Raw genomic sequence first — 57,671 nt, 5'->3', positions numbered from 1 at the left:
CTTCATGTGGTTTTTTATCTAACTTTTCAGGCTGATATTTCCCAGTGAATGTTTTAAAGACAATCATCATACTGTATATAAATGTAAAAATACTTGCGATCCATGCTAGAACTGGGAATAACATGCCCCATGTTTCCATATTAAAAATATCCATCTGTGCAGCACGGATTACTCCAGTGAAAAACATTTCCTTACTCAAAAATCCATTAAATGGCGGTAGTCCAGCCATTGAAAATGTTCCAATGATAGCCAACGTAAAGGTAATTGGCATAAAACTCATTAATCCACCCAATTTTCGGATATCTCTTGTACCTGTTTCATGGTCAACGATCCCAACAACCATAAACAAACTTCCCTTAAATGTTGCATGATTAATAAGGTGGAAGATCGCAGCTAATGTTGCTGCAATATAAATGTTGTCATCTAAAAAGTCATAATGCAAGGCAGCAGATCCTAGACCTAATAAACACATGATTAATCCTAATTGACTTATGGTGGAGAAGGCCAATATCGCTTTAAGGTCGGTCTGTTTGACTGCAGTGAACGAGCCCCAAAACAACGTAACAATCCCGAAGCCTGCAATAAGCCAAAACCATTCCATTGCCCCAGCAAAGACTGGACTTAATCTAGCAACTAAGTAGATCCCTGCTTTAACCATTGTTGCAGAGTGTAAATATGCACTAACAGGTGTTGGCGCTTCCATTGCATCTGGAAGCCAGATGTGAAATGGAAATTGTGCAGACTTTGTGAAAGCACCAAGTAATACAAGCAATAAGGCAGGAATAAAGAGTACATCTGTTGCAATGATATCTGCTTGACCGATAATTTCTCTAATACTAAACGTTCCAGTTATGATAAAGAGAAGAATGAATCCGGCAAACATCGAAAAACCACCAAAAACGGTAATTAACATTGATTTTAAAGCACCATAACGTGATTTTTCTCTTTGATACCAATAAGCAATTAAAAGAAAGGAAGAAAGACTTGTGAATTCCCAAAATACATATAAAACAATCAAATTATCAGATAATACAACACCTAGCATTGCACCCATGAATAAAAGTAAATAAACATAGAAGTTATTTAACGCTTCCGTTTTATTAGAGAGATAGTAGATTGAGTACAGAACAACTAATGAGCCAATCCCACTAATTAGCAATGCAAATAATAGACCAAGTCCATCAACATAGACAGTGAAATCAATTCCTAAAGACGGAATCCATTGAACACTGTTGATGACGGTTTCCCCTCGACTATTTCCAGCAATAAACTGAACAAAGTATATAAATAAGACGACTGGAACAGCTAAAACAAACCAACCTGTATGTATTTGTCTGAAATATTTATATAGGAATGGAATAAATATGGCCATTATAAATGGTGCAAGTATAGCCCAATGTAACAAAGACAACGCTTTAACCTCCTTTTATGTAATAAATTTAGTTTCGTGTGCTAGATTACAAGTTGAATCACTTAGTAATGTCAAGCCTTATCTTGAAAATCCCCATTTTTTTCACACAAAAATAATTATATACTAAATTTTTATCACTTGCATCAATGCCTAGCGTTATTCTAACCTGTTTGGATTAAATTATTAAATATGTAGAAAAACAGTGAAATTAAGAAAAAAAATTTTTTCTGTAAATGATTTTTCATCGCTATCTATAGTTACTAAAAAATAGAAAAACCTTTCCGAGTTGTAAAATCTATGTATATTTTTCTGCATTTTTTTACATCCTAAGAAGTAACACGGAAGGGTGAGACATAATGCTTAGAAAAAAAGGATTTATTGGTGTATCGATATTTACGGTGATGTTTGTCGTCGCATGGTGGGGAAATGGTATAAACGAACGTTATTATCATGTAGATCCAGAAGCAGGTGAAGGTGAATTTCAACTACTTGGAGTTGACCCGGATGAGCGCTTTATTCGTTTGGAGCCATTTAAACCAAGAGAATATATACGTGTACAGAATAGACAAGGTTTAGTACCTGTTGAGTAGTATTAAGTATTGTGGTTAAACAATATTAATGAGCGGAATGATTATCCACCTAAAAACGGTTATCCCATGCTAGGACAACCGTTTTTTCTGTATGTTCTTTTTATGATGATAATTTTAGCTTGTCCATTAATGAACGACGCTGTAATTCTTTTTTAAGGAGTTCTAAGAAATCTTTATTCAAATTTAATTCAATGGCTTTGAAGTAGGTTTCGATTAAAAGCTCATCAGATAAATTTTTCATTTTTTCCTGCCAGTTATGGCAGCTTCACCTCCTCCTTAAATCTTAAATTCCGTTCTGTGTATATTTTGTAGAAAAGTATGTCGTCTATAGGAAGTAGTAATTTCATAAAATAATAATTTAAACATTTACGTTACACAAATACTACCATGAATTGTAAAATGGAACAACCGTTCGTCTTATCCACAATTAAGAGTGGATAACTTGTGGGTAGGTTGTTTGTAACTAAATAAAATGATTAATATTCTTATGTGGATCTGTGCATAAAGTTATCCACAAGAGTAGAAAAGTATGCTATCTTGTCGAAAACTTTTAAAATTAGACATAATCCCCTTTTTTAACGTAAAAAGTTCTTCTCGAATAAAACTATTTAAAACATCTCACGAAAAGTGGTAAAGTTATAGGGAAAACTTTCCTTACGTATAAGTGAAGTTTTTTTCTGTATTATGAAGTTGAAAGCAAAAATTGAGGAAAAACTATTTACTTAATAGGCTTGGCTTATAAAGCAGGCAGGAGCTATGATTGTTTAGATCTGTAATAGTACTGGGAGGCTGTACATGGAAGAATTAAGCATTATTTGTGCTGGGTGTGGTATAAAAGTTCAAAGTGACTCTAAGGAGGAGCTTGGTTACACTCCGGCTTCGGCACTTGAAAAGGATGTTGTAATTTGTCAAAGATGTTTTCGGTTAAAGCATTATAATGAAGTGCAGGATGTATCTTTGACAGATGATGATTTTTTAAAAATTTTAAATGAACTAGGTAAGAAGGATGCCCTTATTGTTAAAATCGTGGATATTTTTGATTTCAATGGAAGCTGGCTTCCTGGATTGCACCGTTTTGTCGGAAAAAACAATGTTTTATTAGTTGGGAATAAAGTTGATCTGTTACCAAAATCCCTGAACCGAAATAAACTAATCAACTGGATGAAGCAATCTGCAAAGGAACTTGGTTTAAAACCGGTCGATGTCCACTTAATAAGTGCTGCTAAAAATGAAGGAATCATTGAATTGGCCAGTGAAATTGATCGTTTGCGGAATGGAAAAGATGTTTATATTGTTGGGTGTACAAACGTTGGAAAATCAACGTTTATTAATCAGTTAATCAAGGAATTTGGTGGCGATGAGGAACAGTTTATTACAACATCACACTTTCCAGGGACGACACTTGATATGATTGATATCCCGTTAGATGATGGGAAGTCCCTTTTTGACACACCTGGAATAATAAATCATCATCAAATGGCTCATTTTGTAGATAAAAAGGAATTAAAAACGATTACACCAAAAAAAGAAATAAAACCAAAGGTGTTTCAACTGAATGACCAGCAAACCTTATATTTTGGCGGACTTGCCAGGTTTGATTTTGTTTCGGGTAATCGTTCATCTTTTGTCTGCTATTTATCGAATGAAGTAATGATTCATCGAACAAAACTCGAAAAAGCAGATAAGCTGTATGAGGATCATGTTGGTGAATTGCTGCAACCGCCAGGACCTGAGTCATTAAAGGATTTTCCGCCTCTCGTGAGACATGAGTTTGCGATTAAAGAGGACAAAGTGGACATTGTCTATTCCGGATTAGGTTGGGTTACGATTAATGAAAGAGGAATAAAAGTTGCTGCCTACGCTCCAAAAGGAGTAGCAGTGTCGATTCGAAAATCACTTATTTAAATGTAAAATTAAAAATGTAAAATGTAAATTACCGTTTGGTTGATAAAAGGTAGTTTGTCTAAAAAGCTTCTAAGAGTTACTTCCATCAATTTTACATTTTAAATTATAAATTTTAAATTTATCTTTATGGAGGTATTTTTATGGGGAAACTTTTCGGGCTGTTTGGGCACCCGGTTGGTCATTCGATGTCACCAACTATGCATAATGACGCTTTTGCGAATTTAGGATTGTCACATTATTATCAAGCATTTGATGTTAGAGAAGAAAATTTGGAAACAGCTGTAAAAGGGGTAAGAGCATTAGGAATCTCAGGTTTTAATGTAACAATTCCACACAAAGTTGCCATCATGCAATATTTAGATGAAATTGATACTGAAGCCGAGATTATTGGTGCAGTTAATACAGTTGTTTTAAGAGACAATAAGCTAATCGGCTACAATACAGACGGGATAGGGTATGTTAGATCCCTTTTGGAATTAGTTGATAAAGAGGAGTTAAAACAAAAATCTATACTTGTTATCGGAGCAGGTGGAGCAGCAAGAGCTATTGTAACAAGCATGCTGCGCTTTGGTGCACAAAATGTATCAATTACGAACAGAACCATTGAAAAAGCCGAGGAATTAGTGGAACATTGTCGAGGGCAAAATATGAAGATCCTGTCATTAAATGAAGCAGAAAAAGGGATTGACCAATTTGAGGTAATTATTAATACTACTTCAGTTGGAATGAGCCCTAATATTGACGAAATTCCACTAGCAATTGAAAACATAAAAAAAGGAACAATTTTAAGTGACATTGTTTACAATCCTTTAAAAACGAAATGGTTAGCACTTGGTGAAGAAAAAGGTGCTATCATTCATAATGGTGTAGGAATGTTTGTCTATCAAGGGGCAGAGGCGTTTGAAATGTGGACTGATTCGAAGCCAGATTATGCAAGAATGAAGGAAATTGTTATGAAAAGACTAGGAGGGTAACCATAATGTTAACAGGGAAACAAAAGCGTTTTTTGCGTTCAGAAGCGCATCACTTGCAGCCTATTTTTCAAGTAGGCAAAGGTGGAGTAAATGAGAATATGGTCATACAAATAGGAGAAGCACTAGAGGCACGCGAACTGCTTAAAGTAAGTGTATTGCAAAACTGTGAATATGACCGAAAAGAGGTTGCCGATGAACTTAGTTCAGCAACAAAAGCCGAACTAGTACAAGTTATTGGAAATACAATTGTCTTATATAAAGAATCAAAAGAAAACAAAACGATTGAATTACCGTAAAACCAATTTAGAATTTAAAATTTAGAATGTAGAATTGTCTTAGTATAATTCAAGGAAGTATTGTCATGCTATTTCTTTTATAGTCTGGTTTTAATATACTTACTTGAATAAACTTCCTTTAATTCTAAATTATAAATCCTCAATTCTAAATTAAAAAAAGAAGGGGGCGGTTTTGGATGAAGAAGGTGGGAATTATTGGTGGGACATTTGATCCTCCTCATTTTGGACATTTATTAATCGCCCAAGAAGTATTAGAACAATGTTCGTTAGATGAGGTTTGGTTTATGCCAAGTCACATTCCACCTCATAAACAGCGAGATGATCTGACCTCTGATGAAGAGCGTAAAGAAATGGTTCAACGTGCAATTCATGATAATGAGCAGTTCAGGTTATGCGACATTGAATTAAAGCGCAATGGACCATCTTATACTATAGATACGATTAAATTATTAAAAAAGGAGCATCCCAATATCCGCTTTTATTTCATTATTGGTGGCGATATGATTGATTACCTTCCGAAATGGGTTGGCATTAAGGAATTAATTGAGATGATTACATTCATTGGGGTGAAACGCCCTGGTTATCCATCCCAGTCACCGTATAAAGGCAAAGTAGTGGAAGTTAATGTTCCTCAACTCGATATTTCATCAAGCTTTATAAGAAACAGAGTTGCCCAAAGAAAAAATATCCGTTATATGCTTCCGGAACCGGTTAGGTTGTTTTTGATGGAGAGGGGATTATATGCAAAGAAACAAGGCGTTAGAAATCGTTAAAGAGCATTTAACAGAGCATCGTTACCAACATACAATAGGTGTAACAGATACTGCGGTTATTTTAGCTCAAAGATTTGGTGCAGATATTGAGAAAGCTGAAATTGCTGGTATTTTTCATGATTATGCAAAGTTTCGGCCAATTAACGAGATGATTGAGGTCGTAAAAAAGGAACTTAAACATACAGATATTTTAGCGTACAGTTCCGAATTACTGCATGCTCCCGTTGGAGCTTATCTTGTACAAAAAGAAGTAGGAATTGCTGATGATGATGTATTGAATGCTATTCGTTATCATACAACAGGAAGAGTAGGGATGACGACGTTAGAAAAGGTAGTTTTTCTCGCAGATTATATTGAACCTGGACGACATTTTCCAGGCGTCGATGAAGTACGACTATTAGCTAAGGACAATTTAGATGAAGCGGTCATTCAGTCTTTAATTAATACAATTTCTTTTTTGATGAAGAAGAAGCAAAAGGTGTATCCAGAAACATTGGCAACATATAATGAATTAATTTCACAACGAAAAAACTAGGAGGGTATTTAGTAGATGGAGGAAAAAAATTCAATTGTTAAACTAGTTGTAAATGCAGCAGATGATAAAAGGGCGGAAAATATTGTTGCTTTAGATATGAAAGGAATCTCTCTTATTGCCGATTATTTTGTGATTTGTCATGGTAATTCTGAGAAGCAAGTTCAAGCAATTGCTCAAGAAATTAAAAAAGTTGCCCAAGAAAATGAAATTGACTTAAAACGTTTGGAAGGTTTTGACCAAGCGCGTTGGGTATTAATTGATTTAGGAGATGTAGTGGTCCATGTCTTTCATAAAGATGAAAGATTATACTATAATCTCGAGAAATTATGGGGGGATGCACCGACACTTGAATTGGAAGGTGAATTGACTCCATGAGCCTTCAAGCGGGAATGATTAAAAAGTTAGAAATAGCCAGAGAGTCAGATTTTGGCTTTTTCTTAACGGATAATAAAAACGAAGATATCTTACTCCATCGTCGTGAAGTGAAAGGAGAAGTGGCTGTAGGTGACCAAGTTGAAGTTTATCTTTATCATGATCACCAAGGCCGTTTAGCGGCAACGATGGAAATGCCTATTGTGGCTTTTGGTGAAGTTGGTTGGTTAGAGGTTGTCAGTGTTAGACGCGGTCATGGATTATTCTTATACAATGGGATATCACGTGACTTATTTCTATCTATGGATGAGCTTGATGAAGATCGTGATTTATGGCCGCAAGTAGGCGAAAAGCTACCAGTTTCTCTTACGTATGATAAAAAAGGGCGTGTGATGGCAAGACTTGTTAAAGGCGAACCTGTAGAAAAAGAGTCAAAACGTGCAAACAAATCAATCCTCAATACTGAAGTGTCAGGTACTGTGTATAATATTGGCGCTGAAGGTGCGTTTCTTTTTACAGAGGAAGGATATATTGCATTTCTTCATGAAAATGAAACGAATGAAAGACTTCGAATCGGGAAAAAAATTACTGCTCGTGTAACGTTTGTCCGAGAGGATGGGCGTATTAATATTTCAACAAAGCCTCGAAAACAGGAGAGTCAGATTGATGATGCCGAACGAATTTTAAAGCATTTAAATGAACGTGATGGCGCAATGCCTTATTGGGATAAGAGTGATCCGGAAATTATTAAAGATCGCTTTGGTATGAGTAAGGCTGGTTTCAAACGTGCAATCGGAAAGTTAATGAAGGATAATTTGGTCTACCAAGAGGAAGGGTGGACGTATTTGAAAAAGGGGTAGTCATGAATGATATACGAGAAGTTCGCCTATTTATATGACCAATTAATGAATGATGCTCCATATGATCAATGGTTATCGTATATGGAGCATCAAGTTTCTCGTTATGGAAATGGCGGTAAAAAAGTATTAGATGTCGGATGCGGAACAGGCTCCATAGCAATACCATTAGCTGTGAAACACTTTGATGTCACTGGTGTTGATATTTCAAGTGATATGCTTGCTGCTGCCCGGCAAAAGGCAGAACGGGCAAATGTGTCACTGGCTTTTTATGAACAAGATATGAGAGAATTAGATGGCTTACCTTTATTCGATGTTATTATTGTTTTTTGTGATTCATTAAATTATTTACAAACAGAAGAGGATGTAAAACAATCGCTTAGACGTTTTTATGAATTATTACATCCACAAGGGTTATTATTATTTGATATTCACTCGACTTTCAAAGTAGATGAGATTTTTCTAGGACAAACTTTTGGCAATAGTGGAGAAGAACTCTCTTTGTTATGGCAATGTTTCCAAGGTGAATATCCTCACAGTGTTGAGCATGAATTAACATTTTTTGTTCTTGATGAAGGAAATGGTCTTTACCATCGTTATGATGAAACTCATGAACAACGGACATTTCCGATTGAATCATATCAAGATTGGCTTAGTGAAGCTGGCTTTTCGACGATAGAAATAACCGGTGATTTTTCATGTCACTCTCCTACAGAAGATTCAGAAAGAATTTTTTTTACTGCCAAAAAGGAAAATCGTACATAAAGAAAGAAAAGAATAAGGAGGGATATGATCCCTCCTTATTCTCCATATTGTTTGTATACTTTCTCTTTATCTTCGCGGAATTTTGCATGAGTCTGCTGGAACAAATGATTGAATATGTCTCCCAATTCTGCTTCAAGTACTTTCAAACCTTCCCCGGTTACACCACCTGGTACGTGTACCCGCTTCTGTAATGTTGGTAAAGTAAACACTCCTTTTTCTAATAGTTTTCCTAAACCAATTATCATCTCAGTTGCCAAAAGCGTTGCTTCTTCCTTCGATATTTCTGTTTCCTGAACTGCGCTCTCAATAAAATTTCGAATGAGAAAACTAAAAAATGCCGGGCCACAGCTAGCGATATCAGAAGAGACTCTTGTTACATTTTCTTTAATTTGCAATGGGGTAGAAATATGCTCCATTAAGTCGGTTAATTTCTTTTGATCTTCTTTATTGCAACGTTTTCCAAAGGTTAATAATGATGAGCCAGCAAGTGCCCGATTTGTTATGCTTGGAATAGCCCTTGCTACTTTACATTGAACAACCTTTTCTAATTGTTCAACAGAAATTGGACTTGTAATCGAAATAATCATTTGATTATTAGATAGTTCTGATACCAACTCTTGAAGCAATGGATACATTTGCAATGGCTTTACACAAAGAAAAATTGTATCAGTATTTTGGACAACTTCCTGTGGACTCTCCATTACATGAATATTTGGAAATTCTTTTTGTAATTGTTTTGCTTTATCTAAGGTACGATTTGTAATATAAAGCTTAGATGGGGCGACGGCTAGAGAGTCAATAAAAGCACTAATCATAATGCTCCCCATACTGCCAGTTCCAATAATGCCGACCTTCACTTACATCCCCCTCCTTCACCAAAAACTACCTTTTACCTTTAAGTTTATGTGAGGCAATGAGGGAATATGATTATCGATTAGTATTGAAACTTTACATTCGTCTATTCGACTTTTGCTAAATATTCTTTAACCATTGCTTTTGTAACTGTTTTACGAAGTGGAAACCCGTATTTTTTTGATAAGCTGTTCATTTCTTCAGTTATTTGATTAATTGCCACAATTGAAAAGTCATCGCTCGAACGAGCCTCGTTAAGTGCTTTTTCAATAGCTGCTTCTCTAAGATCATCTAATCTTTGATATTCCTTTTCTGACTCCAAACGTTTATTAATTTGTTCTTGAATTTGTAAATGTACACTCATTATAACTACTCCTTTTTCCTTATTATTTCTAACAAATATTTTCTTATTAAACTACCTTGTTTACTTACCACTTTAAACGTTAAATTTTCAAACTAAAAATAGGTTGGTGCTATTATGAAACTTTCAAAGCGTGAATACTTGTTCAGTAGTGTCATTATTATTTTACTGATAGTTGTTAGTGTAAGCTTCTTTGGAGGATTTGACAATGAAAATGAGAGCGAACAGGATATTTTTTCTTTCGTTGATGAGGAAAAAACCGAAAGTAAACCAGAACCTAGTCTTGTTCATCGAGAAATGAAAGTTGTTGTAGATGTAAAAGGAGCAGTTTCCGTGGCTGGGGTATATGAATTGGCCGAAGGTAAGAGAGTGGTTGATGCTGTTGAAATGGCTGGAGGTTTATTAGAAGATGCAGATGAAAATAAGGTGAATTTTGCAGCTCTATTAGAAGATGAAATGGTTATTTATATTCCAGTTAGAGGAGAGGAAGACGTACAGTTAGTTGAACGTCAAGCGGGGAGTAGTAGTGGTGATTTAGACGGCAAAATAAATATAAATTCTTCAACTGCAGAGGAGTTGCAGCGAATACCTAGTATTGGACCAGCAAAGGCAGGGGCGATTGTATCTTACAGAGAGGAGAACGGACCATTTCGTCAATTGGAAGAATTAATGAATGTCTCAGGAATAGGAACTGCTTCATTTGAAAAGATGAAAGAACAAATTCGACTAAAGTAGGAAAATTCTGAAAGTTATATTGACAGTTCAAGTAAAGAACCTTATAATCATGCTCAATACATACATGTAATCAGTAATAAATTGAGGGGGTTATAACAGTGAGTGAGAAGAAATGGAGCTTAGAAACGATAGCAGTTCATGGTGGACAAGAGGTTGAAGGTACTACGCAAGCTAGAGCTGTACCAATTTATCAAACAACGTCCTATGTGTTCAGAGATACGGATCATGCCGCAAACTTATTTTCGTTAGCAGAACCAGGTAATATTTATACAAGAATTATGAACCCAACTCAAGATGTTTTTGAGAAAAGAATTGCTGAGCTAGAAGGTGGGGTAGCCGCTTTAGCAACTGCAAGTGGTCAATCTGCCATTACATTAGCTATATTGAATATTTGTGAGAGTGGCGATGAGATCGTTGCATCTAGTTCATTGTATGGCGGTACATATAATTTGTTTGTTCATACATTCAAAAAGCTAGGAATTACAGTTCATTTAGTTGATGGAACAGATCCAATCGCCTATGAGAAGGCGATTACTCCTAAAACAAAACTTCTTTATGGTGAGATTATCGGAAATCCGAATGGACATGTCCTTGATGTTGAAAGGGTATCAGCTGTGGCACATAAACATGGAATTCCTCTTATCGTAGATGCAACGTTTTCAACACCTGCTTTATGTCGCCCTATCGAACATGGTGCTGACATTGTTGTTCATTCAGCAACAAAATTTATCGGTGGTCACGGGACATCAATTGGCGGTGTCATCGTAGATAGTGGAAATTTTGATTGGGGTAACGGCAAATTTCCAGGTCTCTCAGAACCAGATCCAAGTTATCATGGTGTTGTCTATACAGAAGCAGTTGGTAATCTTGCATATATAATAAAGGCACGTGTTCAGCTTTTACGTGATATGGGACCAGCAATAGCTCCTTTAAATTCTTTCTTATTATTACAAGGTCTGGAAACATTACATTTACGAATGGAGCGTCATTGTGAAAATGCCCAAAAAGTAGCGGAATACTTAGATCAGCACGATTTTGTTGAATGGGTTAGTTATGCAGGCTTACAATCACATCCTTCGTATGACCTTGCCGAGAAATATTTGCCTAATGGGAAAGGAGCAATTTTGACATTCGGTATTAAAGGCGGTGTAGAGGAAGGGAAGAAGTTTATTAATGCTCTGCAATTGCATTCTCATGTAGCGAATGTTGGAGATGCTAAATCATTAGTGATTCATCCGGCTAGTACAACTCACCAACAATTAAGTGAAGAAGAACAACGTTCAGCAGGAGTTACTCCAGAATTAATTCGCCTTTCAGTTGGAATTGAAAATATCAATGATATTATTGCCGATCTAGAACAAGGCCTGGAGAAAAGCCAACAGTAAAAATCTAATGTAAAATGTATAATTTAAAATTAATAATAATTGTCAGTAATTCAAAGAAGTATTACTAATAAAAAAGATAAAATAGCCTCGTCATAATTTGACGAGGCTATTTTAAGAATGCTTTTTCTTCTTGGTTACACTTTCAATAATTTTACATTATACATTTTAAATTTTACATTATTCTTTGACTCTTTAGTTGTTCTTGTCTACACTAAGTTTTAAGATCGTAATAGTAGGAGGATTTATTGTGAAACGGATTTCATGGGATCAATATTTTATGGCACAGAGTCATTTGTTAGCGTTACGAAGTACGTGCAGTCGGCTGATGGTTGGAGCAACAATTGTTCGGGATAAGCGGATTATAGCAGGAGGATACAATGGCTCAATCTCTGGTGATGCTCATTGTATAGATGATGGCTGCTATGTTGTTGATAATCATTGTGTTCGGACAATCCATGCCGAAGTGAATGCGCTTTTACAATGTGCAAAGTTTGGGGTGCCGACTGAAGGTGCGGAAATATATGTAACACATTTCCCTTGTTTAAATTGCTGTAAGGCGATTATTCAAAGTGGTATTAAAAATGTTTATTACGCTAATGATTATAAAAATAATCCTTATGCAGTAGAATTATTTGATAATGCTGGAGTAATCGTTAAGCAGGTAGAATTAGAGGAAATGATTCTAGACCTTAAAAGTAGCGAAAAACTAGCTTTTACAGCTGAATTATTACAAAAATTAGCTAATGCAGGTGTTTCTGATGAAGAGATAAAGAAATTGTATGAGCAAGCAAATCAATTGTATATGAGTACTTAATTGGTAAAGGAGGAGGCTCGTGAATGGTAAATACTATCTCCTCGCTTTATCAGCAATAGCGGGGATTATCTGTTCCAATCAAGGGATGACTGGTTTCTTGATTTTTTTTATCATTATTTTATCTTTGATATGTCTTAATCAGAAGAAAAACAAAAAGCTTATTCTTTGCGCGTTTATATTAACCTTCTTCTTTTTCTTTTTAACGAGTGAATATACACTAAAAAGAAATATATCAAATCTCAATCAATCTGAAACGACATTTGTTGGTAAAATCTCTTCCATTCCTGTCATTGATGGTGATAGGATCTCCTTCCTTTTTCAATTATCCGATTCTGAGACACTGCAAACTCTATATTACGTAAAGAATGAACGAGAAAAATTGGACTTAAAAAAGATAACATACGGAATGACATGTTATGTTGAAGGTGAGCTTCGTCCTCCTTCACAGGCAACAAACTTTTATGCTTTTGACTATCAACAATACTTGAGTCAGCAAGGTATTCATTGGATTTTGACCCCACGAACGCTTTCCTCTCGAAAATGCCTGACAATAGATGTTACTCTATTTGACCAACTGCAAAAATTCCGCCAGCAAGGCTTACAGAAAATCGAAGAAAATTACCCCGAAAGTATAATAGGAATTGTTTCAGCCTTAGCTTATGGAGAAAGAAGAGACATTGATAGTGAGTTACTTTCAGCTTATCAATCATTGGGGATTATTCACTTACTTGCCGTATCAGGTCTTCATGTTGGCCTTATTGTAACGTCACTCTTTTTTCTGCTAATCAGAGTCGGAATAACAAGAGAAAGGACAATAGAAATACTTATTATTCTTTTGCCGATTTATATGATTGTAGCTGGAGCGGCACCATCGGTGATCCGTGCAGCGAGCATGACTATTGTTGTCTTACTTGCACTTCGATTTCGTAAGGCGCTACATCCTTTGGATGGTATCAGCTTTGTATGCCTCCTCCTCCTATTTATAAATCCGTATTATCTATTTCAACTTGGTTTTCAACTATCATTTATTGTTAGCTTTGCATTAATTGTTTCAGCATCAACAGTGTGGTTAAAATATACGAATTATTTTTCTCGGCTAATGGCCATAACAATGATTTCACAACTTGTTTCTTTTCCAATCATTCTATATCACTTTTATGAAATTTCATTGTGGAGTCTGCCGTTAAATCTCTTTTTTATTCCTTTTGTTTCAATTTTTATTCTTCCAGCCTGCTTACTTTCACTCCTGTTAGTCAGTGTTTTGGAACCGTTAGCACATATTTTCATTATTGGATTAGAACGATTACTGCATATTGCCCATTCTCTATTGCTGTATATAGACGGAATGGCTGTTGGACATTTGCTGTTTGGCAAACCTTCAATTCTTATCCTTTGTATATTTTATTGCACTATTTTTTATGGGTTCATCTGTTGGGAACGAGGGAACGGGAGAAGGAGATATATTAAACCTCTAGTTCTATTTGTTCTCGTTTGCTTCATTCAGTGGTATAGTCCTTACTTGTCGGCATCGGGGGAAGTTACCGTGTTAGACGTAGGACAAGGGGATAGTATTTTTATTGAGCTTCCTTATCGAAAAGCAGTATATTTAATTGACACAGGTGGTTTGGTAGGTTTCGGGAAAGAAGAACGATGGCAGAAGCGAAAAAAGGAGTTTGAGGTTGGCAGGGATATTGTACTTCCTTACTTGAAAGCGAAAGGTATCAGGAAACTAGACCGAATTATTCTGACGCATGGCCATTATGACCATATAGGTGGGACAAGTGCTGTTATAGGAAACGTTAAAATAGACGAAATTCTTTATAGTTACCGTTCTGACTTCAATGACTTTGAAAAGGAATTGCTGGCTTTTGCTCGGAAAGAAGGTGTTCAGGTGCGATTTATTTGGGAAGGTGAACAGTGGGAGGTCAGTGACTCACAATTTTATGCCGTAGCGCCAACAGGAAAAGAGATGACGATTAATGATTCATCGATTGTATTGTTTGCGAAGATAGGCGGGTTAACGTGGTTATTTACTGGTGATTTAGAGGAACAGGGGGAAAGACGCCTTATATCAGCTTACCCTGCATTGTCTGTTGATGTATTGAAGGTCGGTCATCATGGTAGCAGGACCTCTTCTACAGTCGAATTTATTGACCATATTACACCCAAAATGGCCATTATATCAGTAGGGAGGAACAACAGGTTTGGCCACCCTCATGGAGAGGTCATCGATTATTTTAATGAACAAAATATTAAGGTTATGAGAACCGATCAAGACGGAGCAATTCGTTTTCAATTTAAAGGAAACAAGAGGTCAATTGAACGTGCTGTTAAACATTAACAAAAGAAAGGAGGTTACAATCATGTAACCTCCTTTCTTAGGTGCAGTATATTGCACTTTTTGGACCTTCATTCCTTGCTGTTTTTACCCAAATAAAAACTTAATAATTGTTCCAATTGCAAAGATTGTAGTAAAAAAGCCGAAGGAAACAATGAAGGCTACAGCGGAATCGATTGCATCGTTACGTTTACTTTGAACTTCATGTTCAAATTGATTCATCTAGCACCCCTCCTATAACAATCTTAGTATAAGCGAATACATACGAAAAATCTACATAATCAAAAAAAACTTTCCCATCCTTTGTCAAGAACCTCGAAAAAATGGCAAAACAATGACGTTTTTTATCAAGTTTTCATTCTAACTTTCCATAAAACGGGCGGAAAATCAACATCAAACGTTAGCTGATCCTATAAGTAATATTTTATTTTATATCAATCTTCCTTGATTGTAAAGAGTTGTCACATATAGTTTGGAGTTGCATAGGATATCATAACTATTACAATCAAATAAGTTCATGATTATCGTCATTGGAGGGATGTCCTAGGCTCCTTACTCTGACGTTTATCATAAATGGGGAATTGATACTTGCGTTATCAATTTCCCTTTTTCATTTCTTCTCAGCACTTGTCAAAAAAAGAATGAAAAGTTACGATAAGTTGGTAAAGGTGTGTGAGAAAAAATGTCTTATATAGATCTTCAGAAAAAGATAAAAAGGAAGCAGATTTCACCTGTCTATTTGTTTTTTGGAACTGAACAATTTTTAATCGAAGAAACCCTTCAGACACTTCTCAATGCAACTCTTCAAGAAAGTGAAATGGAGTTTAATTTATCGGTGTATGAAATGAAGGAAACTCCTGTTGATGTCGCTATTGAGGATGCGGAAACGTTACCTTTCTTTGGTGAAAAAAAAGTCGTCCTTGTTAAGGATGCCTACTTTCTAACTGGAGGTAAGGAGCAAGCTAAAATTGAACATAATATTAAGCGATTAGAAACTTATGTTGAAAATCCGGTTCAGGAAACAATATTTGTTTTGATAGCTCCTTATGAAAAGCTGGATGAACGAAAAAAAATTGTTAAATTGTTAAAACAGCATAGTGAGCAGCTTAACGCGAATTCTCTTGATGAAAAAGCAGTGAAAGAATGGATACATACGTATAGTCAAGAGTATCAGATCGACATTCCTGAAATAGCAAAAGACAGATTAATTCAACTCGTCGGACTCAATTTAATGATGATAACAAATGAGTTAGAGAAATTAACGATTCACGTTGGTATTGGTGGCGTAATCGATGAAAGTATTGTTGAAAGTCTTGTTGCAAGAACTGTGGAACAAGATATATTTGCCCTCGTTGATCATATTGTACATCGTCGCTTGGAAAAAGGATTAAGAATTTTTTATGATCTATTAAAACAGAAAGAAGAGCCAATTAAAATTTTGGCTTTACTTGCTAGGCAATTTCGAATTATTTATCAAGTGAAGGAGCTAGTACGTCGGGGGTATTCGCAAAAACAAATTGCTGGACAAATAAAGCTTCACCCTTATGTAGTAAAACTGGCTACTGACCAAGGACGTTTATTTCAAGACAAGGAGCTTCTAGGTTTTTTAGACCAATTGGCAGAAGCCGATTTTAAAATGAAGACAGGTCAAATGGAGAAGCAGTTAGTGTTGGAGTTATTTATTACGGGACTTTTTAAAGTTAAAAATTAAAAAGATATAACAAAAAAACGACTCTGTGAGTCGTTTTTTAATACGCATTTTTTTATCTTACGCAGATACTTCGTTTAATTTTTTCGCTAAACGAGATTTTTGACGAGATGCCGCGTTTTTATGGATTAAGCCTTTGTTTGCTGCTTTATCTAGCTTTTTGGTTGCAACCAAGAATGCTTCTTTCGCACCTTCAACTTCTTTGCTTTCTACTTTTGTTTCGAAAGTTTTGATAGCTGTACGAAGAGCAGATTTAATGGCAGCGTTATGAGCACGACGCTTATCGCTTACTTTTACACGTTTAATAGCTGATTTAATATTAGGCATACCTTTCACCTCCTTGATGCAACCGTTAATTGCGAATATGAATACAACACATTGCATTGTATCAAAATCAAAGGATAATTGCAATAGGAGAATAAAAGCTTGTGTACTGGAAAAGCTAAGAAAATAAGAAAAGTTATAGAATGGTAAAAATATTTAATGATTAAAGGTTTTTAATTAATAGAGGCATCAAGAGGTGATAATTATGGCAGATAATTTAGATCTTGAAAAATATAATGTGCGAACCGATTTAGCGGTGGAGGCACATCAATTAGCAGTGGAAGAAGGAGAACAACAAGGGCAAAACCAAAGTACGATTGATGGAGTAGTGATTAAAGAGCGTAATATTGATGGAATCGATATTACGACTGTAGAAATTAGCGAGCAAGGTGCAGCAAGATTAGGGAAAAAATCCGGTAAATATTTGACATTAGAAGTCCAAGGGATTCGGCAAAAAGATACTGATTTACAAGAAAAGGTTCAGGAAGTTTTCGCAAAAGAATTCTACCATTTTTTAAATGACTTAGGGATTAAGGAGGATGCAAGTTGTCTAGTTGTTGGCTTAGGAAACTGGAATGTAACACCAGATGCACTAGGACCGATTGCTACTGAGAACTTATTGATAACAAAACACTTATTTGATTTGCAACCTGAACATGTGTCGGAAGGGTTCCGCCCTGTAAGTGCCATCTCACCGGGGGTAATGGGCATAACAGGGATTGAGACGAGCGATATTATCTATGGTGTGATTGAAAAGACAAAGCCTGATTTTGTCATTGCTATTGATGCATTAGCATCAAGATCAATTGAAAGAGTAAATTCAACGATACAAGTATCGGATTCAGGCATCCATCCTGGGAGTGGTGTTGGTAATAAGCGAAAAGAATTAAGTAAAGAGACGTTAGGAATTCCTGTAATCGCAATTGGAATTCCGACGGTTGTTGATGCTGTTTCCATTACTAGTGATACGATTGACTATGTTTTAAAGCACTTTGGCAGAGAAATGCGTGAAGGAGGAAAGCCATCAAGGGCATTAACTCCGGCTGGCATGACATTTGGTGAAAAAAGAAAATTAACCGATGAAGACATGCCTGATGAAAACCAAAGACAAACAATTATGGGGATGATCGGCGGACTTGCTGAAGACGAAAAGCGTCAATTAATTCGGGAAGTACTTGCCCCGTTAGGACATAATTTAATGGTGACTCCGAAAGAGGTTGATGTTTTTATCGAGGATATGGCAAATGTAATTGCCCAAGGCTTAAATGCCGCCCTACACGGTGACGTCAACCAAGGAAATGTAGGGTCATATACGCATTAAAAGATAATTTAGAATTAAGAATGTAGAATTTAGAATTAAAAACCTTTGTTGGTATTTCAAGGATGCTTCCTGAAAGAACTTTCAATACAATTCTAAATTCTAAATTATACATTCTAAATTTAACTTCTTTGTTCTACCTTCCAAACTCTGTGCATATAGTGTTGTACAGATGCTTTGAAAGGGTGAGGACATGCGTGGAGGGCGCTATAGTGGCTTTACCGTTACGCTAAACCGGACAAGTTTAAAAAGGGTTGCGGTACTTTGTATTGTAGGAATTATGGCTTTGTTTATTATTACTGGGATGTTGACCTCGTTAGAGCCTGGATATAATCTCTCATCTTCGTCAATTCATGAGTGGACAACCCACCTCTCAGGTGAGGCATTGGTCTATTTAATTGGGACAGAAAATCCCTATTTTACGCAAGTATTACCAGAGGATAGTTCACCACCAAAATTATCGGCAATTGCTTTTGAAATGGCGACAAGTATAAATCCTGATGATCCCCGGAGTTTATTAGGGCGGGAGTTACCTGGATTTGCACTCTATGATGGGAAAATCATTGTTGCCGGTGAGGGGACGGACTATACAACAATGCCAATCGAATCGCCTCCGCCTATGGAAGTTATGATGGCAGAGAGAGAAGCTTCGATGGAAAGTCTGGAAAAACTGGACAAGCAAGCTCCAGAAGAAAAAGTGACACCACCAATGACAACAGAGGGTAGAAAAGTCGTTTATATTACGCATTCACATAACAGGGAATCGTTTTTACCGGAATTAACTGATGCCACCAAACCTAATGAAGCATGGCATTCAAAAGTAAATATTACATTGGTTGGTGAAAGGCTAGGTCAGGAACTTGAAAAACGAGGGATAGGTACAGAGGTTGACAAAACTGATATTGGGGCTATGCTAACTGAACGTGGATGGCAGTATGGGAAGTCGTATGCTGCTTCACGAGAAGTTGTTAAATCGGCAATGGGCGCAAATGAGGATTTGAAATTTTTCTTTGATTTACACCGTGATGCTCAAAGAAGAGATGTTACCACCGTTACCATTAATGGTGTAACATATGCCAAGACCTTCTTTGTCATTGGAGAAGATCATAAAAATTATGAGCAAAACTCGAAGTTAGCTAAACAATTACATGATGCATTAGATAAAAAGTATCCAGGTTTAAGTCGAGGGGTTGTAGCTAAAGGCGGAGCTGGTACGAATGGGATTTTTAATCAAGATCTCTCACCAAATTCAGTCTTAATTGAAATTGGCGGGGTTGACAATAGTTTAGAAGAAACATTTAGAACAGCAGAAGCACTGGCTGAAGTCATTAGTGATTTTTATTGGGAAGCAGAGAAAGTGAATAGTGAATAAGTTGAAAGTTAAAAGGTGAAAGTGATACTGATACTGATACTGAGGAGGGGTAAGGATGGTAAAGTTTTTAATGAAATGTTTTATGTTGACGACAATTTTACTGTTTGGTGTCCTCCTCGGTATTTATCAAGCAAACAATGGCTTTATGCAAATGCAGGGACATATAGCTGAGACAGTTGTGGCAAAAGAATCGCGATCCTCGCAATCAATGAATGTTCAAGAAAAAAATCAAAATGAGAAGAAGGCAAATGAAATAAAACCAAAAGCAAAAAAAGAAGTTGAAAAAGTGACCAGCCATGATTTGCAAGCAAAACAAAAACAGCTAGAAGAAATTCAAGCGTTCAATTTCTTTTCACAACTTGGTTTTCAAATTTCAGAGTTATTTTCAAAAGGATTTTCAACATTGTTAACGCAATTCACATCGGTGGTTGATAAAGTATTAAGTTCCTTCGGCTAAAAGTACTGCAACTTTTCAAAAGGTGTGGTACTTTTTTGTTTTTCGCCTTATGTGTTGGAGCTTTTGAAAAAGAATGTTAAGTTCTTCAAAAATAATTATTTCATACGGTCAACCATTTATGTTGAATCATAGGTAAGCAATTGATATAATTTAAAATAGTGTATTTTGACGATTTTTCAGAATGGAAACGAAACGGACGATATAATTGGTTATATGATCGTGATCATACTATTGGATCGTCGCTTTATAGGAGTGATCATCAGATGAACAGAGAAGAAAGATTAAAACGACAATCGAGAATTCGAAACTTCTCAATAATTGCCCACATTGACCACGGGAAATCTACATTAGCTGACCGAATTTTGGAAGCTACGGGTGCTCTTTCAGATCGTGAAATGAAAGACCAAGCATTAGATGCGATGGATCTTGAGCGTGAGAGAGGAATTACAATTAAGTTAAATGCAGTGCAATTGAAATATAAAGCCGATGATGGTGAAGAATATATTTTCCATCTTATTGATACTCCTGGTCATGTGGACTTCACATATGAGGTTTCCAGGAGTCTTGCCGCATGTGAGGGTGCCCTTCTCATTGTTGATGCTGCTCAAGGGATTGAAGCCCAAACGTTAGCTAATGTCTATTTAGCTCTTGATAACGATTTAGAAATTTTACCTGTTATTAATAAAATTGATTTACCAAGTGCAGAGCCTGAGCGTGTTAAGCAGGAAGTTGAGGATGTTATAGGGCTCGATACGTCGGATGCGGTGCTTGCTTCGGCTAAAAACGGTATCGGGATTAAAGATATTTTAGAACAAGTCGTTGAGAAAGTGCCTGCACCAACTGGAGATCCAGATGGACAATTAAAAGGGCTAATTTTTGATTCTTTGTATGACTCATATCGAGGAGTTGTCGTATATCTGCGGATTGTCGAAGGAACCGTTAAGCCTGGCCAAAAAATAAAAATGATGGCAACTGGGAAAGAATTTGAAGTCATTGAGGTCGGTGTATTTACACCAAAGGCAGAAAAGCGTGATGAACTGACGGTAGGTGATGTTGGCTTCTTAACAGCATCAATTAAGAATGTTGGGGATACACGAGTTGGGGATACGGTAACAAGTGCTAATAACTCAGCAGCTGAGCCGTTAGCAGGGTATCGCAGAATGAACCCAATGGTGTTCTGTGGTCTGTATCCAGTTGATACAAACGATTATAATGACCTGCGTGAAGCATTAGAAAGACTGGAATTAAATGATGCCTCACTCCAATATGAACCAGAGACGTCCCAAGCGTTAGGCTTTGGTTTCCGCTGTGGATTCCTTGGACTGCTTCATATGGAGATTATTCAAGAAAGGATCGAACGTGAATTTAATATTGATTTAATAACGACTGCGCCTAGTGTTATCTATAAAGTAAAATTAACGAACGGCGAGGAAATTACAATTGATAACCCGGCGAATATGCCTGACGCACAAAAAGTTGAACATGTAGAGGAACCATACGTTAAAGCAAGTATTATGGTGCCTAATGACTTTGTCGGTGCGATCATGGAATTATGTCAAGGTAAACGCGGGATTTTCATTGATATGCAATACTTAGACGCAAATCGGGTTACGATCAAATATGAGATTCCACTTTCTGAAATCGTTTATGATTTCTTTGATCAGCTGAAATCAAGTACAAAAGGATATGCTTCATTTGATTATGAATTAATTGGTTACAAAGTATCCAAGCTCGTCAAAATGGATATTCTTTTAAACGCTGAAAAAGTTGATGCCTTATCTGTTATTGTCCACCGTGATTCGGCTTATGAACGTGGAAAAATCATTGTTGAGAAGTTAAAAGAGTTAATTCCGCGTCAGCAGTTTGAAGTTCCGGTCCAAGCAAGTATTGGTCAAAAGATCATTGCGAGGTCGACGATTAAAGCGATTCGCAAAAATGTACTTGCAAAATGTTATGGTGGAGATATTTCAAGGAAACGTAAGCTACTTGAAAAACAAAAAGAAGGTAAAAAGCGCATGAAAAGCGTTGGAAGTGTAGAAGTTCCTCAAGAAGCGTTTATGGCCGTATTACGAATGGATGATAATTAAACGAGAATAAAAAAGGCCGCAGGGGGTAAAGTAGAGTGACCCTTTGCGGCTTTTTCTAAATTGTAAAATAAGTATAAAAATTCGCAGATGTCTAGCTCCAGCGCCTAGCCGCTCGAGGTCACTTCGGTCCGTCAAACGTGTCCAAAGTCGGGACACTTATTGTCGGGCCTCCAGTGCTTGTCGCGGCCGGACAAGGCGCTTGCGCTTTTCAAAGTAGAAAGCAGTGGTAATGTAATGATGACGAAAGCAGTTTATGTACATGTCCCTTTTTGTGAGCAAATTTGTCACTATTGTGATTTTAATAAGGTTTTCTTGAAAGGTCAGCCTCTTGAACAATATTTATCGGCTTTTCAGAGAGAGGTAGAAATGACTGTTGCTGCACAACCGCCAATTTCGATCACGAGTATTTACATAGGTGGGGGTACACCGACAGCATTAGATTCAGACCAACTTTCGCGGCTATTGAAGGTTGTTAATCAAAATTTCTTAATTAAAGGAGAGCATATCGAATACACGGTAGAAGTGAATCCAGGTACAGTAGACGAAGAAAAGTTAACAGTTCTCAAAGAAGCTGGTGTCAACCGGTTAAGTATTGGAGTGCAAGCTTTTCAAGATGAATTATTACAAACAATTGGCCGGATTCATAGGGCGAGTGACGTATATAAGACGATAGAATTAGCTAGAAAAGCAGGGTTTAACAATTTATCTTTAGACCTCATGTTTGGCTTGCCGGGACAAACAGAAGAGATGTTTAAAGAAACATTACAAACTGCATTTTCTTTATCGGTTGAGCATTTTTCTGCTTATTCGTTAAAGGTGGAAGAAAAGACAGTGTTTTATCATTTGCAGCGAAAAGGCAAGCTCTCTTTACCGCCTGAAGATGAAGAAGTAAAAATGTATGAATTATTAATTGAAGAGATGGATAAGTATGGATATGCACAATATGAAATAAGTAACTTTGCGAAAAAAGGTTTTGAAAGCCAGCATAATTTAACATACTGGAATAATGATGAGTATTATGGTCTAGGTGCTGGTGCACATGGATATGTGGATGGTGTTCGTCATGTGAACGCAGGGCCAGTTACTCATTATATTAAACATATTGAGGATGGAAATTTCCCGTATATCGATATACACGAAGTGACAAAGTCAGAAAAAATGGAAGAAGAAATGTTTATGGGGTTACGAAAGCTAAGTGGTATTTGTAAAACTGATTTCCATCGTCGCTTCGGGTTATCACTGGAGTCTGTTTTCGGTACTCAGGTAAAGAAGTTACAAGAACAGGGACTTCTATGTGATAAAGGAGATCGAGTCTTTCTAACAAAGAAAGGGATTATGTTAGGGAATGAGGTATTCGAGAAGTTTATTGGACTTTCATTAGAATAGACGCTTGTTTAGATAGCTTTTCTAGTTGACAAAGGAGGCTTCTTTTTGGTACCTTATTTATAGATTTAGCACTCGTTATCCTTGAGTGCTAACAGAGGTGATGAAGGTGTTAACAGAACGTCAGCTTTTTATATTGCAAGCAATCATTGATGATTATATTCGTTCTGCTGAACCTGTTGGGTCGCGCAGTGTTTCTAAGAGGGAAGATGTTTCCTATAGTCCTGCAACAATTAGAAATGAAATGGCAGATTTAGAAGAGTTGGGTTTTTTAGAAAAGCCGCATAGCTCTGCAGGCCGAATCCCTTCACAAAAGGGGTACCGCTATTACGTGGATCATTTATTGCTACCCCATTCTTTATCTAAGCAGGAAGTTACGAATATAAAGAGCCTTTTTACAGAAAAAATATTCGAAACTGAAAAGGTGATTCAACAGTCAGCACAAATTTTATCGAGTTTAACGAATTATACATCAATTGTTTTAGGTCCTGAGATGCTGGAAGCCAAAGTGAAGCATATGCAAATTGTACCTGTCTCAAACGAGACAGCTGTAGCAATTATTGTTACAAACACTGGTCATGTGGAGAATCAAACAATCACTATTCCAAAAGGCATGTCATTGTCAGACCTTGAAATCATGGTTAATATTTTGAATGAGCGGTTACAAGGAGTTCCACTGATTCAATTGAGCAGTAAAATTTTTAGTGAAGTCTCTGAAGTGTTAAAGGTGCATATGCGCAATTATGTACAAGTGATGTCAATGTTGAACGAATCGTTCAATAAGCATTCTCATGAAAAGATTTTTTATGGTGGAAAGACGAACATATTAACACAGCCAGAATTTCGTGATATAGAAAAAGTTCGACTCTTGCTAAATGTTTTAGAGCAAGAAGACACTATTCATCAACTATTTCGCTCTAAGTCATCAGGAATTACAGTGAAAATTGGTCATGAGAATCAAAATGAGGCCATTGAAAACTGTAGTATTATTACCGCATCCTATTCAATTGGCGGAAAGCATATGGGAACAGTTGGAGTTTTAGGTCCGACAAGGATGGAGTATCCTCGTGTCATCGGTCTACTAGATTATATCTCTAAAGATTTAACAAAAGTGCTTACACAATTGTATCAAAGAGGGTAGTAATGGTAATATTTAAATTTGACAAATAGTTATGGGAGTCTCTCCCATAACTTTCATCTGTGCAGGAAGCAGTTATCAAATGAACGAGCTATAATAAGGTACTATAGTTTTAAAAATTTGATGCTAGTAATATAGGAGGTGAATGATGATGGATCACGTTAAAGGAAATCCAACAGAAGAAAAATTTAAAAATGAAGATATAGTTGAGGAAAGTGAAGTTTCTGAGCAAGCAGGAATCGATGATGAAATTGAAACTTCCGAGACTAACGACATAGAGGAAACACAATTGACTGAAGAAGATGAAAAAGTTATCCTGTTAGGACAGCAAGTTGAAGAGCTCAACAATCGTTTACTGCGTGTTCAAGCAGATTATGACAACTTTAGACGTAGAACAAGAGAAGAAAAGGAAGCTGCTGCAAAATATAGAGCGCAAAGTCTAGTAGAAGGATTACTCCCTGTATTAGATAATTTCGAAAGAGCGTTAATGGTAACTACGGAAAACGAGGAAACAAAGTCATTACTTCAAGGAATGGAAATGGTATACCGACAACTGCAAGAAAGCTTGAAAAATGAAGGCGTAGAAGTGATTGAAACTGTAGGACAGAGCTTTGATCCTCATTTGCATCAAGCGGTTATGCAAGTTGAGTCTGATGAATTTGAATCGAATCAAGTAGTGGAAGAGTTACAAAAAGGCTATAAATTAAAGGATCGTGTTGTTCGTCCAGCTATGGTGAAAGTAAACGCGTAACATTACATATTTTATTAAGTAGGAGGAATTTTTTGTCATGAGTAAAGTAATTGGTATTGACTTAGGTACAACAAACTCTTGTGTTGCAGTTATGGAGGGGGGCGAAGCAGTCGTAATCCCTAATCCTGAAGGAAATCGTACTACTCCGTCTGTTGTTGCTTTTAAAGATGGGGAACGTCTAGTCGGTGAAGTGGCAAAGCGACAATCGATTACAAATCCTAATACTGTTATTTCTATTAAACGTTACATGGGAACGGATCACAAGGAAGTTATCGAAGGAAAAGAATTTACACCACAAGAACTTTCAGCGATTATCTTACAGAAACTAAAGTCTGACGCTGAAGCTTATTTAGGAGAAAAAGTAACAAAAGCAGTCATAACTGTTCCGGCATATTTTAATGACTCACAACGCCAAGCAACAAAAGATGCTGGGAAAATTGCAGGATTGGAAGTAGAAAGAATTGTCAATGAACCAACAGCAGCAGCACTCGCATACGGCTTAGAAAAAGAAGAAGATCAAACAATTCTTGTCTATGACCTTGGTGGTGGAACATTTGATGTATCAATCCTTGAAATGGGCGATGGCTTCTTTGAAGTTAAAGCTACATCAGGAGATAACAAGCTTGGTGGAGATGACTTTGACCAAGTAATCATTGATTATCTAGTTGCAGAATTCAAAAAAGACAACGGTATCGACCTGTCACAAGACAAAATGGCTATGCAACGTCTAAAAGATGCGGCTGAGAAAGCGAAAAAAGATCTTTCAGGTGTAACGCAAACACAGATTTCATTGCCATTTATTACAGCTGATGCATCAGGTCCTAAACACTTGGAATTAGCGATGTCACGTGCTAAATTTGAAGAATTATCTGCAGATCTTGTTGAGCGCACAATGGGACCAACTCGCAGAGCACTATCTGATTCTGGTTTATCCGCAAGCGAAATTGATAAAGTTGTTCTTGTTGGTGGTTCAACTCGTATACCTGCTGTTCAGGAAGCCATTAAGAAATTAACTGGAAAAGAACCTCACAAAGGGGTAAATCCAGATGAAGTAGTTGCTCTTGGTGCAGCTGTTCAAGCTGGGGTATTAACTGGAGACGTTAAGGACGTAGTTTTACTTGACGTAACGCCATTGTCTCTTGGTATCGAAACAATGGGTGGTGTATTTACACGTTTAATTGAGCGTAATACTACAATTCCAACGAGTAAATCACAAGTATTCTCTACAGCAGCAGATAACCAGCCATCTGTTGACATTCATGTTCTACAAGGTGAACGTGAAATGGCAGCGGATAACAAAACGTTAGGACGTTTCCAATTAACAGATATCCCGCCAGCACCACGTGGTATTCCACAAATCGAAGTAACATTTGACATTGACGCTAACGGTATCGTAAATGTTAAGGCGAAAGATTTAGGAACAAATAAAGAACAATCAATTACAATCACATCATCTTCAGGGTTATCTGATGAAGAAATTGAGAAGATGGTAAAAGATGCTGAAGCAAATGCGGAAGCAGATAAAAAGCGCCGTGAAGAAGTTGATCTTCGCAATGAAGCAGACCAGTTAATTTTTACAACTGAAAAGACGCTAAAAGATTTGGCTGAAAATGTTGATGAAGCTGATAAAGCGAAAGCTGAAGAAGCAAAAGGTAAGCTGAAAACTGCATTAGAAGGAACGGATATTGAAGCGATCCGTGCAGCAAAAGATGAACTGCAAGAGGTTGTACAGCAGCTTTCAACAAAATTATACGAGCAAGCAGCAAAAGCAGCACAGGAAGCACAAGGAGAAGCGGGACAGCAGAAAGCAGATGACAATGTAGTAGACGCAGAGTACGAGGAAGTAAAAGACGATAAATAATAAAGAAAAGTGGAAGCGCCTTGCTCAGCCTGCCCACTACTTGTATTACTTCGATGCTGGCATGCGACGAGTAATCGCAGGAGCAGTGACCGTGCTCCTGTGTCTACAAGAGATGCTTCGTAGCGAATTCCTCGTCGCAAAGCTACAAAAAGGAGCTTCACAAGCAGTTGCTTCACTGGAAGTCCGCCAAACGTGTCCTGCCTTTTGAACACGTTTGGTGGACTGAAGTGACCTCGAGCTTTGCTAGGTGCTGGAACTAGACAATGAAAAGTAGAAGCTTTACATTTATCGTAACGAAAAAAAGTCAAAGTCAGGCTTTCTTGACTTTGACTTTTTTTACTAGAAAATGGTGCGTTGTATAATTGCACTTTTCATTCATATAATGGTATGATTATCGTTATGTTAAGGATTCGGGAGTGGATAAAATGAGTAAACGAGACTTTTATGAAGTCCTCGGTGTCAGTAAAGGTGCATCAAGTGATGAAGTAAAAAAAGCATATCGAAAACTTGCACGTCAGTATCATCCAGATGTTAATAAAGCCCCAGACGCTGAGGAAAAATTTAAAGAAGTAAAAGAAGCATATGATACCCTTAGTGACCCTCAGAAAAAAGCCCATTATGATCAATTTGGTCATACTAATCCTAATCAAGGCTTTGGTGGTGGCGGAGCTGATTTTGGTGGCTTTGGTGACATTTTTGATATGTTCTTTGGTGGCGGCGGGGGAAGAAGAAACCCGAATGCGCCTAGACAAGGAGCAGATTTGCAATATACGATGACCATTGATTTTAAAGAGGCCGTTTTTGGAATGGAAACGGATATTGAAATTCCACGTGAGGAAACGTGTGAAACATGTGATGGATCAGGTGCGAAACCGGGTACTTCTCCAGAAACATGTCACCACTGTGGGGGATCAGGTCAACTAAATATTGAGCAAAACACACCATTTGGCAGAATAGTGAACCGCCGAGTATGTAACCACTGTGAAGGTACTGGAAAGCTAGTGAAGGATAAGTGCCGAACATGTGGTGGCAGTGGTAAGGTGAAGAAACGCAAGAAAATTCATGTGAAAGTACCTAAAGGAATTGATCATGGGCAGCAAATCCGTATTTCTGGTCATGGTGAACCTGGTACAAATGGGGGGCCTCCTGGAGATTTATATGTTGTCTTCAATGTAAAACCGCATGAATTTTTTGAGCGTGATGGAGACGATATATACTGTGAAATGCCGGTAACGTTTGCTCAAGCAGCTTTGGGTGATGAGATTGAAGTTCCTACTTTAGATGGGAAGATTAAGCTGAAAATCCCTGCTGGCACCCAAACAGGAACAAACTTTAGATTGCGTGGTAAAGGTGTTGCAAATGTAAGGGGTATGGGCCAAGGGGATCAACATGTACAAGTGATTGTTGTTACTCCAAAGAATTTAACAGAAAAGCAAAAAGACTTATTGCGGGAATTCGCTGAAATTAGTGGGGATCAAGTACAAGATGAACAAAATGAAAACTTTTTTGCGAAAGTAAAGCGAGCATTTAAAGGATAATGTAAGTTAATATATAGTGTATAAATTAAATTTTATCGTGCTGACGAATTCGTTTCGTCAGCCTTTGCTACGTTTAGAAAGGTATAATGTAGTGAAAAAACGTGTAGTACTGTAGCTAAAGGAATTTGTCAGCGAAAAAATATGTCAGGAAATAGAAAGAAATGGAGTTGTTATGTTATGAAATGGTCTGAGCTAAGCATTCATACAACACAAGAGGCAGTTGAGCCGATTTCAAATATTTTTCATGAGGCTGGGGCAAGCGGTGTAGTCATTGAGGATCCATTCGATTTATTTAAAGAAAGGGAATCAAAGTACGGTGAAATCTACCAGCTCTCGCCAGATGATTATCCTAAGGAAGGTGTAATTGTTAAGGCGTATCTTCCTGTAACGAGCTGTCTTGGTGAAACGGTTGATGCAATTAAAGAGGCGATCAATGGGCTGTTAATATACGACATCGATTTAGGCCATAATGATATTTCACTAACTGAAGTAAATGAGGAAGAATGGGCTACCGCATGGAAAAAGTATTATAAGCCTGTAAAAGTATCGCAGAAAATTACAATTACACCAACATGGGAAGAATACGAGCCTATTAGTACGGATGAATGCATTATCGAGTTAGATCCTGGCATGGCCTTTGGTACAGGTACTCACCCGACGACCATTTTATGTATACAAGCTCTTGAAAAAAAGGTGAACGAAGATGATTTCATCATTGATGTTGGAACAGGTACAGGGATATTAAGTATTGCCGCTGCAAAACTTGGAGCAAAACGAGTAGAAGCTTTAGATCTTGATGAAGTCGCTGTCCAGAGCGCGAAAATTAATGTTAAATTAAACAAAGTTCACGATGTGGTACAAGTTCGTCAAAATAATTTATTAGAAAATATAACTGAACAAGCGGATATCATTGTTGCTAATATTTTAGCAGAAGTCATTGTTCGTTTTATTGAAGATGCACATACCATTCTTAAACCTAATGGTACATTTATTACATCTGGGATTATTCAAGGAAAGAAACAAGAAGTAAAAGAAGCATTACAAGAACACGGTTTTCAGATCGAAGAAACCCTACAAATGGATGACTGGGTAGCGTTTATAGCAAAGAAAAATAGTTAAGAGTTTAAAGTTTAGAGTTTAGAGTTTAGAGTTAGTGTTTGTATTTGTATTTCAAAGAAGACAACACTGATTTCACTCAAACAACTCTAAACTCTAAATTCTAAATTCTAAACTAATAAGTTGGTGTTTTTATGCAACGATATTTTGTTACTAAAGAGAACATGACGGATTCAAGTGTTTTGATTACTGGTGAGGATGTTAATCACATTGCACGTGTAATGCGAATGCAAGTCGGTGATGAAATTATTTGCAGTGATAATGAACGTCGTACAGCTATCTGCCAAATTATTAGCATTGACAGTGATTCAGTTTCTGCTAAAGTTATGAAGTGGGAATCTAACAATAGCGAGTTGCCAATTGCTGTTACAATTGCTCAGGGAATGCCTAAAGGTGATAAGTTGGAGTACGTTGTTCAAAAAGGAACAGAGCTTGGTGCCGTTCAGTTTATCCCGTTTGCAGCAGCAAGATCAATTGTGAAATGGGACCAAAAAAAAGCTGTTAAAAAGATAGAGCGTATTCAAAAAATTGCTAAGGAAGCAGCTGAACAATCCCATCGCGAACGTATTCCTTTTATAACAGTACCAATGGATGTCCAGCAATTGTTAGATAAAAGTCAAAGCTTTGATGTAAAAATAGTCGCATATGAGGAGCAAGCAAAAGCTGGGGAGATGCAACAGCTAGCAAAAGCTTTCGCAAAATTAAACAGAGGTTCATCACTCCTTGTTGTCATTGGTCCTGAAGGCGGCCTGACAGAAGATGAGGTTAAAACGTTAGAAGAGCATGGTTTTCTATCTTGTAGTTTTGGACCTAGAATTTTACGAACGGAAACAGCAGCTTTATATGTACTTTCAGCATTGTCATATCAATTTGAGTTAATGAATGAGGTGAATTAAATGCCGTCTGTAGCATTTCATACATTAGGATGTAAAGTGAACCATTATGAAACAGAAGCCATTTGGCAACTGTTTGAAAAAGAAGGTTATGAGAAGAAAGAATTTGAAAGTAGTGCTGACGTATATGTCATCAATACATGCACGGTTACGAATACAGGTGATAAAAAAAGCCGTCAAATTATTCGTCGTGCAGTTCGAAAAAACCCCGATGCTGTAATTTGTGTAACGGGATGTTATGCGCAAACATCTCCTGCTGAAGTTATGGGAATTGAAGGTGTTGATATCGTTGTTGGCACACAAAGCCGTAGTAAGCTACTTGAATATATCGAGGATTTCAAGAAAGAGCGTGAACCAATTAATGGTGTAGGCAACATTATGAAGGCAAGAGTCTATGAAGAATTAGATGTTCCTTCATTTACAGATCGAACTAGAGCTTCATTGAAAATTCAAGAAGGTTGCAATAACTTCTGTACGTTCTGTATTATACCATGGGCCCGAGGCTTAATGAGATCACGTGAACCGCAAGAGGTTATTAAACAGGCTAACCAATTAGTTCAGGCAGGCTACAAGGAAATTGTCCTTACTGGAATCCATACAGGTGGATACGGTGAGGATATGAAGGATTATAGTTTAGCTAAACTATTACTAGAACTAGAAAAAGTAGAAGGCCTGAAACGAATTCGAATTTCTTCAATTGAAGCAAGTCAAATTACAGATGAAGTTATCGCCGTTATTAATCAGTCAACAAAGGTAGTCCGTCATCTGCATATCCCGCTTCAATCAGGTTCGGATACTGTATTGAAGCGTATGCGTCGTAAATATACGATGGATTTCTTTGCGGAACGACTTGAAAGATTGAAAGAAGCACTACCTGGCTTAGCAGTGACATCCGATGTGATTGTCGGTTTTCCTGGAGAGACAGAAGAGGAGTTTATGGAGACGTATAATTTTATCGCACGACATAAATTCTCTGAATTACATGTATTTCCTTATTCGAAACGTACAGGTACGCCTGCTGCCCGGATGGAAGAACAAGTAGATGAAGTGGTAAAGAATAACCGTGTACACCGTCTAATTGAACTTTCTAATCAATTGGCTAAAGAATATGCGTCTAACTTCGAAGGACAAATACTAGAGGTTATTCCAGAAGAACATGATAAGGACAATCCAGGTAGTGGCTTCTATGTCGGCTATTCAGATAATTATTTAAAAGTTAAGTTTCCTGCAAATGACGATTTAATCGGTCAATTAGTAAAGGTGAAAGTTACAAAAGCAGGTTACCCATATAATGAAGGTGAATTTGTAGCTGTTGTTACTGAGGAAAATAAAGTGATCGTATAAAGAGTTGAAAGTGAAAAAACACTGTTTTCTTCTGAAAACAGTGTTTTTTATTAATGATTGAAAGGTGATTAGGTATACTAATATTGTAAAAGTCTGTATATGAGAGGATGTAAGTTATGAATAATGAAAAATTGGCTCGTATGATTGATCATACATTATTAAAAGCGGAAGCTACAAAAGAACAAATTATTACTTTAGCCAAGGAGGCTAAGGAATATTCTTTTGCATCTGTTTGTGTCAATCCAGCATGGGTTGAGGCAGCATATGATGTGTTAAAAGAGGCACCAGACGTGAAGGTATGTACAGTAATAGGCTTTCCACTTGGAGCAACAACATCTGAAGTCAAGGCATTTGAAACAGAAGATGCAATAAAAAAAGGTGCAACAGAAGTTGATATGGTTATTAATATTGGAGCTTTAAAAGATAAAAACGATGAACTTGTTGAAAATGATATTCGTGCTGTTGTTAATGCTGCAAAAGGTAAAGCGTTAACAAAGGTCATTATCGAAACGTCACTATTAACTGATGAAGAAAAAGAAAGAGCTTGCCGGCTTGCTGTTCAGGCAGGAGCAGATTATGTAAAAACATCGACCGGCTTTTCCACAGGTGGAGCTACAATTGAAGATATTCAATTAATGCGCAAAGTAGTTGGTCCTGATATTGGTGTTAAAGCATCAGGTGGAGTACGTGATCTACAAACAACATTAGCGATGATCGATGCAGGTGCCACTCGAATTGGTGCAAGTAGTGGTGTTGCCATTGTAAAGGGTGAAAAGTCAGAATCAACATATTAGAGTGTACGAGGATTACCATGAAGCTTAATGACAAATCTCGAGAACAGCCCAACAACAGGTAGGACAACGAGAGATGAAATGATATTAAAGATTGTGCCTGCATGAGCTAACTGTAAATTCGGTATAGATGTAAGCATTGTAGAAATATAACTTAGCCATTCTATAAGCGGTAAAAATAATAAGACACCAAGTATATTGAGCCAAATGTGAGCAAAGGCAACTAATTTAGCAGAAGGATTAGCTCCAATACTTGCCAGAAAGGCTGTAAAACATGTTCCTATATTTGCTCCTAGAATAATGGCTATCCCTGCTGGGAGTGTTAAGATATGTTGACTCATAAACCCCATCGCAATAGCGGTTGTTGCAGTACTTGACTGGATGATCGCTGATAGAATGGTTCCAACACCGATCCCGAGTAATTGGCTATCATTCGTTAACTCGAAAAAAGAGTGTGCAAACGGAATGGAGGCAAGTGGATAGGCAAGTTTTTCCAGCCCTTGCATCGCAATGAAAATTGTACCAAGTCCAAATGAAATACAGCCTAGACAATAACTTATTTGATGGTTTGTATTGAGTAAAATGACACCGATGATTAAGAGTGGAATGATCGTGTATGTTAAGTCAAAGGCAATGATTTCAGCCGTAACACTTGTTCCAATATTCGTACCTAGAATAATCCCTATTGATTGTTTAAATGTCATATAACCAGCAGCGACAAGTCCTACTGTCATGACCATTACAGCAGAACTGCTCTGCAGTATAGCTGTGACAACTGTTCCCACTAGCAATCCTTTTAATGGAGTATTAGTTAGGGATAAGAGAATGTTTTTCAATTTATCTTGTGATAGATTTTGTAATCCAGTTCTCATCACAGTCATACCAAATAAAAACATGGCTATAAAAACAGCAAAAAGAGAAAACAACTCTTGTACCATGCAATCACCTCACTAATCATTGTATGGACAAGAGTTGTTTTCATGACTTCTTTTTTTGCTATAAATTTCTTACTGAAATAATCAGGAATTAATTAGTAAGAGGATTGTGTTATCGTTTGATGTTTGATTTGGGGCGCATTCGTGTGAAATCAAACATCAAACGATAACACAGCTGTTCACTAAAAAAATTAAATGAAAATAAAGGGAAATTTAATCAATAGTCAGAATATTACATATTATGAAAGATTAACATTATAATGTTAACGTAATATTTTAAGTCAAAGAGGGTGTCAAGATGAAGAATGAAGTAACAATCACGACAAGAATGTGTGAGACTGATGCACTTGGTCATATAAATAATGTCAGTTATTTTACATACCTTGAGCAAGCACGAGTAGAATTTTTTAAAGGGCTAGGAGCCAAAATGGATACAAATGATTTTAAATTTATTTTAGCCTCAACAAAATATGATTTTATAAATCAGGCGTACTTTGATCAAAAATTGAAAATTACCACGACAGTTACTAGAGTTGGTACAAAAAGCTTCGGGTTAGAACATGATATTGTGGATTTTCAAACTGAGCAGTTAATCGGGAAAGGAGAAGAGACAATCGTTGTTTTTAACTTTGAGAAGCAAAAAAGTGAAAATATTGATCAACGCCTACGATCAAAATTAAATAATTATATTGTTTAGTTTAGGCAGGCAGACGTAGATTTCCTCAATTTACAAGTGAGGAAATAGTATAAGAAATTGAAAATAAGTTGACCAAGAAATTTGGTTATATTATAATCTTAAAAGACATGTTTTTTTATACTTTGAATAGAATTTATTTTATTGTTTAAAAGTATGAGTAAACGAAGGCTTTATTGAATTGCCAAGTTTATTTACATGTTGTATTGTGTCTATTGTGTTGTTTCGGAGGGAGGGAAATAAAGATGGCAGAAACTCGCGTTCGCAAAAATGAATCAATTGATGCTGCTCTTCGTCGCTTTAAGAAGTCAATTTCTAGAGAAGGAACTTTGGCTGAAGTGAAAAAGCGTAAACACTATGAGAAGCCTAGTGTTAAACGTAAGAAAAAATCTGAGGCAGCTAGGAAGCGTAAGTTCTAAAGAGAGGGTGTTTTGAAGTGAATCTTCTTGATCGTTTAAATGTCGATATGAAGGAAGCGATGAAGAAAAAAGAAAAGCAAAAGCTCTCTGTAATTCGCATGGTAAAATCGTCATTGCAAAATGAAGCGATTAAACTAGGTCAAGAACTTACAGATGAAGATGCGCTTACTGTTCTAAATCGCGAACTTAAACAACGTAAAGATTCCCTCCATGAATTTGAAAAAGCTAACCGTGAGGATTTAGCTGCTAAAGTACGTGATGAAATTACAATTTTAGAAATATATATGCCTGAGCAGTTATCAGAAGAAGAAGTTTCTGAAATTGTGAAAGCGACAATTTCTGAAGTTGGAGCCTCTTCTAAAGCAGATATGGGGAAAGTAATGGGTGCTATTATGCCAAAAGTTAAAGGTAAAGCTGATGGTGGACTCATTAATCGTCTCGTACAACAACATTTATCATAAGAAAATGAAACGCCTTGTTTATACAAGGCGTTTTTTATTTTTTATTTTAAAGCATGATTATAAAAAAGATGAATATTTCTTAACAAATTATTAAAAAAAGTGAAACCTCGATATACTATATACGTATATGTAAATATTGATGCAAGAGAAGAGGTATGAAAGGGGGGAGAAGATGGATGGTCACATCTAAACAAAAGGTAAGGCTCTTGTTTTATGGAGCTCTTTTATGTGTTGCTTTCCTTTTGTTATTATTTCAACAATCAGTAGAAGGTAAAGACAAGGGCAAGTTAGTCTTTTATATTCCTGTGGAACAGGCTGTGGAGCGTGGTCTTGAAGCATTTATGGAACGTTCAATTAATACGGCGCTTGAAGAAAATGCTGATCACATTGTTTTAGAGATTAATACACCAGGTGGAGCGGTTGTTGCTGCAGGAAATATTGCCGGTATTCTTCGAAATACGGATGTACCGATTACTGCCTTTGTAACAAAAGAAGCGATCTCAGCGGGTGCATACATTGCTTTAAATGCTGATCAAATTGTTATGACCCCAGGCTCAACAATGGGGTCAGCAGCTGTTATTGATGGTTCAGGGAATGCTGCTGAGGAGAAGGCACAATCATACTGGCTAGCTGAAATGGAAGCTTCAGCAGAACTTAATGATAGAGATCCGATCTATGCGAGGGCTATGGCTGATAATTCAGTTGATTTACCTGAGTACAGGGCTGGAAAAGGAGCATTGTTAACATTAACCGCAAACGATGCCATTGAAGTAGGCTATGCTGAGGCAATTGCCAGTAATCGTACCGAGCTCCTACAATTTTTAGGATTAGAAGGTGCAATTGAGAAAGAAATGGAAATATCGTTTGCAGAGCAAATCGCACGCTTTGTTACTCACCCCGTTATTATACCTATTTTGCTTTCAATAGGAAGTCTGGGACTGGTATTAGAGCTATATTCACCAGGTTTTGGTGTTCCAGGTATTATGGGGCTTACCGCTCTGTTTCTATTCTTTTTTGGGCATCTTGTTGCAGGTTTTGCTGGTTTGGAAGTAGTAATCCTCTTTGTTGCTGGTATTGTATTGATTGTTATTGAAATATTCTTTCCTGGGTTTGGAATTTTCGGCATTTTAGGAATAGGCGCAATTATAACTAGTATGATATTAGCCGCTCATTCAACAGTTAACATTGTTATTTCTATTTTAATTGCGATTGTAATAACTGCTGCAGTATCTGTTTTCATCTTTAAATATTTTGGTTACCGAGGTCCACTCAAGAAAATGATATTAACGGATTCAACTAAATCTGAATTAGGGTATGTATCGAATGTTACCCGGAAAGAATTAATTGGCCAAGTTGGTGAGTCGTTAACTCCACTTCGACCAGCTGGTGCGGCAGTTTTTTCAGGGGAACGTTTGGATGTTGTTTCAGAAGGCGGGTACATTAGCCAGGGAAAGAAAATCGAAATTATCGCAACATCAGGTGCGAGAATTGTAGTAAGAGAAGTAAAGGGAAATGAATGACAATAAAAGTTTTTAGGAGGATGAAGAATGACACTTGATCTTGGTTTATTAGTTATACTGGCACTAATTATTATTGGGCTCGCAGTATTATTTTCGTTCGTTCCAGTTATGCTATGGATTTCCGCATTGGCTGCTGGGGTAAGAGTAGGTATTTTTCAACTTGTAGGGATGCGACTACGTCGAGTTATTCCTGCACGCGTTGTTAATCCGTTAATTAAGGCAGTTAAAGCTGGTCTTGACTTAAGTACAAATCAATTAGAAGGACACTATTTAGCGGGTGGTAATGTCGACCGTGTTGTAAATGCCTTGATTGCTGCACAACGTGCAAATATTGAGTTAAGCTTTGAGCGTGCGGCTGCGATTGATTTAGCAGGTCGTGATGTACTTGAAGCGGTACAAATGAGTGTAAACCCGAAAGTTATTGAGACACCGTTTATTGCCGGGGTGGCGATGGATGGAATTGAAGTAAAAGCGAAAGCGCGGATTACAGTTCGTGCAAATATTGATCGTCTAGTCGGTGGTGCGGGTGAAGATACGGTCATTGCCCGTGTTGGTGAAGGGATTGTATCAACTATCGGTTCAGCTGAAAATCATAAAAAGGTTCTAGAAAATCCTGACTTAATTTCACAAACAGTCCTCTCAAAAGGACTAGACGCGGGTACAGCATTTGAAATTCTTTCCATTGATATTGCCGATATTGATATTGGGAAAAACATCGGTGCGGAGCTTCAGACTGACCAAGCCGAAGCTGATAAGAAGATCGCCCAAGCAAAAGCCGAAGAACGCCGTGCAATGGCTGTAGCGAAAGAGCAAGAAATGAAAGCCAAAGTTGAAGAAATGCGTGCGAAGGTTGTTGAAGCTGAGGCGGAGGTGCCGCTTGCAATGTCAGAAGCATTGCGTTCAGGGAACCTTGGTGTAATGGACTACATTAATATGCAAAATATTAATGCGGATACAGATATGAGAGAATCCATTGGAAAAGCAACGAAAGATGATGATGAAAGTACTCCAAATTCTGGTGGTCACAAATAAAATTGAGAGGAGTTCGTGACGCTTATGTTCGATAACCTCTTTCAATTCATTATGCAAAATTTGTTCTTCTTTCTCTTAGTTATAGGAGGGATTATTAGTTTTTTTCAACGCCTTGGTGGTGAAGAAGAGAAAAAGAAACAACAAAGACAGCAAGGACGGCCACAAAGGCAACAACGTCCTCAAGGGCAGCAAAGACAACCGGGAAGAGAACCAAAAATTGATTGGGACGAAATTTTTCGCCAAGAAAAGAACAATCCTAATCAGTCTAGACCTACACAGCAAAATAGACCCATTTCCCGTACCGAAGAGACAATAGCTCCTATTGATGAAAGAAGAAATGAATTATACGAACGAATTGAAGCAGCAAAAAGGGAAAAGGAAAAAGCAAATGAGAGGCTTGAAAGAGCCGTTGACTCCCCTATTTTTAAAAATGACATTACAAAGTCGGGTTCAAAATTAGATTTAAATTTTAAAAAAGTCTCAGCTGAACAAGCGATGAAGGGTGTCATTTGGGCAGAAATTCTAAACAAACCAAAGGCAAGAAGAACATATTCAAATCAAAATCAATATGGAAAACGAATGAGAGGGTAAGCATATGCTTAGCCTCTTTTTTTTGATTTGCATGTATTTTAAAAATAATTTTTGTTGTTTAGTGATAGTCGTATGGCTACATTCATAAAGATGAGATATAAGGGGGGTAGGTAGGATGGGTAAATTAAATCACTGGATGAGAAAATGGATGACACAAAAAATGGAACTGCCTGCAGACGTGATGATGGACTTACCTCGAATCACGATGATCGGACAATTACATATTTATATAGAAAATCACCGTGGTGTTTTGCAATTTTCAAATCAGGAACTACGCCTCCTGTTAAAACAAGGACAGCTGTTAATTAAAGGAGAGGACTTCGTTATAAAAACGATATTGCCCGAAGAACTATTGTTAGAAGGAAAAATTGAACAAGTACTCTACTTAGATAAAAATAAATAAAAAAATTTAGAATTTAGAATGTAGAATTTAGAATGATTTCAGGTCATCCTAAGCTGAATTAACTTCTATGAAACATTACACCAACTCTAAACTCTAAACTCTAAACTCTAAACTCTAAACTCTAAACTCTAAACTCTAAACTGTTTCGGGGGAGATTGGTATGAAAAATTTATGGGCGACTACATTTGTAGGTTACGTAAGAATGAAAATCGAAGGCAGTTATGCAGAATTGTTTTTGAACCGCTGTATTGAACATGAACTTTCAATATGGCATATTAAAAGAATTAGTGATAAGCATATCATTTGTTATATTTCTTTAGATGATGCCAAGAAAGTACGGCCGCTTCTTAGAGAAACAAATTGTAAAGTTTCTTTTATTGAACGAAGAGGCTTTCCATTTTTCATACGAAGATTGTTGTTGAGGATAGGCTTTGTTGGCGGGGTTGTTGCCTTTATTGCTATTTTATTTATTTTATCAAATATGGTCTGGGGAATAAAAATTGACGGTGCAAATCCGAAAGTAGAATACGAATTAGAACAAATCGTTTCCGAAATGGGGATAAAGAGAGGGAAATTTCATTTTTTGTTGCCTAGTGTAGAAGATATTCAACGTGAGGTAACCAATCGATTAGAAGATGCTACGTGGGTTGGTGTAACGCTAAACGGGACTACCTTTCACTTTCAGGTTGTAGAACAAAAACTCCCAGAGAAGCAAGAGTTATTAAGTCCAAGACATCTTGTTGCCAAGAAAAAAGCAATTATTCACGAAATTTTTGTCGAGCATGGGCAAACTCAAGTGAGTGTAAATGATTTTGTAAATAAGGGTGATTTGCTTGTCTCAGGATTTATAGGAAAAGAGGGGAAAACCGAAATTGTTCCAGCAAAAGCAAAGGTGCTTGGCGAAATTTGGTACAAGTCTACTGTGGATATTCCTTTTGTTAACGATTTTTCAACATTTACCGGGAATACTAAGACAAGGTATTATTTAAATATATTCAACATTAATATACCAATTTGGGGATTTGGAAAGATAGAGTTTGAAGAATATGAAATAAACCAGGATATCCGTTCATTACAGTTCCTAAAGTGGTCATTACCACTTGCATTTGAAAAACGGAAGTGGTTAGAAAATGAAATCGTAACTCGTGAATATAGTAAGGATGAAGCGGTTAAAATTGGGAAAGAAATGGCTAAAAAGGAACTAATTAAGAATCTGGAGGAAGATTCATCGATTCATTCGGAAAAAGTTTTGCACGAGGAAGTTGAGAATGGTAAAGTTAAATTAATAATTCACTATAAAGTGATTGAAGATATAACTGAGGAACAACCAATTATTCAAGGAGACTGATGCTATTGTCAGAGCATATGGAAACAATTCAGTTACAGTTTAATCATGCAAATGAGGTTCAGGCATTATTTGGACCAGGAGATGCTCATTTAAAACGAATTGAGGAAAAGCTCGATGTAAAGATTGTTACTCGAGGTGAATCATTATTAGTAACAGGTAATCAAGATGAAATCAAAATTGTTCATGACGTTCTGCATGTTTTGATTGGATTAATTCGAAAAGGAATAAGTATCTCTGAGAGGGACATCATTTATGCTATGCAATTAGCAGAGCGAGAAATGCTTGATGAACTAGAAGAACTATATCAAGAGAAAATTGCAGTAAATGTAAAAGGAAAGCCAATATTAGTGAAGACGTTAGGGCAACGTCACTATGTTTCAGCCATTCAACGCAGGGATATTGTCTTTGGTATTGGACCTGCAGGAACCGGGAAAACATATTTAGCGGTCGTTATGGCTGTGACCGCCTTAAAGGATGGAGCGGTCAAGAGAATCATTTTAACTCGTCCTGCAGTAGAGGCAGGAGAAAGTCTTGGTTTTCTCCCTGGTGATTTAAAGGAAAAAGTAGATCCTTATTTACGCCCTCTATACGATGCCCTGCACGATGTTTTGGGTGTTGAACAGACAAACCGTTTAATGGAAAGAGGAACAATAGAAGTTGCACCACTGGCTTATATGAGAGGTCGAACGTTAGACGACTCATTTGTTATTCTCGATGAAGCTCAAAATACGACATCTGAGCAAATCAAAATGTTCCTGACAAGGTTAGGTTTTGGTTCAAAAATGGTTGTAAATGGCGACTTAACACAAATTGATTTGCCAAAAGGGAAAAAGTCAGGATTAAAAGTGGCGTTAGAAGTACTAGAAAAAGTTCCGGGGTTGGAATTTATTCATCTGCAGCAAGCCGATGTTGTTCGCCATACTTTAGTACAACGAATTATTCAGGCTTATGACAAGGTGGAAGAGAAAAGTTAGAATAATTATGTTGGTGTAAAGCCTTGACCAAGACCCTCATTCTATTGTGTTTGAGGGTCTTATGTCATAAAAGAAATGATTAATGATACAATTGATACTTAGAAAAGATAAGAGGTGAGCAATCTTGAGCAGAAGGTCTCCCATCGATCAAATGAAATGGTGGAAAAGCATGAGAGATCACCGTTATATACGATTCTTTTTGTTTTTTTTATTAGGGATTTTCCTGTATATATCGATGATTAGTAATGTGATTCCAGAGAGATTTGATGTCACTGTCGGATCGATAGTAGAGGAAGATATAAGATCTCCTATCACAATAGAGAATAAGCAGGAAACTGAGGAAAAGAAGAAAATTGCTGCTGAGTCTGTAGAAGCTGAATATACGCCAAGGAAGGAATACGCACAAAATCAAGTTGAGAGAATAAATGATCTTTTTGCCCTTGTATCTCAAATTAATCAAGAAGCTGACCAAAAGGAAGAAGAATCAAAACAACCAGTACAGCTTGATGAAAATGGAGAGCAGACCGGATTACGAAACAATGATCCAATTACCATCACAATTGAAGAGCGGGTTGAACAATTGAAACAGTCTCTTCCGTTTAGGACAAGTTCTGACTTATCAGACGAAACGTTACGAACATTGCTTGAGGCAAATGAGCAAGAGTTAATTATTGCACATGAATCAACAACGAATGCAGTATTTGATGTCATGAGTAAACAGATTAAGATTGATGATTTAGAAGGTGCGAGGCAATCTGTTGAAGAGAGAATTGTTGTTTCAGCGGTAAACTCTGATTTATATGATGCAATGGTTGAGTTAGCTAGGTTTACGATTACACCGAATTATATTTATGATGACCAGGAAACAGAGCGGATGCGCCAGGCAGCAATTGAGGCGGTAGAACCGGTCATTATTCGAGAAGGGCAAATTCTTGCTCAAGAAGGGGAAGTCATAAACCGCGATGTCTATGATCAATTGCGTCTGGTTGGTTTACTGGATGAGCATAGTAATGTCTACCCTTATATAGGATTGGCTATTCTTGTTGGATTATTAATCACAATGGTTGTCTATTATGTTAGTGAAACACAGACCTCCATTCGAACAAATAATACACATTTATTAATGTATATTGCGATATTCTTTGTGACAATTTCTTTGATGAAGATCTCTAGTCTGCTATATGTACTGGATTATCAGGCGATTACCCTTGTTGTTCCTGTTGCTGTAGGAACGATGTTGATAACGATGTTAATTAGTCCTAGGGTTGCACTGTTTTCAAGTATGATATTTGCTGTATGCGGCAGTATTATTTTCAACAGTGAATCCTCTGGTGTGATTAACTTTACACACGGAATTTATATCTTATTCAGTTCAGTTGCGGGTGTATTTTTCCTTGGAAAATCAAATCGTATGTCAAGGATATTAAGGGCGGGCTTATTTGTTGCGGTTATTAATGTCGCTATCATCATTTCATTGCTAATGTTGAAAAATGGGCAATACAGTATGGTAGAAATCGGTTCAAATATTGGATTTGCGTTTTTATCTGGATTCTTTGCAGCTGTTCTCACATTAGGATTAATGCCATTCTTTGAGGCTGGTTTCGGGATTTTATCAACGATGAAACTAATTGAATTGTCAAGTCCCAATCACCCATTGCTTAGGAAAATATTGACTGAAACACCTGGAACATACCATCATAGTGTGATTGTTGGAAATTTAGCAGAAGCTGCTTGTGAATCAATTGGGGCAAATGGATTATTAGCGAGAGTCGGTGCTTATTATCATGATTTAGGAAAAACAAAGCGTCCGCATTTCTTTATTGAGAATCAAATGAAGATGGACAATCCTCATGATAAAATTTCGCCACAATTAAGTAAAACAATTATTATTTCCCATCCATATGATGGTGCTGAAATGTTACGCGAACACAAGATGCCTAAAGAAATTATTGATATTGCTGAACAGCATCATGGAACAACTCTTCTAAAATATTTTTATCACAAGGCAAACGAAAGCTCTGAAACAACGATCCCGGAGTCACAATTTCGATACCCTGGTCCTAAGGCACAAACAAAAGTGGCTGCGATTGTAGGGATTGCAGATTGTGTAGAAGCGGCAGTCCGATCCATGGCAAAGCCAACCCCCGACAAAATTGAAAACCTCGTCAGGAACATCATTGCTGATCGATTAAAGGATGGACAATTTAATGAATGTGATATTACATTAAAGGAACTAGATACAGTTGCCAAGTCAATGTGTGAAACTTTAAAAGGGACTTTTCATTCTCGTATAGAGTATCCAGAAGACATAAAAATTAAAGAAAAGGTGAGTAAACATGCGATTAAAGGTTGATTTTCATGATCAGACTGAGACATTGACACCTGAACAAATAGTGCTAATTGAAAATTTACTAAATAAAGCTGCAGAAATAGAAGGAATAGAAGAAGGTTCAGAGGTTTCGGTGTCATTTGTAAATAATGATGAAATTCAAGAAATTAACCGTGAATACCGAAATATTGATAAGCCAACAGATGTTATTTCTTTTGCTCTAAATGAACAAGATGAAGATGAATTAGCGGTTATTGGTGAAGGGATTCCAAACTTATTAGGTGATATTATTATTTCCATTCCTAAAACAATTGAACAGGCTGACTCATATGGACATTCTTTTGAACGTGAACTAGGATTTTTGGCTGTTCATGGCATTCTCCATCTTCTTGGTTATGATCATATGACAGAAGAAGATGAGAAGATCATGTTTTCTAGACAAGAAGAAATATTGGCTGCCTATGGACTTAAAAGATAAACATACGAGCAATTGGAGACGGTTTGTTAAAAGTTTTGCTTATGCCTGGGCTGGCTTAGGAAATGTAATTAAATACGAGCAAAATATGCGTATTCACCTTGTTATAAGTGTGATTGTGATCTTTTTATCTTTTATATTGGCAATTCCTACCACACATCAAATTTTATTATTGATTGTCATTGGTGTGGTTCTTTCACTTGAGATTATGAATACAGCAATTGAACGAGTTGTAGACCTTGTAACAGCAGAATATCATCCATTGGCAAAGGTGGCTAAGGATGTTTCTGCCGGTGCAGTACTCTTATTTAGTATGATTGCTATGATTGTTGGTTTGTACATTTTTTATGGACCGTTTATTCACTGGATTAAGAGTATTTTGTTCTTATAATTGAATATCCGTCATGAGAGGAGCACCTTGCGTCCATGTGGAAGAAGTTACAAAGAAATTTAATTACTGGCTTTATATTTTTGTTGCCGGCAATCGGAACAATCTATGTCCTGCAGTTATTATTTACACTAATTGATAGTTTTTTAGGTCAATTTATTACCGATGTTTTAAAAGGGCTAAGGATCATTACTGTACACGAAGGGAGTATTTACTTTCTTGGTGTTTATACACCATTTTCAGATCGGCTACTCGGAATTGGCTTTATTTTAACAATTATTATTATTGCAGCCATTGGGGCCATGAGTCAAAAAGAAGAGGGCCGGAAAAAACTAGATCGAGTTGAGCAGTTTTTTAGGCGTATTCCCGTGGCCAATGTCGTATATACTTCTATTGACCAAGTGATTAATGCATTCACTCAAGAAAAAGCATCATTTAAGAAGGTTGTATTAATTGAATATCCACGTAAAGGAATTTATACACTTGGCTTTTTGACGGCTGAAACACAAGGAGAAGTTCAGAGACATACAAAAAAAGATGTCATTAATGTTTTTTTGCCAACAACCCCCAATCCAACGTCAGGTTGGCTGATCTTAGTTCCGAGAGAAGATGTAATTATCCTTGATATGTCGGTTGAACAAGGACTGAAGTTTATTATTTCAGGAGGTGTTGTTGTTCCCCCTGATAAATTAGGTGCTAAAGATCAATATAAAAAGACAGATGTAAAGTTTAATTCCTCTTTAAATGAAATAAATATTAATGTTCGTAAAAAAGCGGAAGGGAATGATGAGTATGATAGAAATTGATAAATTAATCGAAGAAGCAAAATCTGCCAGAGAAATGGCATATGTACCGTATTCAAAGTTTAAGGTTGGTGCAGCTATTTTAACAAAGGAAGGTAAGGTCTATCGAGGCTGTAATATAGAAAATGCTGCATATAGTATGTGTAATTGCGCAGAGCGGACTGCTCTCTTTAAAGCCTACTCAGAAGGAGATAAGCAATTTAGTGCCATTGCCGTTGTTGCTGATACAAAACGTCCAGTACCGCCATGCGGGGCTTGCCGGCAGGTTATTTCCGAATTGTGTGCGCAAGATACGAAAGTGATATTAACGAATTTACATGGTGATGTACAAGAAATGACGGTCGCGGATTTATTGCCAGGGGCCTTTTCAGCGGAGGATTTAAATGACTAAAGAAGGTTTCAAATCAGGATTTGTATCAATAATCGGACGTCCTAATGTTGGAAAATCAACATTGTTAAATCATGTAATCGGACAAAAAATAGCTATTATGAGTGATAAACCTCAAACAACACGTAACAGAATTCAAGGTGTATATACGGATCAGCAGGCACAGATTGTTTTTTTGGATACACCGGGAATACATAAGCCCAAGCATAAGCTTGGGGATTTCATGATGAAGGTTGCCCAAAATACATTAAAGGAAGTTGATTTAATATTATTTGTTGTTGATGCCAAAGAAGGATTTGGAGGAGGAGATCAATTCATCATTGATCGATTGGAACAAGTGAAAACACCGGTGTTCCTCGTCATTAATAAAATTGATAAAATTCACCCTGATGAGCTCTTTGAGTTAATTGATTTATATCGGACGAAATATGACTTTAAAGAAATTGTGCCCATTTCTGCTTTAGAAGGAAACAATGTTTCAACGTTATTAGAGCAAATTAAAGGCTATCTGGCAGAAGGACCACAGTTTTACCCTGCTGATCAAGTTACTGATCATCCCGAACGTTTTATTGTAGCAGAATTAATACGCGAAAAAGTTCTGCAACTAACGAGAGAAGAGGTACCACACTCTATCGCTGTGGCAATTGAGCAAATGAAGGAAAGACATAATGAAACGGTATATATAGGGGCAACAATTATCGTAGAACGTTCTTCGCAAAAGGGAATTATTATTGGGAAGCAGGGGAGTATGCTTCGAGAGGTCGGTAAAAGAGCGAGAACTGATATCGAATCATTGCTCGGCTCAAAAGTATTTTTGGAGTTATGGGTTAAAGTTCAGAAAGATTGGCGAAATAAACCTGGGCAACTTCGTGATTTCGGCTTTAGAGAAGATGAGTATTAAAAAAGCTGAAGTAAATCAAAACAATGGCTTATTGTATTGTAGCCATTGTTTTTTTGTAATGTCTAAAAGTATAATTATTATATAAAGTATGTTGAATGTCACTCGCTTAGTTTCGGTCTTTACTCGTTCTTTCAACTAAATAAAAAATAGTAAAATTTCCATCTCATGATTTTTCTTAAATAGGTCAAGATAATAACTATAAAGAAAGAGAGTCTAATAAGCTTTTTTATAAGAAAGGTGGAATCTCTTATGTTGGAATTTTCTTGGAAAGTGTTTTCAATGACGGGTAATATTGACACCTATCTTTTAATGAAGGAAATGGAGAGAGAGTCCGAGGATAATCATGGACCATTAATGATGGAAAACCAAAGTGAGATCGACACTTCAACAAATTAAATATAAATAATTGTTGTGGTGAATATGGATGCTGCAGAAAGCGGAAGCAATTGTCATTAGAACGACTGATTATGGAGAATCGAATAAAATCCTTACCCTTTATACAAGGGAATTTGGAAAAATTGGAGTGATGGCTAGAGGTTCTAAAAGACCAAAAAGTCGCCTCGCCTCACTCTCTCAATTATTTACATATGGAACGTTCCTTTTTCAAAAAAATTCAGGGTTAGGTCTTCTCAATCAAGGAGAAATCATTAATTCCTTTCGAGTGATACGTAATGATCTTTTTCATACAGCATATGCCGCATATATCGTTGAATTGCTAGATAAACTTACTGATGATCAAGAACGTAATCCTTATTTGTTTGAGCTTTTGTGTCAAACACTGACATTCATCAATGAAGAGATGGATGCAGAAATTTTAACTCGGATTTTTGAAATAAAAATGCTAAGAGTAGCTGGAATCTCCCCTCAACTTGATTGCTGTGCTCGGTGCTCTGCTCAAGACGGGGAGTTTGTTTTTTCGATCAAAGAGGCTGGATTTCTTTGTCACCGGTGCCGGCATATTGACTCTCATTCATTAAGTATTTCGACAAGTACAGCTAAGTTGTTACGTCTATTTTATCATTTTGATTTACAACGACTAGGGAATATTTCTGTAAAAGAAGAGACACGGGCGCAGTTAAAAAAAGTGATTAATACGTATTATGATGAGTATTCTGGATTAAGATTAAAATCAAAACGATTTCTGGATCAATTGGATAATATGTCGTTGTGAAAAAATTGAGCGATGTTGACAACGGTCTTTTTTTTAAGTATGATTTCTATTAACAAATTGATATGTGCTGTGAAGGAAAGGAGTACTTATGTTTCCATATAAAGCGAACCTAGGTTGGTGTGAGCTAGGGATATGGGTTATAAGGAAGGGCAGTCCTGAGCACGAATGCAGGAAAGTGGCTTTGTGTACAAAGCAAATAGGGTGGAACCGCGGGAAAAACTCTCGTCCCTATGCCAAAGATGTTTGGCATAGGGACGAGAGTTTTTTGTTTAGTTTAGAGTTGAAAGTTTAGAGTGTAGAGTTATTTGTAAGTAATTTCACGGATGCTTTACTTTCTTAAAATTTTAACAGAAGGTCTTTAACTCTAAACTCTAAACTCTAAACTCTAAACTATAAGAAAAAATGGAGGTATGACATGAACGTTCAAGATATGATTTTAACGCTGCAAAATTTTTGGGCGAAGCAAAATTGCTTAATTATGCAAGCGTATGATGTGGAAAAAGGTGCAGGTACTATGAATCCTATGACATTTTTACGGAGTATTGGTCCTGAACCATGGAATGTTGCTTATGTTGAGCCATCAAGAAGACCAGCTGACGGAAGGTATGGTGAAAATCCAAACAGACTTTATCAGCATCATCAATTTCAAGTTATTATGAAACCATCGCCTGATAATATTCAAGAGCTATATTTAGAAAGCTTAAAGGAATTAGGGATAAATCCATTAGAGCATGACATTCGTTTCGTGGAAGACAACTGGGAATCGCCAACGCTGGGTGCTTGGGGTCTTGGATGGGAAGTTTGGTTAGATGGAATGGAGATCACTCAATTTACGTATTTTCAACAAGTAGGTGGTATTGATGCAAATCCGGTTGCCGTTGAAATTACATATGGTATCGAGAGATTAGCTTCCTATATTCAGGAGAAAGAAAATGTATTTGACTTAGAATGGGTGAATGGATTTACATATGGTGATGTATTTTTACAACCAGAATATGAACATTCAAAGTATACATTCGAAGTATCTGATAGCAAAATGCTCTTTAATTTGTTCTCAACATATGAGCAAGAAGCAGAACGTGCATTAACTGAAAATCTCGTTTTTCCTGCGTATGATTACGTTTTGAAATGTTCGCATGTGTTTAACTTGCTCGATGCGAGAGGGGCTATTTCAGTAACGGAGAGAACAGGCTACATTGGCAGGGTTCGTAATCTAGCTCGAAAATGTGCGAATACGTATTACGAAGAGAGAGAACGATTAGGATTTCCGATGTTAAAAAATAAGGGGGGGAATGAAAATGAGTAAACGAGACTTTTTATTAGAAATCGGTCTTGAAGAAATGCCAGCCCGTTTTGTTACGGATGCAATGAACCAGTTAACAGAGAAGATCGCTGACTGGCTAACAAACGAGCGAGTAAAATTTGGTGAGCTTGAAGCTTTTTCAACTCCTCGTAGATTAGCTGTCCTTATTCATGATGTAGCTGAGCAACAAGAAGATATGGAAGAAGAAGCCAGAGGGCCTGCGAAGAAAATTGCTAAAGATGATGAAGGGAATTGGTCAAAAGCGGCATTAGGTTTCGCTCGAGGACAAGGTGTTGAGCCTGGAGATTTATTTTTCAAAGAGGTAAAAGGTGTTGAATATGTTTTTGCTAAAAAATTCACTGAGGGGAAAGAAACAGTGAACCTGCTACCTAAAATAGAGGAAATTATTAAAGGAATGAGTTTTCCAAAAAACATGCGTTGGAATGCTTATGATCTCCGCTTTGTACGTCCTATCCAATGGCTTGTCATTATGTTTGGGAATGATGTTGTTCCTGTGGAGATAACAAATGTACGATCAGGTCAACAATCAATCGGTCATCGTTTCCTTGGCAGCGAGATTGATATAGAAGCACCAGGCTCGTATGTGGAAGCACTAAAAGAACAATATGTCATTGTAGATCCAAATGAAAGAAAACAGTTAATACGACAACAGTTAATGACAATTGAATCTGAACAAGGGTGGACGATCCCGGTGGACGAGGCTCTTCTTGAAGAGGTTAATAATTTAGTTGAGTACCCAACTGCATTGTTTGGAGGGTTCGATGAAAGTTATTTATCCTTACCAAAGGAGGTACTCATTACTTCCATGCGCGAGCATCAGCGTTATTTTCCAGTTACAAATAAAGATGGGGAATTACTCCCTTACTTTGTAACAGTCCGCAATGGCAATGATAGTCATCTTGAAAACATTGCAAAAGGAAATGAAAAAGTGTTAAGAGCTCGTTTAGCAGATGCGCAGTTTTTCCATAAAGAAGACCAAAAAATGAAGATTGAAGACGCCCTGGCGAAGTTAGAAAACATTGTCTATCATGAAAGTCTCGGCTCAATTGGAGATAAAGTGCGCAGGATCCGTGACCATGCAAAGGCGATTGCGGAAGTACTTCAATTTAGTCAAAGTGAAAAAGGGCAAGTTGACCGAGCGGCTGAGTTGTCTAAATTTGATCTTGTTACACAAATGGTCTATGAATTTCCTGAGTTGCAAGGGCTAATGGGAGAAGAATATGCAATTATTGCAGGTGAAGAAGCTGCAGTTGCGAAGGCAATTAATGAACATTACATGCCGCGTTTCTCGGGAGATCGAAGTCCTGAATCAAATATTGGTGCAGCCGTAAGTATAGCTGATAAACTGGACACGTTAGTCACTTGTTTTGGAATTGGATTAATTCCTACAGGTTCTCAAGACCCTTATGCTCTTCGCAGACAAGCAGCGGGTATCATTCAAATTATCCTTGACAAAGGCTGGACTGTAGAATTTGACAATCTATTAGAAATTGCAATTGATAATGTTGAAAAGAGACAATTACTAAAGAAAGATAAAGGTGAAGTATTAGCTAATTTATTAGAATTTTTTAAGCTGCGTATTAAAAATACACTACAAGAGAGAAATGTTCGATATGACGCGATTGATGCAGTGTTATCTAGCAACATTAAACGTATCGATGTTGCAGTGAAAAAAGCTGAATTTTTGATGGAGCAGCTAAATGAAGCTGAATTTAAAGATACAGTGGAAGCACTTAGCCGAGTAACGAATATTGCTAAAAAGGCAGACGAGAAGGAGATTGTAATCGAGGAGCAGCTTTTCCAAGCGGATGAAGAAGTTAAGCTTTTTGCAGCTTACAAGGAAGTGGAGCTCATCGTAACTGAAGCTTTAGCAGAAGGGGACGTTGTTAGAGCATTTGCGGCACTTTCATCGCTAAGAGATGAGATTAACCGTTATTTTGATAAAATAATGGTTATGTCAGAAGATGAAAAAATTAAAAAGAACCGTTTGAGTCAGATGAAGCAGCTTTCAGATGTCATCACTTCATTTGCCCATTTTAACTCTATTGTATTTGCATAAAATATTCTAAAAAAGGGGATGTCTCATAGGTGACAGTTTTCCTCAACGTTTATAAAATATAAGAGGTTACATCACAATTAACTTCTATATTTGTATTCGAGGTGACTGTTACTTTGCAATTAAGGCATCTCCTTTTTCATCGTGATAATGAAAATACAGAAAATATAAAATATAGTAATAGTGTATTCTATTGTTTATAATTTTGCAGAATTAGTATATAATTATTGCAAAAAGCATAACACATTTAATTGTGTTATGGAGGCGGTGAGAATAATCGAACTTACTATACGACAAGAACAAATTTTAGATATTGTTAAATCAAATGGTCCGATTACCGGGGAGCAAATTGCCGAAAGGTTATCGTTAACTAGGGCGACGCTTCGTCCTGATTTAGCTATACTAACGATGGCTGGTTTTTTAGATGCTAGACCACGTGTTGGTTATTTCTATACAGGTAAAACAGGTTCACAAGTCTTATCAGAAAAAGTAAAAAAATTAACAGTTCATCATTACCAATCCATTCCCGTAGTTGTTAATGAAGCTTCTTCGGTGTATGATGCTATAGTAACGATGTTCTTAGAAGATGTAGGTACATTATTTGTAGTTGATTCAAAGTCATCTCTTCTTGGTGTATTATCAAGAAAAGATTTATTACGTGCAAGTATCGGAAAGCAAGACCTTGAAAGTATTCCTGTTAGTATTATTATGACTAGAATGCCTAACATAACAATGTGTACGAAAGATGATTTACTCATCGATGTAGCTGAGAAGCTGATCGATAAACAAATCGACGCGCTTCCTGTTGTTCGAAACACAGAAGAAGGTTCTGGCTTTGAGGTCGTAGGCAGGATTACCAAAACAAACATAACAAAAGCCTTAGTCGATCTTGCGAAAGATGAAGTAATATAAATCATTATTGATACCGTTATAAGGAGGTAATGATGGAAGGACTTAATAAATCCCCGATTGTATATGTTGTATCTGATTCAGTCGGAGAAACCGCTGAATTAGTAGTGAAAGCTGCCGCAAGTCAGTTTCATTATTCGGGAATCGAAATTCGACGTATTCCATACGTTGAAGATATTGGCACGATAAATGAAGTTATCGCGCTTGCCAAAGAGGTAAATGCAATCATCGCTTTTACACTCGTCATACCAGAAATGAAGAAACATCTTCTTGAACATGCTCAGGCGGCAGGAGTAGATACGGTTGACATCATCGGTCCTATGATTAATCAAATTGGAAAAAAGACAAAACTTGAGCCGCGCTATGAACCGGGTATTATTCATAAGCTTGATGAAGATTATTTTCGTAAGGTAGAGGCGATAGAGTTTGCCGTAAAATATGATGATGGACGAGATCCAAGAGGGATTGTCCGTGCAGATGTTGTTTTAATTGGCGTTTCTAGGACGTCCAAAACACCTCTATCGCAATATTTAGCTCATAAAAGACTAAAAGTAGCTAATGTTCCATTAGTTCCCGAAGTTGAACCACCAGAAGAATTATTTAAGGTATCACCAAAAAAATGTATTGGACTAACAATTAGTCCTGAAAAATTAAATGACATTCGTGCAGAACGTTTGAAAGCACTTGGATTAAAATCACAGGCAAATTATGCTAATATGGATCGGATTAAAGAAGAATTAGTGTATTCCGAGAAAATAATGAAAAAGATTGGTTGCACAGTGATTGATGTTTCAAATAAAGCAGTTGAAGAAACGGCTAATTTAATTTGGAATATGTTCCAGGGGAAAAGCAATAGTTAGGAAAGGGTACAAAGCTGTACTCTTTTTTTTCTGTCCAGAAGTATACACAGTATAGGTATGAACAAACTGAAAGATATCTAAAAACACATTATCTAATAAAATAGTGGTTAGAATTTAAAAAATGAACTATAATAGAATATTGTGAATTAAATTATTTCACATGGAAAGTATACATAAAACGAAAAAAGATCAAATAAAATAAAAAAGTCAAGACTTTTTCTTGTTTTTTTGGGAAAAGATAGTAGCAGTGGTACGATGAACTCTCGACAAAATTCTTGTATTTAAAACAAAAAATGAAAGAAGGAATCTTTAAGGAGATGTAGAATTAGTGAAATATGACGAAAAAAAGCAGAAAAGTTTTTGTTGATGCTGATTCTTGTCCGGTCAAGCAAGAGATCGTTGCGATTACGGCTGAAAACGATGTTGAGGCGGTTTTTGTAGCGTCTTATGCCCATATGAGTGAGCATGCTGATCAGAAATGGGTATTTGTAGACTGTGAAAGAGAAGAAGTCGATCTATATTTGATGAACAATGTTTCCCGAAACGACATAGTTATTACTCAAGATCATGCTCTAGCATCGATCTTAGTCCCTCGCGGGTCAATCGTCATTTCCCCGAGAGGAAAACAATATTTAGAAAAGGATATGCTAGGGTTATTGCATAGTAGACATATGTCACAAAAACAACGAAGAGCAGGGGGGAAAACAAAGGGGCCGACAAAGTTTACTGAAGCTGATCGCCAGTCCTTTTGCAATACATTAAAAAAAAATTTGATAAAAAAAGAAGGAATTTTGTAGAATAGCAAGAAAATATTTATTTCATTCCTTTTGATAGGTGATTGGGAAATGGGGAGTCGAATTTCAGAAGAAAAAATTGAGAAAATAAAAAAATCAGTGGACATTGTTGACCTCATCAGTGAATATATTCATTTGAAGAAACAAGGCCGCAATTACATAGGACTTTGTCCTTTTCATGGAGAAAATACTCCGTCATTTTCAGTGTCGCCTGAAAAACAATTATATCATTGCTTTGGTTGCAAAGCAGGAGGTAACAGCCTTTCCTTTTTAATGCAATTGGAAGGAATTAACTTTATTGAATCAGTAAAAATATTGGCTGAAAAGGCGAATATTCCCCTTCCGGAATTGGAAGTAAACCAACAATATGAAGGTTCTGATAAACGTAACGTTATGATAGAGGGGCATGAACTGGCAGTTAAGCTCTTTCATCATCTTCTACTAACTACTGAACATGGGGAGGTGGGGATTTCCTATCTGAGAAGCCGAGGTTTTACTGATGAAATTATTAATAAGTTTAAGATAGGTTTTGCACCGAACACTTGGGATACATTAACAAATTTTTTCATGAAGAGAAAGTACTCGCTGCCAATCATGGAGGAGGCGGGCCTTTTAGCGAAGAGAGAGTTTGATGGAAAACAATTTGACCGGTTCAGAAATCGGATTATGTTTCCTATTTGGGATAGTCAAGGCAAAGCAATTGCATTTGGAGGACGAATAATAGGAGAAGGTCAACCAAAGTATTTAAATAGTCCTGAGACATTGCTATTTAATAAGAGTAAAACATTATATGGCTTACATCTTGCTCGACCTGCGATAAGGAAGTTAAATCAAATTGTCCTTTTTGAAGGATATGTCGATGTGATTTCGTCCTGGCGGGCAGGTGTTGAAAATGGTGTTGCTACACTAGGTACAGCGTTGACAGAACAACAAGCGAAAATAATCAGACGAAATGCAGAAACAGTTATTATCTGTTATGACTCTGACCAAGCTGGATTACAAGCAACTTATAAAGCTTCGGCTATATTACAAGAAGCAGGTTGTTTTGTGAAAATAGCAAGATTGCCAGAAGGATTTGATCCTGATGACTTCATTCAAAAATATGGAGCTGAACGCTTTATAACGGATGTAATAGGGGCAAGTTTAACGTTAATGGCATTCAAAATGGAATATTTAAGAAGAGGGAAAAATCTTCAGGATGAAGGAATACGGCTGCACTATATTGAAGAAGTTCTAACAGAGATTAGTCAGCTCTCACGTTCGGTCGAACGCGATCATTATTTAAGACAGTTAGCCGAAGAATTTTCGCTTTCTTTAGATGCATTAAAACAAGAACAATATCAAATTTATCGTCGTCAAAAAGGGAAAGCTAAGAATCATACATCTCAAAAAATAGATGCACAGATCAAACGAAAAGAGTTCGCCCAAAAAAGGTTATTACCGGCATTTCAAAATGCTGAACGGATTTTACTCTATCACATGTTAAAAAACGATGAAATTGCCTTTAAAGTTCAAGAAAAACTAGGTGGTTCATTTCAAACAGAAGAACATGATGCAATTGCCGCATACTTATACGCCTATTATGCGGAAGGAAACAGGCCAGATTATAGTCAATTTATTCAGAAGCTGAACGATGAAAAACTCATTCAAATTACAACTGAAGTTGCTATGATGACGACAAATGAAGAATTATCTGATCAGGAATTATCTGACTATATTAAACTCATTAGCAATTACCCTAAGTGGATTGAAATCGAGGAAAAAGAAAAGCAAAAAAAAGAGGCTGAAAAAAAGCAAAATTATACACTAGCTGCCCAAATTGCCATGGAGATTATTCAGATGAAAAAAAATCTCTCTGGGGGTTAATTTTAAGCTATCGATATAAATAAAAATACAATTTAGCTGTGCTGTAAATTACGGAAGGAGGGGATCGAATGGCTGAGAAACCAATACGTCCTGTGGCGGAAGGCGAATTATCCATCGATCAAGTTAAAGAACAACTAATAGAACTCGGGAAGAAGCGTGGTGTATTAACCTACGCTGAAGTTACAGAGCGGCTGTCGGGGTTCGATCAAGATTCTGATCAAATGGACGAGTTCTTTGAAGATCTAGGCGAACAAGGGATTGAAGTGTTAAATGAGTCAGAAGATGGGCCTAATTTACAACAGGTTGTAAAAGAAGAAGAAGAGTTCGATCTTAATGATCTCAGTGTACCCCCTGGTATTAAAATAAATGATCCGGTTAGAATGTATTTAAAAGAAATCGGTCGTGTCCCACTACTATCAGCTGAAGAAGAAATTGAGCTGGCAAAAAGAATTGAAGATGGAGATGAAGAGGCAAAGCGCAGACTTGCAGAAGCGAACCTTCGATTAGTTGTCAGTATAGCTAAGCGTTATGTTGGCCGTGGGATGTTATTCCTTGATTTAATCCAAGAAGGTAACATGGGGCTTATTAAGGCAGTTGAAAAGTTTGATTATGATAAAGGTTTTAAGTTTAGTACGTATGCTACATGGTGGATCCGTCAAGCGATAACGAGAGCAATTGCAGACCAAGCACGAACTATTCGTATACCAGTGCATATGGTGGAAACAATTAATAAATTAATTCGGGTTCAACGTCAATTACTTCAAGATTTAGGCCGTGAACCAACACCGGAAGAAGTTAGTGAAGAAATGGATTTAACACCTGAAAAGGTTCGAGAAATTTTGAAAATTGCTCAAGAACCAGTATCACTGGAAACTCCTATTGGTGAAGAAGATGATTCACATTTGGGCGACTTTATTGAAGACCAGGAAGCACTAGCACCTTCAGATGCAGCTGCATATGAGCTCTTAAAAGAACAACTGGAAGATGTTTTAGATACTCTTACTGATCGAGAGGAAAATGTTCTAAGACTTCGTTTTGGTTTGGATGACGGTCGTACACGAACGCTAGAAGAAGTAGGAAAAGTCTTCGGTGTTACAAGAGAACGTATCCGTCAAATTGAAGCGAAAGCACTGCGTAAATTACGCCATCCAAGTCGTAGCAAGCGTTTGAAAGATTTCTTAGAATAGTAATAGTAAAACTTCGGGGTTTACTTCAGATAACTGGAGTAAACCATTCTTTTTCTTTTAATTATAATATCTTAAATAAATGTATGTTACTGGAAAATTTGTTTCTTGTCATTTATTTTACTGACTTTTTTGTTGTATTGCAAATGAGCGATTAGAAATTTCGGGTTTATTTAATGGTTGTCATGTAAACAAATGAACTGGAAACAATAACGGAGTCATATAAAATTGTTACAAAAGGCGACCAAATGTAGCAAAAATTGATATACCCCTTTTCTCTTTTGAGTTTTTCAAGTAAAATAAGGTAGTGATTATTAACTTGTCTATAGAATAGAAATTTTATTGTAAAGGAGGTAAAGCATATGAAAGGTAAACCACTTTACCCTTGGGCGGTTACAGCAGTAGTAGGGATTGTTGCTATGATCATTCTTTCCTTTGTAGGTTTAGGTCAAATGCCTACAGAAGAAGCTGAAGGCGATGCACCACCAGCTGAAGAACAAGCTACTGATGCAACAGGAACTGATGGTCCAGAGCTTGGATCTTGTGTAGGGTGTCACGGTGGCGATCTATCAGGTGGAGCAGGACCAGCATTAATTGGAACTGATCTTTCACATGATGAGATTGTTGATACGATTATTAACGGTGCCACTGGTATGCCAGGAGGTTTAGTATCTGAAGCAGAAGCAGATGCGATTGCTACATATATTTTAGAACAGTAATACAGTGGAAAGAAGGAGGATATATAGCCTCCTTTTTTTATTGGAATTATTTAGAGATTGACATTACTTGTATTAGTAAAATA

At 36.9% G+C, this 57,671-nt stretch carries 59 protein-coding genes (1 of these 59 running past the window's edge); 52 read left to right on the top strand and 7 right to left on the bottom strand.

Annotation, left to right across the window (positions count from 1 at the left end):
* Nucleotides 1-1,411 carry the 5' portion of a Na+/H+ antiporter subunit A gene (locus ACJ2A9_RS05900; RefSeq protein ID WP_441420688.1) on the bottom strand. 995 nt of this gene lie to the left of the window's left edge, so 1,411 of the gene's 2,406 nt are visible here — the first part of the coding sequence; its start codon is at nt 1,409-1,411; the stop codon falls past the left edge of the window.
* A 356-nt stretch (nt 1,412-1,767) separates the two neighbouring features.
* Between ACJ2A9_RS05900 and ACJ2A9_RS05895 the strand changes: the two genes are divergently transcribed.
* Nucleotides 1,768-2,001, top strand: a complete 234-nt coding sequence (locus ACJ2A9_RS05895) for a hypothetical protein (protein ID WP_441420687.1) — start codon at nt 1,768-1,770, stop codon at nt 1,999-2,001.
* A 100-nt stretch (nt 2,002-2,101) separates the two neighbouring features.
* Here the strand turns inward: ACJ2A9_RS05895 and ACJ2A9_RS05890 are convergent, their stop codons facing one another.
* Nucleotides 2,102-2,242 carry a sporulation histidine kinase inhibitor Sda gene (locus ACJ2A9_RS05890; RefSeq protein WP_441420686.1) on the bottom strand — a complete coding sequence of 47 codons (141 nt, stop codon included), beginning with the start codon at nt 2,240-2,242 and terminating at the stop codon, nt 2,102-2,104.
* Nucleotides 2,243-2,796: 554 nt separating this feature from the next.
* Between ACJ2A9_RS05890 and yqeH the strand changes: the two genes are divergently transcribed.
* From yqeH to ACJ2A9_RS05850, 8 genes are all read left to right on the top strand, one after another.
* Nucleotides 2,797-3,906, top strand: a complete 1,110-nt coding sequence (gene yqeH / locus ACJ2A9_RS05885) for a ribosome biogenesis GTPase YqeH (protein ID WP_441420685.1) — start codon at nt 2,797-2,799, stop codon at nt 3,904-3,906.
* 140 nt (nt 3,907-4,046) lie between these two features.
* Complete coding sequence (gene aroE / locus ACJ2A9_RS05880) at nt 4,047-4,880, top strand: shikimate dehydrogenase (protein ID WP_441420684.1); 834 nt, start codon at nt 4,047-4,049, stop codon at nt 4,878-4,880.
* A gap of 5 nt (nt 4,881-4,885) precedes the next feature.
* Nucleotides 4,886-5,176: a ribosome assembly RNA-binding protein YhbY gene (gene yhbY / locus ACJ2A9_RS05875; protein ID WP_441420683.1), complete on the top strand. Its 291-nt coding sequence runs from the start codon at nt 4,886-4,888 to the stop codon at nt 5,174-5,176.
* 176 nt (nt 5,177-5,352) lie between these two features.
* Nucleotides 5,353-5,949: a nicotinate-nucleotide adenylyltransferase gene (locus tag ACJ2A9_RS05870; RefSeq protein WP_441420682.1), complete on the top strand. Its 597-nt coding sequence runs from the start codon at nt 5,353-5,355 to the stop codon at nt 5,947-5,949.
* Nucleotides 5,918-6,484 carry a bis(5'-nucleosyl)-tetraphosphatase (symmetrical) YqeK gene (gene yqeK, locus ACJ2A9_RS05865; protein ID WP_441420681.1) on the top strand — a complete coding sequence of 189 codons (567 nt, stop codon included), beginning with the start codon at nt 5,918-5,920 and terminating at the stop codon, nt 6,482-6,484. Before ACJ2A9_RS05870 ends, yqeK begins: the two co-directional genes overlap by 32 nt.
* 15 nt (nt 6,485-6,499) lie before the next feature.
* On the top strand, nt 6,500-6,859 hold the full coding sequence (rsfS, locus tag ACJ2A9_RS05860; protein ID WP_441420680.1) for a ribosome silencing factor: 360 nt from the start codon (nt 6,500-6,502) through the stop codon (nt 6,857-6,859).
* Nucleotides 6,856-7,716 carry a CvfB family protein gene (locus ACJ2A9_RS05855; RefSeq protein WP_441420679.1) on the top strand — a complete coding sequence of 287 codons (861 nt, stop codon included), beginning with the start codon at nt 6,856-6,858 and terminating at the stop codon, nt 7,714-7,716. Before rsfS ends, ACJ2A9_RS05855 begins: the two co-directional genes overlap by 4 nt.
* Before the next feature lie 6 nt (nt 7,717-7,722).
* A complete protein-coding gene (locus tag ACJ2A9_RS05850; protein WP_441420678.1) occupies nt 7,723-8,478 on the top strand; it encodes a class I SAM-dependent DNA methyltransferase in 756 nt (251 codons plus the stop codon).
* Nucleotides 8,479-8,513: 35 nt separating this feature from the next.
* Here ACJ2A9_RS05850 and comER read toward each other — a convergent pair whose 3' ends face one another.
* Together comER and ACJ2A9_RS05840 are read right to left on the bottom strand one after the other, a co-directional pair.
* Nucleotides 8,514-9,335, bottom strand: coding sequence for a late competence protein ComER (gene comER, locus ACJ2A9_RS05845; protein ID WP_441420677.1), 822 nt, complete (start codon nt 9,333-9,335; stop codon nt 8,514-8,516).
* 101 nt (nt 9,336-9,436) lie between these two features.
* Complete coding sequence (locus ACJ2A9_RS05840) at nt 9,437-9,694, bottom strand: DUF2533 family protein (protein WP_441420676.1); 258 nt, start codon at nt 9,692-9,694, stop codon at nt 9,437-9,439.
* A gap of 114 nt (nt 9,695-9,808) precedes the next feature.
* Here ACJ2A9_RS05840 and ACJ2A9_RS05835 point away from each other — a divergent pair, with 114 nt between their 5' ends.
* The 4 genes from ACJ2A9_RS05835 (at nt 9,809) to ACJ2A9_RS05820 (ending at nt 14,966) form a co-directional block, all read left to right on the top strand.
* Nucleotides 9,809-10,426 (top strand): helix-hairpin-helix domain-containing protein, encoded by a 618-nt coding sequence (locus tag ACJ2A9_RS05835; protein WP_441420675.1) that lies wholly within the window; start codon nt 9,809-9,811, stop codon nt 10,424-10,426.
* A gap of 98 nt (nt 10,427-10,524) precedes the next feature.
* The gene (locus ACJ2A9_RS05830) at nt 10,525-11,811 is read left to right on the top strand and encodes a homocysteine synthase (protein WP_441420674.1); all 1,287 of its coding nucleotides are present in this window, start codon (nt 10,525-10,527) and stop codon (nt 11,809-11,811) included.
* A 247-nt stretch (nt 11,812-12,058) separates the two neighbouring features.
* The gene (locus tag ACJ2A9_RS05825) at nt 12,059-12,625 is read left to right on the top strand and encodes a ComE operon protein 2 (protein ID WP_441420673.1); all 567 of its coding nucleotides are present in this window, start codon (nt 12,059-12,061) and stop codon (nt 12,623-12,625) included.
* A 19-nt stretch (nt 12,626-12,644) separates the two neighbouring features.
* On the top strand, nt 12,645-14,966 hold the full coding sequence (locus ACJ2A9_RS05820) for a DNA internalization-related competence protein ComEC/Rec2 (protein ID WP_441420672.1): 2,322 nt from the start codon (nt 12,645-12,647) through the stop codon (nt 14,964-14,966).
* An 84-nt stretch (nt 14,967-15,050) separates the two neighbouring features.
* Here the strand turns inward: ACJ2A9_RS05820 and ACJ2A9_RS05815 are convergent, their stop codons facing one another.
* Nucleotides 15,051-15,185 carry a YqzM family protein gene (locus ACJ2A9_RS05815; protein WP_441420671.1) on the bottom strand — a complete coding sequence of 45 codons (135 nt, stop codon included), beginning with the start codon at nt 15,183-15,185 and terminating at the stop codon, nt 15,051-15,053.
* A 460-nt stretch (nt 15,186-15,645) separates the two neighbouring features.
* Here ACJ2A9_RS05815 and holA point away from each other — a divergent pair, with 460 nt between their 5' ends.
* Nucleotides 15,646-16,674, top strand: a complete 1,029-nt coding sequence (holA, locus tag ACJ2A9_RS05810; RefSeq protein ID WP_441420670.1) for a DNA polymerase III subunit delta — start codon at nt 15,646-15,648, stop codon at nt 16,672-16,674.
* A 57-nt stretch (nt 16,675-16,731) separates the two neighbouring features.
* Here the strand turns inward: holA and rpsT are convergent, their stop codons facing one another.
* Entirely contained in the window at nt 16,732-16,998 is a 267-nt protein-coding gene (gene rpsT / locus ACJ2A9_RS05805) for a 30S ribosomal protein S20 (protein ID WP_441420669.1), read from the bottom strand.
* 202 nt (nt 16,999-17,200) lie between these two features.
* On the opposite strand from rpsT, the gene gpr reads away from it, so the two are divergent.
* From gpr to deoC, 13 genes are all read left to right on the top strand, one after another.
* On the top strand, nt 17,201-18,316 hold the full coding sequence (gpr, locus tag ACJ2A9_RS05800; RefSeq protein WP_441420668.1) for a GPR endopeptidase: 1,116 nt from the start codon (nt 17,201-17,203) through the stop codon (nt 18,314-18,316).
* A 190-nt stretch (nt 18,317-18,506) separates the two neighbouring features.
* Nucleotides 18,507-19,685: a stage II sporulation protein P gene (gene spoIIP, locus ACJ2A9_RS05795; RefSeq protein WP_441420667.1), complete on the top strand. Its 1,179-nt coding sequence runs from the start codon at nt 18,507-18,509 to the stop codon at nt 19,683-19,685.
* A gap of 55 nt (nt 19,686-19,740) precedes the next feature.
* Nucleotides 19,741-20,142: a DUF3679 domain-containing protein gene (locus tag ACJ2A9_RS05790; RefSeq protein WP_441420666.1), complete on the top strand. Its 402-nt coding sequence runs from the start codon at nt 19,741-19,743 to the stop codon at nt 20,140-20,142.
* 263 nt (nt 20,143-20,405) lie between these two features.
* Entirely contained in the window at nt 20,406-22,229 is a 1,824-nt protein-coding gene (gene lepA / locus ACJ2A9_RS05785; protein WP_441420665.1) for a translation elongation factor 4, read from the top strand.
* Between the two features lie 237 nt (nt 22,230-22,466).
* Entirely contained in the window at nt 22,467-23,615 is a 1,149-nt protein-coding gene (gene hemW / locus ACJ2A9_RS05780; protein WP_441421035.1) for a radical SAM family heme chaperone HemW, read from the top strand.
* A gap of 106 nt (nt 23,616-23,721) precedes the next feature.
* Complete coding sequence (gene hrcA / locus ACJ2A9_RS05775; RefSeq protein ID WP_441420664.1) at nt 23,722-24,753, top strand: heat-inducible transcriptional repressor HrcA; 1,032 nt, start codon at nt 23,722-23,724, stop codon at nt 24,751-24,753.
* 148 nt (nt 24,754-24,901) lie between these two features.
* On the top strand, nt 24,902-25,501 hold the full coding sequence (gene grpE / locus ACJ2A9_RS05770; RefSeq protein WP_441420663.1) for a nucleotide exchange factor GrpE: 600 nt from the start codon (nt 24,902-24,904) through the stop codon (nt 25,499-25,501).
* A gap of 37 nt (nt 25,502-25,538) precedes the next feature.
* Nucleotides 25,539-27,362: a molecular chaperone DnaK gene (gene dnaK / locus ACJ2A9_RS05765; RefSeq protein ID WP_441420662.1), complete on the top strand. Its 1,824-nt coding sequence runs from the start codon at nt 25,539-25,541 to the stop codon at nt 27,360-27,362.
* A 425-nt stretch (nt 27,363-27,787) separates the two neighbouring features.
* Nucleotides 27,788-28,900 carry a molecular chaperone DnaJ gene (gene dnaJ / locus ACJ2A9_RS05760; protein WP_441420661.1) on the top strand — a complete coding sequence of 371 codons (1,113 nt, stop codon included), beginning with the start codon at nt 27,788-27,790 and terminating at the stop codon, nt 28,898-28,900.
* A 177-nt stretch (nt 28,901-29,077) separates the two neighbouring features.
* Complete coding sequence (prmA, locus tag ACJ2A9_RS05755; RefSeq protein WP_441420660.1) at nt 29,078-30,019, top strand: 50S ribosomal protein L11 methyltransferase; 942 nt, start codon at nt 29,078-29,080, stop codon at nt 30,017-30,019.
* Nucleotides 30,020-30,150: 131 nt separating this feature from the next.
* A complete protein-coding gene (locus tag ACJ2A9_RS05750) occupies nt 30,151-30,912 on the top strand; it encodes a 16S rRNA (uracil(1498)-N(3))-methyltransferase (RefSeq protein WP_441420659.1) in 762 nt (253 codons plus the stop codon).
* On the top strand, nt 30,913-32,253 hold the full coding sequence (gene mtaB / locus ACJ2A9_RS05745; RefSeq protein ID WP_441420658.1) for a tRNA (N(6)-L-threonylcarbamoyladenosine(37)-C(2))-methylthiotransferase MtaB: 1,341 nt from the start codon (nt 30,913-30,915) through the stop codon (nt 32,251-32,253).
* A 116-nt stretch (nt 32,254-32,369) separates the two neighbouring features.
* Nucleotides 32,370-33,047 carry a deoxyribose-phosphate aldolase gene (deoC, locus tag ACJ2A9_RS05740; RefSeq protein ID WP_441420657.1) on the top strand — a complete coding sequence of 226 codons (678 nt, stop codon included), beginning with the start codon at nt 32,370-32,372 and terminating at the stop codon, nt 33,045-33,047.
* Here the strand turns inward: deoC and ACJ2A9_RS05735 are convergent.
* Nucleotides 33,044-33,982 (bottom strand): Na/Pi symporter, encoded by a 939-nt coding sequence (locus ACJ2A9_RS05735; protein ID WP_441420656.1) that lies wholly within the window; start codon nt 33,980-33,982, stop codon nt 33,044-33,046. The two genes, deoC and ACJ2A9_RS05735, sit on opposite strands and share 4 nt — an antisense overlap.
* A gap of 295 nt (nt 33,983-34,277) precedes the next feature.
* On the opposite strand from ACJ2A9_RS05735, the gene ACJ2A9_RS05730 reads away from it, so the two are divergent.
* The 25 genes from ACJ2A9_RS05730 (at nt 34,278) to ACJ2A9_RS05610 (ending at nt 57,588) form a co-directional block, all read left to right on the top strand.
* Nucleotides 34,278-34,676 carry an acyl-CoA thioesterase gene (locus tag ACJ2A9_RS05730; protein ID WP_441420655.1) on the top strand — a complete coding sequence of 133 codons (399 nt, stop codon included), beginning with the start codon at nt 34,278-34,280 and terminating at the stop codon, nt 34,674-34,676.
* A 242-nt stretch (nt 34,677-34,918) separates the two neighbouring features.
* The gene (gene rpsU, locus ACJ2A9_RS05725) at nt 34,919-35,092 is read left to right on the top strand and encodes a 30S ribosomal protein S21 (RefSeq protein WP_071317389.1); all 174 of its coding nucleotides are present in this window, start codon (nt 34,919-34,921) and stop codon (nt 35,090-35,092) included.
* Between the two features lie 17 nt (nt 35,093-35,109).
* Nucleotides 35,110-35,553 carry a GatB/YqeY domain-containing protein gene (locus tag ACJ2A9_RS05720; protein WP_441420654.1) on the top strand — a complete coding sequence of 148 codons (444 nt, stop codon included), beginning with the start codon at nt 35,110-35,112 and terminating at the stop codon, nt 35,551-35,553.
* Between the two features lie 176 nt (nt 35,554-35,729).
* Entirely contained in the window at nt 35,730-37,073 is a 1,344-nt protein-coding gene (locus ACJ2A9_RS05715) for an NfeD family protein (protein ID WP_441420653.1), read from the top strand.
* 27 nt (nt 37,074-37,100) lie between these two features.
* Complete coding sequence (gene floA, locus ACJ2A9_RS05710; protein WP_441420652.1) at nt 37,101-38,105, top strand: flotillin-like protein FloA; 1,005 nt, start codon at nt 37,101-37,103, stop codon at nt 38,103-38,105.
* Nucleotides 38,106-38,129: 24 nt separating this feature from the next.
* Nucleotides 38,130-38,696, top strand: a complete 567-nt coding sequence (locus tag ACJ2A9_RS05705; protein WP_441420651.1) for a hypothetical protein — start codon at nt 38,130-38,132, stop codon at nt 38,694-38,696.
* 115 nt (nt 38,697-38,811) lie between these two features.
* Nucleotides 38,812-39,099, top strand: coding sequence for a sporulation protein YqfC (yqfC, locus tag ACJ2A9_RS05700; protein WP_441420650.1), 288 nt, complete (start codon nt 38,812-38,814; stop codon nt 39,097-39,099).
* A 160-nt stretch (nt 39,100-39,259) separates the two neighbouring features.
* On the top strand, nt 39,260-40,447 hold the full coding sequence (yqfD, locus tag ACJ2A9_RS05695; RefSeq protein WP_441420649.1) for a sporulation protein YqfD: 1,188 nt from the start codon (nt 39,260-39,262) through the stop codon (nt 40,445-40,447).
* A 5-nt stretch (nt 40,448-40,452) separates the two neighbouring features.
* On the top strand, nt 40,453-41,421 hold the full coding sequence (locus ACJ2A9_RS05690) for a PhoH family protein (protein ID WP_441420648.1): 969 nt from the start codon (nt 40,453-40,455) through the stop codon (nt 41,419-41,421).
* Nucleotides 41,422-41,545: 124 nt separating this feature from the next.
* Nucleotides 41,546-43,774 carry an HD family phosphohydrolase gene (locus ACJ2A9_RS05685; RefSeq protein WP_441420647.1) on the top strand — a complete coding sequence of 743 codons (2,229 nt, stop codon included), beginning with the start codon at nt 41,546-41,548 and terminating at the stop codon, nt 43,772-43,774.
* Nucleotides 43,758-44,228, top strand: a complete 471-nt coding sequence (gene ybeY / locus ACJ2A9_RS05680; RefSeq protein WP_441420646.1) for an rRNA maturation RNase YbeY — start codon at nt 43,758-43,760, stop codon at nt 44,226-44,228. Before ACJ2A9_RS05685 ends, ybeY begins: the two co-directional genes overlap by 17 nt.
* Complete coding sequence (locus tag ACJ2A9_RS05675; protein WP_441420645.1) at nt 44,212-44,616, top strand: diacylglycerol kinase family protein; 405 nt, start codon at nt 44,212-44,214, stop codon at nt 44,614-44,616. The genes ybeY and ACJ2A9_RS05675 overlap by 17 nt, the downstream gene beginning before the upstream one ends.
* 35 nt (nt 44,617-44,651) lie before the next feature.
* Nucleotides 44,652-45,419: a DUF502 domain-containing protein gene (locus ACJ2A9_RS05670; RefSeq protein ID WP_441420644.1), complete on the top strand. Its 768-nt coding sequence runs from the start codon at nt 44,652-44,654 to the stop codon at nt 45,417-45,419.
* Nucleotides 45,400-45,807, top strand: a complete 408-nt coding sequence (locus tag ACJ2A9_RS05665) for a cytidine deaminase (protein WP_441420643.1) — start codon at nt 45,400-45,402, stop codon at nt 45,805-45,807. Before ACJ2A9_RS05670 ends, ACJ2A9_RS05665 begins: the two co-directional genes overlap by 20 nt.
* Nucleotides 45,800-46,705: a GTPase Era gene (gene era / locus ACJ2A9_RS05660; RefSeq protein WP_441420642.1), complete on the top strand. Its 906-nt coding sequence runs from the start codon at nt 45,800-45,802 to the stop codon at nt 46,703-46,705. Before ACJ2A9_RS05665 ends, era begins: the two co-directional genes overlap by 8 nt.
* 249 nt (nt 46,706-46,954) lie before the next feature.
* The gene (locus ACJ2A9_RS05655) at nt 46,955-47,101 is read left to right on the top strand and encodes a YqzL family protein (RefSeq protein WP_441420641.1); all 147 of its coding nucleotides are present in this window, start codon (nt 46,955-46,957) and stop codon (nt 47,099-47,101) included.
* A gap of 28 nt (nt 47,102-47,129) precedes the next feature.
* Entirely contained in the window at nt 47,130-47,876 is a 747-nt protein-coding gene (gene recO / locus ACJ2A9_RS05650; protein WP_441420640.1) for a DNA repair protein RecO, read from the top strand.
* Nucleotides 47,877-48,291: 415 nt separating this feature from the next.
* The gene (glyQ, locus tag ACJ2A9_RS05645; protein WP_441420639.1) at nt 48,292-49,182 is read left to right on the top strand and encodes a glycine--tRNA ligase subunit alpha; all 891 of its coding nucleotides are present in this window, start codon (nt 48,292-48,294) and stop codon (nt 49,180-49,182) included.
* Nucleotides 49,175-51,259 (top strand): glycine--tRNA ligase subunit beta, encoded by a 2,085-nt coding sequence (gene glyS, locus ACJ2A9_RS05640; RefSeq protein WP_441420638.1) that lies wholly within the window; start codon nt 49,175-49,177, stop codon nt 51,257-51,259. Before glyQ ends, glyS begins: the two co-directional genes overlap by 8 nt.
* A gap of 255 nt (nt 51,260-51,514) precedes the next feature.
* Complete coding sequence (locus ACJ2A9_RS05635; RefSeq protein ID WP_441420637.1) at nt 51,515-52,168, top strand: helix-turn-helix transcriptional regulator; 654 nt, start codon at nt 51,515-51,517, stop codon at nt 52,166-52,168.
* Between the two features lie 32 nt (nt 52,169-52,200).
* The gene (locus ACJ2A9_RS05630; RefSeq protein ID WP_441420636.1) at nt 52,201-53,025 is read left to right on the top strand and encodes a pyruvate, water dikinase regulatory protein; all 825 of its coding nucleotides are present in this window, start codon (nt 52,201-52,203) and stop codon (nt 53,023-53,025) included.
* Between the two features lie 335 nt (nt 53,026-53,360).
* On the top strand, nt 53,361-53,822 hold the full coding sequence (locus ACJ2A9_RS05625) for a YaiI/YqxD family protein (protein ID WP_441420635.1): 462 nt from the start codon (nt 53,361-53,363) through the stop codon (nt 53,820-53,822).
* Between the two features lie 48 nt (nt 53,823-53,870).
* A complete protein-coding gene (gene dnaG, locus ACJ2A9_RS05620) occupies nt 53,871-55,685 on the top strand; it encodes a DNA primase (RefSeq protein ID WP_441420634.1) in 1,815 nt (604 codons plus the stop codon).
* Between the two features lie 68 nt (nt 55,686-55,753).
* A complete protein-coding gene (gene rpoD / locus ACJ2A9_RS05615; RefSeq protein WP_441420633.1) occupies nt 55,754-56,872 on the top strand; it encodes an RNA polymerase sigma factor RpoD in 1,119 nt (372 codons plus the stop codon).
* A gap of 359 nt (nt 56,873-57,231) precedes the next feature.
* On the top strand, nt 57,232-57,588 hold the full coding sequence (locus ACJ2A9_RS05610) for a c-type cytochrome (protein ID WP_441420632.1): 357 nt from the start codon (nt 57,232-57,234) through the stop codon (nt 57,586-57,588).
* Nucleotides 57,589-57,671: the final 83 nt, after the last annotated feature.

Origin of the sequence: Anaerobacillus sp. MEB173 (assembly GCF_052119505.1) — a bacterium.
GTDB lineage: Bacteria > Bacillota > Bacilli > Bacillales > JBJMAU01 > JBJMAU01.
The sequence above is the reverse complement of the archived record's forward strand: the minus strand, read 5'-3'. Positions and strand labels throughout refer to the sequence as shown.

Excerpts from the sequence above, each read along its gene's own strand:
- ACJ2A9_RS05895 (WP_441420687.1), top strand. The coding sequence starts at position 1,768 with ATGCTTAGAAAAAAAGGATTTATTGGTGTATCGATATTTACGGTGATG.
- ACJ2A9_RS05890 (WP_441420686.1), bottom strand. The coding sequence starts at position 2,242 with ATGAAAAATTTATCTGATGAGCTTTTAATCGAAACCTACTTCAAAGCC.
- yqeH (WP_441420685.1), top strand. The coding sequence starts at position 2,797 with ATGGAAGAATTAAGCATTATTTGTGCTGGGTGTGGTATAAAAGTTCAA.
- aroE (WP_441420684.1), top strand. The coding sequence starts at position 4,047 with ATGGGGAAACTTTTCGGGCTGTTTGGGCACCCGGTTGGTCATTCGATG.
- yhbY (WP_441420683.1), top strand. The coding sequence starts at position 4,886 with ATGTTAACAGGGAAACAAAAGCGTTTTTTGCGTTCAGAAGCGCATCAC.
- ACJ2A9_RS05870 (WP_441420682.1), top strand. The coding sequence starts at position 5,353 with ATGAAGAAGGTGGGAATTATTGGTGGGACATTTGATCCTCCTCATTTT.
- yqeK (WP_441420681.1), top strand. The coding sequence starts at position 5,918 with ATGCAAAGAAACAAGGCGTTAGAAATCGTTAAAGAGCATTTAACAGAG.
- rsfS (WP_441420680.1), top strand. The coding sequence starts at position 6,500 with ATGGAGGAAAAAAATTCAATTGTTAAACTAGTTGTAAATGCAGCAGAT.
- ACJ2A9_RS05855 (WP_441420679.1), top strand. The coding sequence starts at position 6,856 with ATGAGCCTTCAAGCGGGAATGATTAAAAAGTTAGAAATAGCCAGAGAG.
- ACJ2A9_RS05850 (WP_441420678.1), top strand. The coding sequence starts at position 7,723 with ATGATATACGAGAAGTTCGCCTATTTATATGACCAATTAATGAATGAT.
- ACJ2A9_RS05840 (WP_441420676.1), bottom strand. The coding sequence starts at position 9,694 with ATGAGTGTACATTTACAAATTCAAGAACAAATTAATAAACGTTTGGAG.
- ACJ2A9_RS05835 (WP_441420675.1), top strand. The coding sequence starts at position 9,809 with ATGAAACTTTCAAAGCGTGAATACTTGTTCAGTAGTGTCATTATTATT.
- ACJ2A9_RS05815 (WP_441420671.1), bottom strand. The coding sequence starts at position 15,185 with ATGAATCAATTTGAACATGAAGTTCAAAGTAAACGTAACGATGCAATC.
- holA (WP_441420670.1), top strand. The coding sequence starts at position 15,646 with ATGTCTTATATAGATCTTCAGAAAAAGATAAAAAGGAAGCAGATTTCA.
- rpsT (WP_441420669.1), bottom strand. The coding sequence starts at position 16,998 with ATGCCTAATATTAAATCAGCTATTAAACGTGTAAAAGTAAGCGATAAG.
- gpr (WP_441420668.1), top strand. The coding sequence starts at position 17,201 with ATGGCAGATAATTTAGATCTTGAAAAATATAATGTGCGAACCGATTTA.
- spoIIP (WP_441420667.1), top strand. The coding sequence starts at position 18,507 with ATGCGTGGAGGGCGCTATAGTGGCTTTACCGTTACGCTAAACCGGACA.
- ACJ2A9_RS05790 (WP_441420666.1), top strand. The coding sequence starts at position 19,741 with ATGGTAAAGTTTTTAATGAAATGTTTTATGTTGACGACAATTTTACTG.
- lepA (WP_441420665.1), top strand. The coding sequence starts at position 20,406 with ATGAACAGAGAAGAAAGATTAAAACGACAATCGAGAATTCGAAACTTC.
- hemW (WP_441421035.1), top strand. The coding sequence starts at position 22,467 with ATGACGAAAGCAGTTTATGTACATGTCCCTTTTTGTGAGCAAATTTGT.
- grpE (WP_441420663.1), top strand. The coding sequence starts at position 24,902 with ATGGATCACGTTAAAGGAAATCCAACAGAAGAAAAATTTAAAAATGAA.
- dnaK (WP_441420662.1), top strand. The coding sequence starts at position 25,539 with ATGAGTAAAGTAATTGGTATTGACTTAGGTACAACAAACTCTTGTGTT.
- dnaJ (WP_441420661.1), top strand. The coding sequence starts at position 27,788 with ATGAGTAAACGAGACTTTTATGAAGTCCTCGGTGTCAGTAAAGGTGCA.
- prmA (WP_441420660.1), top strand. The coding sequence starts at position 29,078 with ATGAAATGGTCTGAGCTAAGCATTCATACAACACAAGAGGCAGTTGAG.
- ACJ2A9_RS05750 (WP_441420659.1), top strand. The coding sequence starts at position 30,151 with ATGCAACGATATTTTGTTACTAAAGAGAACATGACGGATTCAAGTGTT.
- mtaB (WP_441420658.1), top strand. The coding sequence starts at position 30,913 with ATGCCGTCTGTAGCATTTCATACATTAGGATGTAAAGTGAACCATTAT.
- deoC (WP_441420657.1), top strand. The coding sequence starts at position 32,370 with ATGAATAATGAAAAATTGGCTCGTATGATTGATCATACATTATTAAAA.
- ACJ2A9_RS05735 (WP_441420656.1), bottom strand. The coding sequence starts at position 33,982 with ATGGTACAAGAGTTGTTTTCTCTTTTTGCTGTTTTTATAGCCATGTTT.
- ACJ2A9_RS05730 (WP_441420655.1), top strand. The coding sequence starts at position 34,278 with ATGAAGAATGAAGTAACAATCACGACAAGAATGTGTGAGACTGATGCA.
- rpsU (WP_071317389.1), top strand. The coding sequence starts at position 34,919 with ATGGCAGAAACTCGCGTTCGCAAAAATGAATCAATTGATGCTGCTCTT.
- ACJ2A9_RS05715 (WP_441420653.1), top strand. The coding sequence starts at position 35,730 with ATGGTCACATCTAAACAAAAGGTAAGGCTCTTGTTTTATGGAGCTCTT.
- floA (WP_441420652.1), top strand. The coding sequence starts at position 37,101 with ATGACACTTGATCTTGGTTTATTAGTTATACTGGCACTAATTATTATT.
- ACJ2A9_RS05705 (WP_441420651.1), top strand. The coding sequence starts at position 38,130 with ATGTTCGATAACCTCTTTCAATTCATTATGCAAAATTTGTTCTTCTTT.
- yqfC (WP_441420650.1), top strand. The coding sequence starts at position 38,812 with ATGGGTAAATTAAATCACTGGATGAGAAAATGGATGACACAAAAAATG.
- yqfD (WP_441420649.1), top strand. The coding sequence starts at position 39,260 with ATGAAAAATTTATGGGCGACTACATTTGTAGGTTACGTAAGAATGAAA.
- ybeY (WP_441420646.1), top strand. The coding sequence starts at position 43,758 with ATGCGATTAAAGGTTGATTTTCATGATCAGACTGAGACATTGACACCT.
- ACJ2A9_RS05675 (WP_441420645.1), top strand. The coding sequence starts at position 44,212 with ATGGACTTAAAAGATAAACATACGAGCAATTGGAGACGGTTTGTTAAA.
- ACJ2A9_RS05670 (WP_441420644.1), top strand. The coding sequence starts at position 44,652 with ATGTGGAAGAAGTTACAAAGAAATTTAATTACTGGCTTTATATTTTTG.
- ACJ2A9_RS05665 (WP_441420643.1), top strand. The coding sequence starts at position 45,400 with ATGAGTATGATAGAAATTGATAAATTAATCGAAGAAGCAAAATCTGCC.
- era (WP_441420642.1), top strand. The coding sequence starts at position 45,800 with ATGACTAAAGAAGGTTTCAAATCAGGATTTGTATCAATAATCGGACGT.
- ACJ2A9_RS05655 (WP_441420641.1), top strand. The coding sequence starts at position 46,955 with ATGTTGGAATTTTCTTGGAAAGTGTTTTCAATGACGGGTAATATTGAC.
- recO (WP_441420640.1), top strand. The coding sequence starts at position 47,130 with ATGCTGCAGAAAGCGGAAGCAATTGTCATTAGAACGACTGATTATGGA.
- glyQ (WP_441420639.1), top strand. The coding sequence starts at position 48,292 with ATGAACGTTCAAGATATGATTTTAACGCTGCAAAATTTTTGGGCGAAG.
- glyS (WP_441420638.1), top strand. The coding sequence starts at position 49,175 with ATGAGTAAACGAGACTTTTTATTAGAAATCGGTCTTGAAGAAATGCCA.
- ACJ2A9_RS05635 (WP_441420637.1), top strand. The coding sequence starts at position 51,515 with ATGGAGGCGGTGAGAATAATCGAACTTACTATACGACAAGAACAAATT.
- ACJ2A9_RS05630 (WP_441420636.1), top strand. The coding sequence starts at position 52,201 with ATGGAAGGACTTAATAAATCCCCGATTGTATATGTTGTATCTGATTCA.
- ACJ2A9_RS05625 (WP_441420635.1), top strand. The coding sequence starts at position 53,361 with ATGACGAAAAAAAGCAGAAAAGTTTTTGTTGATGCTGATTCTTGTCCG.
- dnaG (WP_441420634.1), top strand. The coding sequence starts at position 53,871 with ATGGGGAGTCGAATTTCAGAAGAAAAAATTGAGAAAATAAAAAAATCA.
- rpoD (WP_441420633.1), top strand. The coding sequence starts at position 55,754 with ATGGCTGAGAAACCAATACGTCCTGTGGCGGAAGGCGAATTATCCATC.
- ACJ2A9_RS05610 (WP_441420632.1), top strand. The coding sequence starts at position 57,232 with ATGAAAGGTAAACCACTTTACCCTTGGGCGGTTACAGCAGTAGTAGGG.